Origin of the sequence: Clostridium sp. AM28-20LB (assembly GCF_003480665.1) — a bacterium.
Lineage (GTDB): Bacteria > Bacillota > Clostridia > Lachnospirales > Lachnospiraceae > Otoolea > Otoolea fessa.
Genome location: NZ_QUJN01000001.1, coordinates 576,716 through 634,386 on the forward strand (window position 1 = coordinate 576,716; position 57,671 = coordinate 634,386).

At 50.6% G+C, this 57,671-nt stretch carries 44 protein-coding genes and 1 other annotated feature (2 of these 45 running past the window's edge); of the genes, 3 read left to right on the top strand and 41 right to left on the bottom strand.

The features are described from left to right. The 18 genes from DW739_RS02630 to DW739_RS02715 form a co-directional block, all read right to left on the bottom strand. Nucleotides 1-1,091 carry the beginning of a DNA translocase FtsK 4TM domain-containing protein gene (locus DW739_RS02630; protein ID WP_347560703.1) on the bottom strand. It extends 1,912 nt beyond the left edge of the window, so the window shows 1,091 of its 3,003 coding nt (coding positions 1-1,091); it begins with the start codon at nucleotides 1,089-1,091; its stop codon lies beyond the left edge, outside the window. A 412-nt stretch (nucleotides 1,092-1,503) separates the two neighbouring features. Then, nucleotides 1,504-2,310 (bottom strand): ATP-dependent Clp protease proteolytic subunit, encoded by an 807-nt coding sequence (locus DW739_RS02635; RefSeq protein WP_106999969.1) that lies wholly within the window; start codon nucleotides 2,308-2,310, stop codon nucleotides 1,504-1,506. Nucleotides 2,311-2,635: 325 nt separating this feature from the next. Beyond that, nucleotides 2,636-4,315: an SH3 domain-containing protein gene (locus DW739_RS02640; RefSeq protein WP_118695869.1), complete on the bottom strand. Its 1,680-nt coding sequence runs from the start codon at nucleotides 4,313-4,315 to the stop codon at nucleotides 2,636-2,638. 15 nt (nucleotides 4,316-4,330) lie between these two features. Next, the gene (locus tag DW739_RS02645; protein ID WP_118742574.1) at nucleotides 4,331-6,010 is read right to left on the bottom strand and encodes a C40 family peptidase; all 1,680 of its coding nucleotides are present in this window, start codon (nucleotides 6,008-6,010) and stop codon (nucleotides 4,331-4,333) included. 379 nt (nucleotides 6,011-6,389) lie between these two features. After that, entirely contained in the window at nucleotides 6,390-7,187 is a 798-nt protein-coding gene (locus DW739_RS02650) for an ABC transporter ATP-binding protein (RefSeq protein ID WP_117795542.1), read from the bottom strand. After that, nucleotides 7,187-8,104, bottom strand: coding sequence for an ABC transporter permease (locus DW739_RS02655; protein WP_117795544.1), 918 nt, complete (start codon nucleotides 8,102-8,104; stop codon nucleotides 7,187-7,189). Before DW739_RS02655 ends, DW739_RS02650 begins: the two co-directional genes overlap by 1 nt. A gap of 130 nt (nucleotides 8,105-8,234) precedes the next feature. After that, entirely contained in the window at nucleotides 8,235-9,257 is a 1,023-nt protein-coding gene (locus DW739_RS02660; protein ID WP_106999973.1) for an ABC transporter substrate-binding protein, read from the bottom strand. Between the two features lie 182 nt (nucleotides 9,258-9,439). Continuing rightward, the gene (locus DW739_RS02665) at nucleotides 9,440-10,840 is read right to left on the bottom strand and encodes an ATP-binding protein (RefSeq protein ID WP_118742575.1); all 1,401 of its coding nucleotides are present in this window, start codon (nucleotides 10,838-10,840) and stop codon (nucleotides 9,440-9,442) included. Nucleotides 10,841-10,847: 7 nt separating this feature from the next. Further along, nucleotides 10,848-11,576 (bottom strand): response regulator transcription factor, encoded by a 729-nt coding sequence (locus tag DW739_RS02670; protein ID WP_117795548.1) that lies wholly within the window; start codon nucleotides 11,574-11,576, stop codon nucleotides 10,848-10,850. Further along, nucleotides 11,576-13,249 carry a Na/Pi cotransporter family protein gene (locus tag DW739_RS02675; RefSeq protein WP_118742576.1) on the bottom strand — a complete coding sequence of 558 codons (1,674 nt, stop codon included), beginning with the start codon at nucleotides 13,247-13,249 and terminating at the stop codon, nucleotides 11,576-11,578. Before DW739_RS02675 ends, DW739_RS02670 begins: the two co-directional genes overlap by 1 nt. Nucleotides 13,250-13,415: 166 nt before the next feature. Next, nucleotides 13,416-14,516 carry a tRNA-dihydrouridine synthase family protein gene (locus DW739_RS02680; protein WP_118570044.1) on the bottom strand — a complete coding sequence of 367 codons (1,101 nt, stop codon included), beginning with the start codon at nucleotides 14,514-14,516 and terminating at the stop codon, nucleotides 13,416-13,418. A 5-nt stretch (nucleotides 14,517-14,521) separates the two neighbouring features. Next, nucleotides 14,522-15,088 (bottom strand): precorrin-6Y C5,15-methyltransferase (decarboxylating) subunit CbiT, encoded by a 567-nt coding sequence (gene cbiT / locus DW739_RS02685; protein ID WP_118570026.1) that lies wholly within the window; start codon nucleotides 15,086-15,088, stop codon nucleotides 14,522-14,524. 39 nt (nucleotides 15,089-15,127) lie between these two features. Continuing rightward, on the bottom strand, nucleotides 15,128-18,310 hold the full coding sequence (locus tag DW739_RS02690; RefSeq protein ID WP_118742577.1) for a cobyrinate a,c-diamide synthase: 3,183 nt from the start codon (nucleotides 18,308-18,310) through the stop codon (nucleotides 15,128-15,130). Then, nucleotides 18,303-18,986 (bottom strand): precorrin-3B C(17)-methyltransferase, encoded by a 684-nt coding sequence (gene cobJ, locus DW739_RS02695; RefSeq protein WP_118742709.1) that lies wholly within the window; start codon nucleotides 18,984-18,986, stop codon nucleotides 18,303-18,305. Before cobJ ends, DW739_RS02690 begins: the two co-directional genes overlap by 8 nt. 29 nt (nucleotides 18,987-19,015) lie before the next feature. After that, a complete protein-coding gene (locus DW739_RS02700; protein WP_118742578.1) occupies nucleotides 19,016-20,359 on the bottom strand; it encodes a cobalamin biosynthesis protein in 1,344 nt (447 codons plus the stop codon). Between the two features lie 19 nt (nucleotides 20,360-20,378). Further along, a complete protein-coding gene (gene cobM / locus DW739_RS02705; protein ID WP_022358712.1) occupies nucleotides 20,379-21,152 on the bottom strand; it encodes a precorrin-4 C(11)-methyltransferase in 774 nt (257 codons plus the stop codon). Nucleotides 21,153-21,175: 23 nt separating this feature from the next. Then, nucleotides 21,176-22,408, bottom strand: coding sequence for a cobalt-precorrin-5B (C(1))-methyltransferase CbiD (gene cbiD, locus DW739_RS02710; protein ID WP_106999980.1), 1,233 nt, complete (start codon nucleotides 22,406-22,408; stop codon nucleotides 21,176-21,178). Between the two features lie 323 nt (nucleotides 22,409-22,731). Then, the gene (locus tag DW739_RS02715; RefSeq protein WP_022358715.1) at nucleotides 22,732-22,965 is read right to left on the bottom strand and encodes a hypothetical protein; all 234 of its coding nucleotides are present in this window, start codon (nucleotides 22,963-22,965) and stop codon (nucleotides 22,732-22,734) included. Nucleotides 22,966-23,093: 128 nt separating this feature from the next. On the opposite strand from DW739_RS02715, the gene DW739_RS02720 reads away from it, so the two are divergent. Further along, nucleotides 23,094-24,509, top strand: a complete 1,416-nt coding sequence (locus DW739_RS02720; RefSeq protein ID WP_118472688.1) for an alanine/glycine:cation symporter family protein — start codon at nucleotides 23,094-23,096, stop codon at nucleotides 24,507-24,509. 65 nt (nucleotides 24,510-24,574) lie between these two features. Here DW739_RS02720 and DW739_RS02725 read toward each other — a convergent pair whose 3' ends face one another. Together DW739_RS02725 and DW739_RS02730 are read right to left on the bottom strand one after the other, a co-directional pair. Next, the gene (locus tag DW739_RS02725; protein ID WP_106999982.1) at nucleotides 24,575-25,753 is read right to left on the bottom strand and encodes a phosphoribosylaminoimidazolecarboxamide formyltransferase; all 1,179 of its coding nucleotides are present in this window, start codon (nucleotides 25,751-25,753) and stop codon (nucleotides 24,575-24,577) included. Nucleotides 25,754-26,052: 299 nt separating this feature from the next. Then, nucleotides 26,053-26,766 (bottom strand): IMP cyclohydrolase, encoded by a 714-nt coding sequence (locus tag DW739_RS02730; protein ID WP_117795557.1) that lies wholly within the window; start codon nucleotides 26,764-26,766, stop codon nucleotides 26,053-26,055. Nucleotides 26,767-27,345: 579 nt separating this feature from the next. Here DW739_RS02730 and upp point away from each other — a divergent pair. After that, on the top strand, nucleotides 27,346-27,975 hold the full coding sequence (gene upp, locus DW739_RS02735; RefSeq protein ID WP_022358719.1) for a uracil phosphoribosyltransferase: 630 nt from the start codon (nucleotides 27,346-27,348) through the stop codon (nucleotides 27,973-27,975). Between the two features lie 91 nt (nucleotides 27,976-28,066). On the opposite strand, the gene DW739_RS02740 is transcribed toward upp, so the two are convergent. The 9 genes from DW739_RS02740 to DW739_RS02785 form a co-directional block, all read right to left on the bottom strand. After that, nucleotides 28,067-30,025 carry a fructose-1,6-bisphosphatase gene (locus DW739_RS02740; protein WP_106999984.1) on the bottom strand — a complete coding sequence of 653 codons (1,959 nt, stop codon included), beginning with the start codon at nucleotides 30,023-30,025 and terminating at the stop codon, nucleotides 28,067-28,069. Between the two features lie 292 nt (nucleotides 30,026-30,317). Continuing rightward, nucleotides 30,318-30,800 carry a GNAT family N-acetyltransferase gene (locus tag DW739_RS02745; RefSeq protein ID WP_118742710.1) on the bottom strand — a complete coding sequence of 161 codons (483 nt, stop codon included), beginning with the start codon at nucleotides 30,798-30,800 and terminating at the stop codon, nucleotides 30,318-30,320. Nucleotides 30,801-31,187: 387 nt separating this feature from the next. Next, nucleotides 31,188-33,839 carry a valine--tRNA ligase gene (locus DW739_RS02750; RefSeq protein WP_106999985.1) on the bottom strand — a complete coding sequence of 884 codons (2,652 nt, stop codon included), beginning with the start codon at nucleotides 33,837-33,839 and terminating at the stop codon, nucleotides 31,188-31,190. Between the two features lie 110 nt (nucleotides 33,840-33,949). Next, entirely contained in the window at nucleotides 33,950-34,141 is a 192-nt protein-coding gene (locus DW739_RS02755) for a DUF6472 family protein (protein WP_107000412.1), read from the bottom strand. A 186-nt stretch (nucleotides 34,142-34,327) separates the two neighbouring features. Next, nucleotides 34,328-34,624 (bottom strand) — a binding site (T-box leader). Nucleotides 34,625-34,791: 167 nt separating this feature from the next. Then, entirely contained in the window at nucleotides 34,792-35,724 is a 933-nt protein-coding gene (locus DW739_RS02760; protein WP_233430154.1) for a type II secretion system protein, read from the bottom strand. A gap of 189 nt (nucleotides 35,725-35,913) precedes the next feature. Continuing rightward, the gene (locus DW739_RS02765; protein ID WP_106999986.1) at nucleotides 35,914-36,795 is read right to left on the bottom strand and encodes a MetQ/NlpA family ABC transporter substrate-binding protein; all 882 of its coding nucleotides are present in this window, start codon (nucleotides 36,793-36,795) and stop codon (nucleotides 35,914-35,916) included. A 111-nt stretch (nucleotides 36,796-36,906) separates the two neighbouring features. After that, nucleotides 36,907-37,572, bottom strand: a complete 666-nt coding sequence (locus tag DW739_RS02775) for a methionine ABC transporter permease (RefSeq protein WP_022358729.1) — start codon at nucleotides 37,570-37,572, stop codon at nucleotides 36,907-36,909. A 1-nt stretch (nucleotide 37,573) separates the two neighbouring features. Next, nucleotides 37,574-38,587 (bottom strand): ATP-binding cassette domain-containing protein, encoded by a 1,014-nt coding sequence (locus tag DW739_RS02780; RefSeq protein ID WP_118742579.1) that lies wholly within the window; start codon nucleotides 38,585-38,587, stop codon nucleotides 37,574-37,576. 413 nt (nucleotides 38,588-39,000) lie between these two features. After that, nucleotides 39,001-40,092, bottom strand: coding sequence for a glycosyltransferase family 2 protein (locus DW739_RS02785; RefSeq protein WP_118742580.1), 1,092 nt, complete (start codon nucleotides 40,090-40,092; stop codon nucleotides 39,001-39,003). A gap of 306 nt (nucleotides 40,093-40,398) precedes the next feature. Between DW739_RS02785 and DW739_RS02790 the strand changes: the two genes are divergently transcribed. Continuing rightward, a complete protein-coding gene (locus DW739_RS02790; RefSeq protein WP_118482123.1) occupies nucleotides 40,399-41,538 on the top strand; it encodes a DUF362 domain-containing protein in 1,140 nt (379 codons plus the stop codon). A gap of 113 nt (nucleotides 41,539-41,651) precedes the next feature. On the opposite strand, the gene DW739_RS02795 is transcribed toward DW739_RS02790, so the two are convergent. The 12 genes from DW739_RS02795 to DW739_RS02850 form a co-directional block, all read right to left on the bottom strand. Beyond that, on the bottom strand, nucleotides 41,652-43,070 hold the full coding sequence (locus DW739_RS02795; RefSeq protein WP_118482124.1) for a D-alanyl-D-alanine carboxypeptidase family protein: 1,419 nt from the start codon (nucleotides 43,068-43,070) through the stop codon (nucleotides 41,652-41,654). 405 nt (nucleotides 43,071-43,475) lie between these two features. Further along, nucleotides 43,476-44,462, bottom strand: coding sequence for a diaminopimelate dehydrogenase (locus DW739_RS02800; protein ID WP_118482125.1), 987 nt, complete (start codon nucleotides 44,460-44,462; stop codon nucleotides 43,476-43,478). A gap of 181 nt (nucleotides 44,463-44,643) precedes the next feature. Next, nucleotides 44,644-46,509: an ABC transporter ATP-binding protein gene (locus DW739_RS02805; RefSeq protein ID WP_118468696.1), complete on the bottom strand. Its 1,866-nt coding sequence runs from the start codon at nucleotides 46,507-46,509 to the stop codon at nucleotides 44,644-44,646. After that, nucleotides 46,506-48,188 (bottom strand): ABC transporter ATP-binding protein, encoded by a 1,683-nt coding sequence (locus DW739_RS02810; protein ID WP_118742711.1) that lies wholly within the window; start codon nucleotides 48,186-48,188, stop codon nucleotides 46,506-46,508. Before DW739_RS02810 ends, DW739_RS02805 begins: the two co-directional genes overlap by 4 nt. 105 nt (nucleotides 48,189-48,293) lie before the next feature. Beyond that, the gene (locus tag DW739_RS02815) at nucleotides 48,294-51,521 is read right to left on the bottom strand and encodes an SNF2 helicase associated domain-containing protein (protein WP_118742581.1); all 3,228 of its coding nucleotides are present in this window, start codon (nucleotides 51,519-51,521) and stop codon (nucleotides 48,294-48,296) included. A gap of 22 nt (nucleotides 51,522-51,543) precedes the next feature. Further along, nucleotides 51,544-53,313 (bottom strand): arginine--tRNA ligase, encoded by a 1,770-nt coding sequence (gene argS, locus DW739_RS02820; RefSeq protein ID WP_118742582.1) that lies wholly within the window; start codon nucleotides 53,311-53,313, stop codon nucleotides 51,544-51,546. A gap of 196 nt (nucleotides 53,314-53,509) precedes the next feature. After that, entirely contained in the window at nucleotides 53,510-54,286 is a 777-nt protein-coding gene (locus DW739_RS02825; RefSeq protein ID WP_118742583.1) for a peptidoglycan recognition family protein, read from the bottom strand. Between the two features lie 305 nt (nucleotides 54,287-54,591). Further along, the gene (efp, locus tag DW739_RS02830) at nucleotides 54,592-55,149 is read right to left on the bottom strand and encodes an elongation factor P (RefSeq protein ID WP_022358740.1); all 558 of its coding nucleotides are present in this window, start codon (nucleotides 55,147-55,149) and stop codon (nucleotides 54,592-54,594) included. Nucleotides 55,150-55,400: 251 nt separating this feature from the next. Beyond that, a complete protein-coding gene (locus DW739_RS02835) occupies nucleotides 55,401-55,904 on the bottom strand; it encodes a YqeG family HAD IIIA-type phosphatase (protein ID WP_118539169.1) in 504 nt (167 codons plus the stop codon). Continuing rightward, entirely contained in the window at nucleotides 55,904-56,401 is a 498-nt protein-coding gene (gene nrdR / locus DW739_RS02840; RefSeq protein ID WP_106999995.1) for a transcriptional regulator NrdR, read from the bottom strand. The genes DW739_RS02835 and nrdR overlap by 1 nt, the downstream gene beginning before the upstream one ends. 122 nt (nucleotides 56,402-56,523) lie before the next feature. Continuing rightward, nucleotides 56,524-56,775, bottom strand: a complete 252-nt coding sequence (locus DW739_RS02845) for a YlmC/YmxH family sporulation protein (RefSeq protein ID WP_106999996.1) — start codon at nucleotides 56,773-56,775, stop codon at nucleotides 56,524-56,526. An 87-nt stretch (nucleotides 56,776-56,862) separates the two neighbouring features. Beyond that, a protein-coding gene (locus tag DW739_RS02850) for a hypothetical protein (RefSeq protein WP_118742584.1) crosses the window boundary here: on the bottom strand, nucleotides 56,863-57,671 show its 3' portion. The gene runs 115 nt beyond the window's last position; only the last 809 of its 924 coding nucleotides appear in the window; its start codon lies beyond the right edge, outside the window — the gene reads right to left on this strand; its stop codon occupies nucleotides 56,863-56,865.

The window sequence follows — 57,671 nt, forward strand, 5'->3', positions numbered from 1 at the left end:
GCAAATTCTTCCATCGTCCGGGTATCACGGCGTACATACAGGCGTTTCAGGAGCTGGTCGCTCGCACTGTCCTCTGCCTCTGCAGTCTCTACTGTCCGCGCCGTCTCGCGCTCCGATTCTTCCTGAAACTGGGATTCTGAACCATCGTATGCATATGTATCCTGCTCCGATTCCACTGGTTCTTCTTCGTACTCCACTAGATCTTCTTCATACTCCACCGGTTCCGGTTCTACCGCTCCGCCGCCGTGAAATATCTGACCGCGAAATACATCTGCCGGATTCTTCTTCTCTACTCCCTGTCCGGAATCCTGTGCCAGATTTTTTCCCTCTGCCGGAACATCGGTCCAATCATCATAAGCCGCTGTCTCATCCTGCAAGCTTTCCTGTCTTCCATGCATCTCACGGAATTCCTCCGGTGCGTCCTCCGGTCCCAGCACGGTTCCCTCCGGGACTCCTTCCGAGAAATTCCGCATCACTGGCAGCTCGGTCAGCTTGGCGCCCTCGAGATCAACGCCACGGACCCGCTGCTCCTCCCGCAGACGGCGTTTTTCTTCCTTTTTCTCCTCATGTATCTCACGGCGGCGGCTCATATCTTCTTTCGCATACTCATATGCCCTTCCGCTGCCCTGTTTAACGAAGTTTACCAGGGAACGCTCCGTAATGCACACAGCACCGAGTGCCAAAAGCACCAGCAGAATCAGAACTGCTCCGATCGTTCCCACTGTTCCGCACAACAGCAGCATCAGAATGCCACCGATAAAGCCGCCTCCACCTGCCTGCGCGTAATAATCGCCCAGATTCCAGTCCAGATGCTGACCGCCTCCCATGAGAAGCTGGGAAAGTCCGCAAAATGCCAGAAGCACCTCGCCAACCGCCACCAACTTGGCTACGGCTTTCTGGTTGCCTCGGTTTGAAAGATAAAAACAAGTTCCCATAAATAAAAGGAATGGCACCAGATACCCCATCACGCCGAATACGCCAAGCAGAGTCGATCGCAGAAAACTTCCGACAAAGCCGCAAAGCCCGAAATTGCTCAAAAACAAAAGTACCGATATTGCAAATGATACAATAATCGCCACTTCCGTTCCCATAAATGCCCCTGTACCACTTTTCTCCACCGGCTCCGGCGCCTGGCTGGCGCGGCTTCGGCTTCCTGTTCCTTTCGCGGTGCCTTTTCCAGACGAAGCTTTCTTCTTCCCCCTACTCTTTTTCTCGTTCAGCGTCTCCTCCGCTTTCTTCGCCGCAGGGGACTTTCTGGATCGCCCGGCTTTTTTCTCTGTCCCAGCTGTCTCCCCGGCACGCTCTGTACTCTGTCTTTTCCTGCTTGTATCTGCCACCTGTCTCATGCCTCCAACATTTCCCATGTATCTGCGGTTCCTCCTGTTTCACAAAATACAGCCTCCCGCAGACTGCTTTTCTCATTTTACATTCTTATTATCTCATTCAGTATACCCAAATTCAGGGAAAAAAGCAACGCTTTCCTAAAATTTTCGCACGTATGTTCTACTTTCTTTTCAGATTTTCACTAAAATCCGTCTTCGTCATCCGGTCGTGTGCATCTATTTCTTGTTTCTTCCCATCGATCGCCCGGTTCAGCCATGCAAGCGCTTCCCGGATCCCGCCGCATTCATCGATCAGTCCCTCCTGGACCGCCTCCCCGCCAACCAGGACCGTTCCCAGATCTTTTGTCATCATCTCCGTATTGAGCATCAGGCTCCGGAGGCGCTCATAGGAGATCTGACTGTGTCCGGACACAAAGCTTAAAATACGATCCTGAATCATTTCAAAATAATCATACGTCTGCACGGCACCGATCACCATCCCCGTCATCCGTACCGGATGTACCATCATCGTCCCGGTCGGGACAATAAAAGAGTGATCGACCGCCACTGCGAGCGGCACACCGATCGAATGGCTGTCCCCGATGACCAGTGAAACGGTCGGTTTGCTGAGCGAAGCAATCATCTCCGCCAGTGCCAGTCCACAGCTTACATCGCCGCCCACCGTGTTAATCAGGACTAAAACTCCCTCCGTCTCACCGCTCTCCTCGATCTCCGCCAGCTTAGGCAGAATATGCTCATATTTCGTCGTTTTCGTATTGCCGGACAAATTTTCATGTCCCTCTATCTCTCCGATGATCGAGATTAATTCAATGTGATTGCCATTCTTTCCCGTAATATCCGTCTGTCCATTTTCACGCTTCTGAATCGGATCCTCCTGCGCCTGTTCCCGACTTTCTCCCGCCTTATCTGCCTGCTTGTCCCACGCTTCATTTTCCCATTCCCTGTTTTCACGATTTGCCCGAATCATATTTTCCTCTTTTCTGCGCTCTTTTCATCTTACACGCGGATTCAATGTTTTTTCTCAACTGCCTAATTCATTCTTAGTATTCTGTCTTCCTATTATCTTTATTCACTGAAACCGCTTTTTATACAAACAAGGATGTACCTTGGCTCATTCGGGCGTCTCGCGCGGTCACTTGCGACATGTTTCTGCTTCGCGCGAGTGCGCATCCCCGCGGAGCGTTTTTTATTTCATAGGACACAATTTCCTATGAAACAGAAAAAGAGAGCTGGGAAAAGCTGCCTTTTCTCCCTGCTCTCTTTCAAATAATTTTTATTAACTTTTCATGAAATTAATCGCCCAATACGTTGACGATCTTCGCCGGGGTACGATAATTCCAGGTGGAAATCTTGATACCGGACCTTGCATTCGACGCATGGCACACGCGTCCGCCGCCAATATAGAGTGCTACATGATTGATTGTTCCGCCGCTGTTTGTATAGAAGATCAGATCGCCCGGACGCATCTGGGAGGAACTGATACTTCTTCCTGCTCCCGCCTGAGAACCCGAATGATGCGGCAGGCTGACACCAAAATGCGCCATAACCGACATCGTAAATCCAGAACAGTCCGCACCGTTTGTCAAGCTTGTACCGCCCCATACATATGGATTTCCAAGGAACTGGGTCGCGTAGTTTGCGATCTGCGCACGCTTGGAGGAGCCGCTTGAAGATGCTTTCTGGCTGCTAGAACCACCTTTACTGCTGCTCTTGCTTCCAGAGCCTCCCTGGCTGCTCGCCGCCTTGGTCTCAGGCTCCGGTGTCTCCTCAACCGGTGTAAACTCGATCGCCTCATTTAACGCATACCGCACATCGACAAATTCAGTCGCTACATAGGCACTCGTCTCATCCAGTGCAATCTGCACCCAGCCATCCTGCTGGCTCATAACCGTATACCGCTCGCTGTTGGAAATCTGCGTCCAGATCGGCGCGTCCGTGTTCGGTTCCGTACGGGCATTTAGACGGTCTGTCGATACAATCGCCATCAGCTGTGCAACCTGCAGTGCCTCCTGCTTCGCCGCATCTCCTGTCAGGATAAATTCAGATTTAACATAGCCGGTAACCGGACCGGACTTGATCTTGTACCAGCCGCCATCCTCTGTCGTTTCCAAAATCTCACCACCGGACTTGCTTGTCATCTTACCGATGATCTTCGCATCTTCCTTCGGCTCCACACGGATATTTAAGTAGTTATTGACATTGGAAATACCCAGATTGTCATACATGTTGAGAACCATCGTCCGCAGATCCAGCTTACGCGCCTCATTTAACGCATAGCGCACATCCGCATAATCCGCTGAAATATAGCCCCCGCTGATCTGAATCCAGCCGTCCTGCTCGCTGACAATGGAATAACGCTCATTTTTCAGCGCCTGTTCCAGCACCTGCGCGTCCTCACTCGGCTCACTCCGGATATTCAGCTTGTCAGTCGTGATGACCGCCATCTTCTTGACCAGCTCAAATGCCTCTGTTTTTGCCGCCTCGCCGGTCTGTACAAATTCTGAACTGATGTAGCCCTCCAGACCGCCGGAAGATATCTGATACCAGCCTTCCTGGGAATCGTCCAGAATCTCGCACGCACTGCCGCCCATCAGTTTGCCAATGACATCGGAGGTTGTACTGGCGCTCTCACGCATATTAAGATAACCAGATACATCCACAATACCCAGATTCTGGTAGGACTCGACTACATTTTTCTTTTCTTCGTCCTCTTTTGCCTGTTCCTCATCCTCCGGCAGCGTCTCTCCGATCACGGTTTCCTGCACCTCTGCCTCGGATGCCGATGCCACCCGGGCGTTTCCAGAACCTCCGAACGTGCCGCCCTGTGCCAGCTTCACGATGATAACCAGAGCCAGCACCACAATGACAGCACAGCCTCCGATCATGAACCAGTGCATCGGATCTTTGCCATTTCGTCTCTGACGTACTTTCTGCAGGCGTTCTTTATAATCTTCTGTCTTTTGCTCTTCCATCTTATCCTCTCCCTATCAGTCTCCCAGCATATTGACAATCCGGTACGGATTCCGGTAATTCCAGGTAGAAATCTTGATGCCGCTTCTCCGGCTCGCCGCATGGACGATCTGACCATTGCCAATGTACATCGCCACATGGTTGACCGTTCCCTTGCGATTCGTATAGAAAATCAGATCGCCCGGACGCATCTTCGAAGAATCAATCTTCGTACCCGTCCGCGCCTGTTCCCGGGACACCCGCGGCAGGGACACGCCCGCCACATGGCTGTATACATACTTTGTAAAACCAGAACAGTCCACACCCGAATGCGGGTCATTACCGCCCCAGACATAACGGTTTCCGACAAACTGAAGCGCATAGTTGACAATCTGGGTCCGCAAAGATTCCTTTTCTTTTAATGGGGTAAATGGGATCGCCTCCGGCAATGCATAACGCACATCTACGAAATCAGTCGCCACATACGCACTCGTCGTATCGAGCGCAATCTCGACCCAGCCATCCTGCTGGCTTATAACATCGTAACGCTCATTGTTAGAGATCTGCGTCCAGATCGGCGCATCCGTGCTCGGCTCCGTGCGGGCATTCAGGCGGTCGGTTGAAACGATCGCCATCAGTTCTGCAACCTCCATCGCCTCCTGCTTCGCCGCATCTCCTGTCAGGATATACTCCGCCTTCACATATCCAGTGACGGGACCCGACTGGATCTTATACCAGCCGCCGTCCTCGCTCGTCTCCAGAATCTCTCCGGCAGACTTGCTCGTCATCTTACCGATGATATTGCCATCCTCACTTGGCTGATCGCGCACATTCAAGTAATTATCCACACTGGAAATACCCAGATTTTTGTATAAATTCAGCACCATCGCACGCATATCCAGCTTCCGCGCCTCATTGAGTGCGTATTTGATCTCTGCATAATCCGTGAAAATATAACCGCTCGAAATCTGAATCCAGCCATTCTCCGGCTCACCCTCGACCACATAGCGCTCATTTTTCAATGCCTGACCGACAACCTCAGACTCCGTGTTCGGCTCTTTTCGGATGTTCAGGGAATCTGCCGTGATGAGCGCCCGCTTTTCAACCAGTTCCAAGGCTTTTTTCTTCGCCTCATCCCCGGTCAGAACAAACTCTGAACTGATATAACCGGAAATACCGCCAGATTCGACCTGATACCAGCCTTCGGTTGAATCATCCACGATCTCACACGCACTGTCGCCCATCAGCTTGCCGATGATGTTGCCATCCGTGCTCGCCGTCTCACGCATATTCAGATAACCAGACACCTGCACGATACCCAGATTTTTATAAGAAGCTACCACTGCTTCTTTCTCTTTGATCTCCTCCGCTCTGGACTCTTCGGATGCCTCGTCCTTCGAAAGCTCTGATGCTGTCGCCGCCCCATTCTTTGCAATTCCGGCTCCCGCCTGACGGCTGAGCAGGGACTTGCCTGCAAATGCTGCAACTGCAAGAGCAATCACCACCCCTGCTGCTATCACTCCGAAGCGCAGATTCTGACTCTTATCTTCGCCCTGGCGCCTGCGCGAATGTCCCGCGGATTCCCGGACCGGATTTGGTGTCTGATCCTGAGCTGGCTCTGATTCCTGACTCTGAACTGCTTCCGGCTCTTGAATCCGCTCCGTCGCTGGCACCTGTTCTGACTCCTGCGTTTCTTTTTTGTTTTCTTCTTCTAACATATGGATCGCTCCTGATTTTTCTTGAAATTATGACTTAATATCTTAAACGTAATTTTTATTTTATCATATTCGTAGGGAATTGCCAAGGAAGGATATGGAGGAAAAAATGAATTTTCTATAAATGAATTATTACAGAAGTGTTAAGTTGTAGATAAATGGTTAAGTCGTGAAAGGTGGAATTAGTTGGAAATATGGGAGAGGAGAATGCACGACTATAAGTGAGAAAGAATGCCCTCCGACCGCTCGCGCCGCCGGAGGGCATTCTTTCTCACTTATAGTCGTGGTTTTTAATTTGTTGACCCACTTTTCATTCCGTATACTTTTTGTCTGTTATCGGTTAATGATTTTGATAAAAGCCTTCAAATCTTATAACCCCTGCTTATTTGGCAAGCATCATACGATCATTCGCAAATTCTTCTCCGCTTACCTTTTCAAATCTCTCTAACAGGTCTTCTACCTGCAGATTCTTCTTCTCTTCCCCTGCTACATCGTAGATAATCCGACCTTCGTGCATCATAATCAGACGGTTGCCGATCTGAATCGCATCTTTCATGTTATGGGTAACCATAAGCGCGGTCAGATTTTGTTCGTCTACGATCTTTTCGGTAAGATCGAGGACTTTGCGGGCTGTTTTAGGATCGAGGGCGGCGGTGTGTTCGTCTAAGAGAAGGAGCTTTGGCTTCTGGAGAGTTGCCATCAGAAGGGTGAGCGCCTGGCGCTGTCCGCCAGAGAGTAAACCCACTTTGCTGGTCATACGGGTCTGAAGCCCCAGATCGAGCTGTGCCAATGCCTCACGGTAGAAGTCCTTTTCATTCTTTTTGATGCCCCAGCCGAGTCCTCTGGATTTGCCGCGGCGCAGTGCCATGGCAAGGTTTTCCTGTATCTCCATATTGGCGGCGGTGCCGCGCATCGGATCCTGGAAGACTCTGCCGATATATTTAGCGCGTTTGTATTCTGGCTCCCTGGATATGTTTACACCGTCGATCTCGATTTTACCAGAATCGATCGGATATACGCCTGCGATCATATTTAACATGGTGGATTTTCCAGCACCGTTTCCGCCGATGATCGTCACGAAATCGCCCGGTGCCAGGTGTAAGTTGATACCGTTTAAGGCTTTTTTCTCATTAACAGTTCCTTTATTAAAAGTTTTCTTTACATTTGTTATCGTCAGCATTACTCCTCGCCCCCTTCTGAATAATCTTTTCTCAGCCGATATTTAGCGAGTGCTACCGGAATACAGAGTGCCAGTGCTACAATGACAGCAGAGAGCAGCTTCATGTCGTTTGCATCCATACCCATGCGGAGTACAACCGCACGGATCACAAAGTAAATGACCGAACCGACAACCACGGAGGTCAGTTTCCAATAAAAAGAGGTCAATCGTCCCATCAGGACTTCGCCGATGACGATCGCCGCCAGACCAATGACGATCGCACCCGTACCACTTCCAACATCACCATATTTCTGGCTCTGGCAGACGAGTGCGCCGGAGAGAGCGACCAGGCCGTTGCTAACCATCAGGGATAAAAGCTTCGCCATACGAGTGTCCACGCCCAGCGCACGCACCATATCCTCGTTGTTACCGGTTGCACGCATCGCACTTCCGATCTCGGTTCCGAAGAACCAATAAAGAAACAGAATAGCCGCCACCGCCAGCACAATTCCAACGATCATCGATGCCTGTGCCTGAGTCATCCCGAAGGAAGTAGCCAGACCACTGATAAGTGTCTTGACTTTCAGAAGCGGCAGATTGCTCTTTCCTCCCATGATCCGGAGGTTGATCGACCAGAGGGAAATCTGGGTCAGAATTCCTGCCAGAATCGCTGGTATCTCAAATACAGTATGAAGAATACCCGTTACCGCACCAGCCACGACACCGGCTGCCACTGCAACTAAAAGTGCCAGCACCGGATTTACTCCTTTGTTGACTACCAGGACTGCACAAACGCAGGCACCCAGCGCGAAACTTCCGTCTACCGTCATATCCGCGATATTCATCAGGCGGAATGTAATGTAAACTCCCAATACCATGATTCCCCAAAGAACGCCCTGTGCGACCGCGCCCTGCAGGGATACTAATAAACCGCTCAAACTTTTACCTCCCCGTGTTTCGTATTTTCTTCACCTGATTAACTGTAAAGACTGCCAGATCGGCATATTTATTATATGCTTCTGATCTGACAGTCCATCTCATTTGAAGTTTAGATCTTTCTGGTACTCTTTATTTCTCGAGTCCAGATACATCGATTCCCAGCGTCTGCGCTGTCTCTTCATTGACACTCAGCTCGCACTTGGAAGCGTCCAGATAGCCGATCGGCATCTTAGAAATATCGGCGCCCTCAGTCAGAATTTTAACGGCCTGCTCACCGGTCATGTAGCCTAACTGGTAGTAATCAATACCGTAAGTAGCAAGACCGCCTGCATCTACCATGCCCTTCTCGCCGCAGATAACCGGAAGTTTATTCTCATTTGTTACCATCGTTACGGTCGCCATACCAGCTGCGATCATGTTGTCGGTCGGTGTGTATACGCAGTCTACATTGCCAACCATAGATTCTACAACGGTAGGAATCTCATTGGAATTGGAAACGGTGTAATCTTCATACTCAATACCGGCTGTGTCGAGTGCTTCTTTCGCCATATCAATCTGAAGAACGGAGTTTGCCTCCGCGCTGCAATACAGAAGTCCGACCTTCTTTACATCTGGAATAATCTGCTGCATCAGGTCAATCTGCTCTTTAACCGGAGTCAGATCAGAAGTACCCGATACGTTGCCGCCCGGAACCTCGTTGCTCTCTACCAGACCGGAAGCCGCCGGATCGGTAACAGCGCTGACAAGAATCGGAATCGAATCCGTCACACCTGCAACTGCCTGTGCTGCCGGGGTTGCGATTGCAAAAATCAAATCATCTTTATCGTTGACCAGTTTCTCTGCGATCGTCTGGCATGCAGACTGCTCGCCAGCTGCATTCTGCTGGTCGATCTCGTATTTGATGCCTGCATCGTCCAGCGCTGCCACGAAGCCCTCATTGGTCTTATCCAGTGCCACATGCTGGGTCAGCTGTAATACGCCAATCTTATAAGTCTCGCCGTCTGCTGTCTGCTCTGCCTCTTTGCTTTCTTCTCCGTCTGCGGACTCCGCTGCTGTCGTGTCCGTACTTGCTGTCTGTCCTCCGCAGGCTGCTAGGGATGCCGCCATCGCGCCAGCCAGCATCAGGGCTGCTAATTTCTTTGTCTTTCTCATAATATCATCCTCCTGAACCTTTTCAACGTATGTAACAGATTTTCCTCTTATGCATCAAACCATGATTTATTTTTCACTTTAAAGAGCTGAACTGTTACGCTTTAAAGCAATCATACTACAAACTCCAAAAAGAGTCAACCTAAAATTCCGCTGTTTTTTAGGGAATTCAGGTTGACTCTTTTTTATTTTGCTTCCGCAATCTGCAGTTTCACCGTAAACGTTGAACCTTTTCCGACTTCCGACTCTACCTTCACGCTTCCATGATAAAAATTCACGATATGCTTGACGATCGAAAGACCAAGCCCGGTGCCGCCCTGTTTGCGGCTGCGCCCTTTATCCACCCGGTAAAACCGCTCAAAAATACGGCTCTGGCTCTCCGCCGGGATGCCGACGCCGGTGTCGCGGACCGTCAGTATCATATCCGCGCCCCAGTGCTTGACCTGCACCCAGATTTCGCCGCCCTCGTTGTTATACTTGACCGCGTTTGTCAACAGATTGTTAAACAGCTCCTGCACCTGGCGCAGATCGGCACGAATTGTGAAATTCTCGCACTCTTTATGGACTGTGATGCCGCGGGACGCCGCCTGCGCGGCAATCGAAGACAGGCTGTCCTCCAGCAGTTCCACCGTGCGGATTGTCACAATATCTGCTTTCGCACCGCGCGATTCCAGACGGGAGATCATCAAAATATCATCCACCAGGTTCGTCATCCGCATTGCCTCTTTTTTTATGCGTCCCAGAAAATCATGTGCCGTGTCCGGATCCTGTGCCATGCCGCTTTCCAAAAGCTCGACATAACCGCGGATCGAAGTGATCGGTGTTTTCAGCTCATGCGATGCATTGCTGAAAAACTCCTGCCGGATCTGTTTTTCTTTCTCAATGCGCTCCAGATATTTCTTCATATTCCGGGACATCCGCGTCGTCGTGTCCGCGATGACATTGATCTCCTCATACGGGCATTTTTCAAACTGAAAACGCGTGTAGTCGTCATCCATCCGCACCATTTCGCTGGAAATTTCCTGCAAAGGACGCGTGATTGACTGGGAAAACCGTTCCGCCTCCATTGCCGATGCAAAAAAAGCTATTCCAAAGCTCAAAAAAGCGGCCGGAATCAACATCAGGATATATTCACCCAAACCGGTTGAACAGGCAGAAAGGCGCAGTATGTATTTGCCGTCCGATGAACGGATCGCCGCGTACGCCATCTGCATTCCTAACGTTCCGGAACGGCGCACCGAATATCCATAGCCCGTCGCCAGCGCATCCTTCACTTCCTTGCGCTCCAGATGATTTTCCATCTGATTCACCTGCGCTACTTCCGTATCAGCCACCACCGTGCCATCCATCCGGATCAGCGTATAACGGCTATTATTGTCGTTCGTAAGGTCGCTCAAATCCATCAGCTGTTCTTCCACATTCCCCGTATAATCCAACATACGGTCAACGGATTCCAATGCAAAATGCATGTCCTCCCTTGACCGTTTGAGCAATACACTGCTGGTAACCACCAGAGCGATAAATGTATTCAGAACCAGCGCCAGGAATAACAGATGAATAAATTTCGTCAAAATCGCTTTTCGCATCGTTTCATCACTTTCCCGCTTCTTTTTCCTTTAAAAACCGATAGCCCACGCCGCGCACTGTCTTGATCTGGGCTCCGGCATCATGCAGCTTCTGCCGGAGTGTCTTGATGTGCATGTCCAGCGTTCTCGTCTCCCCATCATAGTCATAGCCCCAGATATGATCGAGAAGCTCGTCGCGCGTCACCACCCGGTTGATATGTTCCATGAGATATGTTAAAAGTTCAAATTCTTTGAGCGTCAGCTCCGTCCGGTCGCCGCAGGCAATCACCTCTCGCGTCTCCCGGTTGATGCTGACTTCACCGATCGTCAGGCTGGAAACCTCCTCTTTTGCAGGTTCCACCCGCTTTAAAAGGTTTCTGACGCGCGCCGAAAGCTCCAGAATACCAAACGGTTTCGTCATGTAGTCGTCAGCACCGTTGTCAAGTCCCTGTACAATATCCATCTCACGATCCTTTGCCGTCAGCATCAGGACCGGGGCTGCGGAAAAGTCCGGCATCTCCCGGATCTTGCGGATCGCCGCCATGCCGTCCATCCCCGGCAGCATCCAGTCGAATACAAACATCGCCGGATACTCCCGCTGCGCCTCCCTGCCTCTCCGGAGCAGGGCCGAGAGGTTGTCAAGCGCTTCCTCTGCCGTCTCAAATCCGCTGGCGCAGTAACCAAAGTTTTCCAGTGCCACGCAGATCAGATTCCGGATATTTTCATCATCCTCAATCACATATATCCGATATTTCATTACTGCATCTCTTCCTTTACGTAGCCAGCTACATTCTTGGCATGATCCGCGATTCTCTCATAATTTGCCAGTGCATCCAGGAAGATAACACCGCCCTCAATCTTGCATTCTCCATTGGAAAGACGGTTCATATGGCTCTCGCGCATCTCCTCCTCCATATTGTCAACCTCTTCCTCCCAGCGGGCAGTCTGACGTACTTTCTGCATGTCATGCGCCTGACGCGCCTCCACGGACGCCTCGACCGATTTAAGCGTTGCATCTGCAATCGTCCGCAGCTCTTTCAGCGCCAGATCCGAGAAATCAATATTCACATTCTCAATCCGTTTCTTGGCAAGCTCTGCTAAGTTTTCACAGTGGTCACCGACACGTTCAAGATCACCGATTGTATAATACATATTCTTAACGAGAAGATGCTGTTCATCATTCAAGGAGAGGTTGTTGATCTTTAAGAGATACTCGGTCAGCATTTTCTCCATGCGGTCGATCGTCTCTTCATTTTCAAATACCTGTTCACAGAAATTATCATCTGCATCTACTAAGGCTGCTGTCGCTATTTTCAGGTTGGCAACCGCTACCTTGCCCATGTTGACAACCTCGTTGCACGCCGTCTCAATCGCAAAGGACGGAGTTTCGAGGATACGGTCGTCTAAGTGACGGATCATCTCGGTCTCGACACTGTTTGCCGACCACTCTTTCTCTGTCTCCTTCGGTTTCGGAACAATCACATCCGATGCCTTTACCAGGAAACCGGCAAACGGGAACATAATACAGGTGTTGACAACGTTAAATACCGTATGGAAAATCGAGATTCCCACACTGTCCGCACGCGTCATCGCAAGTTCCGGATTCATCATAAACACGATGTATAAAGCAACACCAAATACAACTGCACCTGTCACGTTGAACAGAAGATGAATGACCGCCGCACGCTTTGCCGTACGGGTCGTACCGATACAGGATAACAGCGCAGTCGCACAGGTACCAATATTCTGTCCCAATGTGATAAAAACTGCCGACTGCCAGTTTACCATGCCGTTGATCGCCAGCATCTGTAAAATACCGACGGACGCGGAACTACTCTGGATGATTGCGGTAACTGCCAGACCGACTAAAACACCTAAAAGCGGATTCTGTCCCAGTACCCGGAAGGACTCGGAGAAGATCGGCGCATCCCGGTACGGCTCAATCGAACCGGACATGAAAGAAAGACCGATAAACAGGAGTGCAAAACCGATCAGGACTTCGGCACCCTCTTTTTTCTTGTGGCTCTTAGCAAACATCGTGATGAATGCGCCGATACCGAAGAGAACCGGTGCAAAGAACTCTGGCTTTAACACCTCGCCCCACTCACTCATCGACACAATCCAGCTCGTCACAGTCGTACCAATGTTGGCACCCATGATGATGCCGGTCGCCTGCAGAAGATTGATAATTCCGGCATTTACGAAACCAACGACCATAACCGTCGTCGCGGAACTACTCTGGATGATCGCGGTAACGCCCGCGCCCACCAGCACGCCCAGCAAGCGGTTCGAAGTCAGGATCTCAAGCACACGTTGTAAACGGTTGCCCGCAAACTTCTGCAGACCATCCGCCATCGACTCCATTCCATACAGGAACATTCCCAGTCCTCCAATGAACTGAAAGAGTGTTCCCAAAGTACTAATAGACATACATATTCTCCCATCATCTTTTGATCTTTACACATAGTATGTCTTCACTATATCAAATAAATGTAAAAATAACCAGCAGGAAATGTAAAATCTGTGTAAAATCTGATATTCGCAACACTGTACTGCCTGAATGAGAGGATGGTTACAGGACAGCCCGGTATCACTCCTATGGTGCCGGGTTGCGAAAACCATCTTCCACAAACCGCCCGCTCGCAAACATCGCCTGAACAGCAGCCCGGTAGTCAGACAGCTTCTGTGCCTTCTTAATCCTCTTCAATTCTTTTTCACATCCCGGAAAATGGCACTGGAAATAGTACCAGAGTTCCTTCATTTTAAACAAAGTATTCCGGTCGCCGGACATGATTTCTGCATAACCGGTCAGGAGGCGATCGTGGAATTGCTGGAAGGATTGGAGATGAGTCGAGGATGGCAGATTCCACACCTCTCCAAAAATCCACGGACTTGCAACCGCCCCTCGCCCAAACATCAACGCGGCTAATTTCGTTTTTTTCTGCATTTCGCCTTTGTCAGACGGTTCATCTTGTCCTACAATTTCTTCCATGAGCGCAGACGCATCCGCCGCCGAAAGAAGATTTCCATTATAGCTGACCGAGCAGCGGCTCTGCTCCAGCGCATACGCAAATGACTCCATCCGTATTTTCCCCTTATAATAGTCCTCGCGCACTCTCGGGTGTACAATCAGTTCTTCCAGCGGATAGTGATTATAGATTGCGAGCAGGCGTGGAAATTCAGACGCTTCTTTCATGCCGATCCGGGTTTTGATCGACAAACGCACCGGCTTTCCATCCGCAGCGTGGATTTTTTCCAATCCGTTGCAGACTTCCTCCAGAAACAAGCTCAAATCTTCCGGCTCGGCTAAAAATCCCGCGCCCTTTTTCTTCGTAACCACCGTCCCCGACGGACAGCCCAGGTTCAGATTAACCGTCCTATATCCATACTCCGCCAGTTCCTCGCAAACCCACAGAAAATCTTCCGCCGAATGCGTCAGAATCTGCGGGATCAGGCATAATCCCTGATTATGCTCTGGAAGAATATCGTTCCTCTCCCTGGATGTCAGCTTATGGCTGGAACCTGGTGCAATGAACGGACTGTAATACCGGTCAACGCCCCCATAAATGACTGCATGCGCCTGCCGGAATACGTATCCCGTGATTCCCTCCATTGGTGCAAAATCTAATTTTACACTCCTTGCATCGTTCGCGCTTATACGATTCGCGCCCACTTTTAATGCCTCTGGCTGAATCATTTTCTTCACGCTTCATTTCCTCCCAGTGATATGATATAGATCGGATTCTGCCCTTTCATCAAATGACTGGAACCAATCTTCTCCGCTTTTGCAATCTGCATGGACAGAATCTCCGCCTCTATCCCGCGCTCTTTCAGGTAACTCATAAGCACTGTCAGAGACTCCAGCGCAATCAGGTTGATCACAATCCGGATATTTGGATTCAATCGGAACAATTCATCCAGAATCTCGCGCATCTGTCCGGTTGTTCCCCCGATAAATGCCCGATCCGGTCGGTGAACACTTACCTGTGCAAATGTCTCCGGCGCCTTTCCCGGCACGATCGTGACCGCTTCTGTTCTGGCTTTCTCACAATTTGCCCGGATCAGTTCAACCGCCTCTTCCTTATATTCAAACGCACACACATGAATCCCCGGACAGCTTACCGCCGCTTCCACACTGACAGAACCCGTTCCCGCGCCAATGTCCCAGAACTCACAGTCCTCATACAATTCCAGCTTGGACAATGACACGGTCCGCACCTCACTCTTCGTCATCGGGACCTTGCCCCGGATAAACCATTCATCTCGCATTTGCTACTCCCCATTTTCTAGATTCTCATATAAATTCACTCAATTGATATATTTTTTCTGACTCCCTTTGGCACATACATCCAGCCATTTTCGCAAAAAATCTGGACAGGATGCATAATAGAGATGCGGAAATCCGCCAATCTGTCCTCCCTTTTCATGGATGCAGCGCCAGCTTCGGTTTCCGGTCGGTTTGACTGCCTCCCAGTCGGTGCCCGGATCTTCGCTCTCCCAGTAATGGAACTCATGCCCGTGAATTTCCTGACCGGATGAGGTCAGCAGACGCACATAGCCAAACCGGCGCAGGCGGTTCGTCCGGTAAGCGTCAAATGGATAAACGCCAGCCATTTCCCAGTGTTTTCCATCGCTTCCTTCAAGCGTACGGTGTAAATATAAAAATCCACCGCATTCCGCCAGAAACGGCATTCCCGCCGCAATCGACCGCCGGATACTCTCACGCATCGCCGCGTTCTTTGCCAGCTCCCGTGCATAATTCTCCGGATAACCGCCGCCAAATAAAAGCCCATCCACTCTGTCCGGGATTTTTTTATCCCTCAGTGGACTGAAATAAACCAGCTCCGCCCCCATCTGTTCCAGAAGGCGGAAATTTTCCTGATAGTAAAAGCAGAATGCCTCGTCACGGGCAACACCGATGCGGACGCGCGAGATGACTTTTTGCTCTTGACATGCTGGAAATTTCGCTATACTTTCCGCCTCCATTGATTCGTTTTCTGCTTTTTCTTTCTCTTTGTTTTCTATCCTCAATGGCAGCATCCCTGCCACTTCCAGCACCCGCTCCACCGCGATCGACTTTTCCATCTGATCTGCCAATCGCCCGATCCGCTCGCGCAGCCGATCGATCTCACCCGGCAGAAAAAGTCCCAGATGGCGGCTTTCCATGCGGTATTCCTCGGATTCCGGCAGATAACCAAGCACCGGAAGCCCCGACGCCTCCTCCACGGCTGCTGCCAGCCGCTCATAATACATCGAAGAAACCCGGTTCAAAATCACTCCGGCAATATGGCTTTTTTTCCGGAAATGTAAAAATCCAGATGCCATTGCTGCCGCCGACAACGATGCGCCCTTACAGTCCAGCACCAGAATCGCCGGCGTGTCTGTGATCTCTGCAATCTCCCAGCTGCTGGCGGACGTTTCTGTTCCGCCCAAGCCGTCATAATAGCCCATGACACCCTCTAAAACTGCGATTCCCGCCTGTTCTTCCCGCACTGCATCCGCCAGGACCTCCCGCACGCCTTCCGGTGGCAGAAAAAAGCTATCGAGATTTCGCCCGGGAATGCCGAGCACATAGCGGTGAAACATTGGATCGATATAGTCCGGTCCACATTTGCACGCGATCGGATTCAGACCGCGGCGGCGAAGGATTTCAAGCAGTCCGCAGGTCAAAAGAGTTTTTCCACTGCCGCTTTTTGGGGCGGCAAGCATGATTCGTGGACATGCTCTGACAGAAGCCTCATGTGGCAAAAGTTTATCTGCATCATTTTTATATGATTCTGTTACTCGAACATCGGATGGCATTTTTTCTGACACCATTTTCTGTTCATATATCAACTTCTCTACATTTTTTGTTTCTGTATTGTTACCATCTGTAATCTTTTCCTCTTCGTTCTGCCCACGCTTTATTTCATCCGTGACTTCCAGCAGCATCAAGCTCAAATCCGCAAACTCCAATTTTTTCATTTCTTCCGCGGTTCCCCTCCGGATCTGCTCTTCCGGGTACGATAAGCTTTCACCAACCGTCACCTGTACATTTCCATATCCCGCCTGTGTCAGACGTTCACAAAACTGTCCAGCTCCATTTTTGCCGCCCATGAGGATAAACGCACGCTTAGCCGGTTCTTCTGGATCACACAGACGTTTCATCACCCGATCGACAGACAATTCTCTTCCATGTGCGGAATAAATCGCCGCATCTTCCCAGTGCGTCCCCAGGCGTGCCGCCAGATAACTGACACAGGATGTACCCGGATAGACGGTAAATGGATAACCAGCTTCCCGCAACCGCTCTGCCATCCTGGATGCCCCGCTGAAAAAGCCGGTATCACCCGAATACAGGATGACCGCCTGCTTCCATTCCGGATGCTTCGATACAATCTGTATCACATCGTCAGGAAGATATGCTTTATAGCACTTCCTTTCTTTTTCCACCGCAGCCGCTGATTCCTGTCTGTTTTCAGTTTTTCCTTCCTTGCTAATCAGCAAATCATTCTGCAGCGCTCTCTCCGCGGATTCCAGCATACGCCCCGCGCCAATCAAGGCGTCACTCTCTCGAATTGCCCGAAGGACTTCCCCTGTCATCTGGGACGGCTGTCCCATGCCAATTCCCGCCAGAATCAAATGTGTTTTTAACTCTCCAACCTTCCCCTCATCCGCCTTCTTCAGCACCTCCATCGCCTCTTCCAGCGAAATACCATCCTCCTCCGGTCTGCGGATCACAACCACTCTGGTTCCATTTTCACGCGCCGCTTCCACCTTTTCCTGAAATCCACCCGCACGCCCGGAATCTTTCGTCAATAGCCACTCCGCTTTTGTCTGTCGGAGAAATAGCGTATTCATTTCGGTGGAAAAAGGTCCCTGCATCGCGATCAGATGGCTGCCAGTTATCCCCAATTTTTCACATTTCTTCAAAACATTCGAAGTTGGAAGCACTCTCGCATACACCCGTTTTTGATAATCTGGTATCTGGCACAGGACTTCCAGTTCTTTACTGCCGGTTGTGGCAAAAATCACGCCGGAAACAGAAGAAAGAAATGACACTGCCTCCTGAATGGAATCAACCTCGACCCAATCTCGTGCTTTGTTTTGTTCGCCCTCTGCGCGCAGGCACCGTTCCAGGCGGACACCGGTCCGTCCGCACGCTTCCTGGATTTCTTCTGAAACAAGTCTGGCATGCGGATGTGTTGCATCGATCACAAGATGAATCCCCTGGTTTCGGATAAATTCTTCCATCTGGTAACGATCCATCCGTCCACGTAAGACTTTTATCACTGAGGATGCCTGAACCGTTTTCAAGTTTTTCTTTGCAAGGCAAGTATTATGGTTCAAATCTGGATTCCCTGCATTCCCAGACTCCATCAGTTCCTCCTGCAAAAGCTCCTCTCCATACTCCGAAGCCACGCTGACCCACGCCTCAATCTTTTCCCGGCTGCAATATTCCGCCAGCAGGCGCCCTTCTGTCGTTCCTCCAAATATCCATATTTTACACATCGCGGTATCCCCTCGGTGTCACCAGACATCCATTTAACATCTGCGTTTCCTTATTTCCAATAAATACGGTCGTAAACATATCCACCTGCGTCTTTTCCAGTTCTGCCAGTGTCAGAAGGTGCACCGCCTCGCCCTCGCGGCCAATATTCTGTACATATCCGCAGGCAGTCTCACCACTTTTATACTCTAAAAGAATCCGGCAGGCACGCTCCAGATAATCGTGGCGTTTCCGGCTGGATGGATTGTAGAGGCAGATAATAAAATCTGCTTCCGCCGCTGCACGCAGCCTTTTTTCGATCACTTCCATCGGCGTCAGAAGGTCACTCAGGCTGATCACCGCAAAATCATGTCCCAACGGTGCACCGAGAATGGCTCCGCCTCCCAGCGCTGCCGTCACTCCTGGAATTACTTCCACGTTCACATCCGGGTACGCCTCTGCCATCTGCAGCACCAGCCCCGCCATGCCATAGACGCCGCTGTCCCCACTGCAGATCATTGCTGTTTTCCGACCATCCTGCGCCGCTTTTAATGCCATCTCACAGCGTTCCTTTTCCTGGCGCATCGGCGTTGTCAGAAATTCCGCCTGTGGATAAAATTCTTTTACCAGGTCCACGTATACCGTATAACCGATGATCACCTGGCTTTCCCGTAAAATGCGGTCTGCCCGGACCGTCATCTGTTCTCTCGCCCCCGGTCCAATTCCGATCACGTATAATTTTTTTTCTTCCACTGCTGCCTCCTTACTTGCTCCGATGCCGGAACCGCTACTGCTGCCGTCACACCGTTAAACGCCATTTTCTGTACTCTCAGATCGATCGCAGGCAGATTTTTCTCATCCATCTCCCGTTCCCGGTAAATCCGGCGCACCCCCATGACGGCTGCACGCTCACAAACATTTCCTACCCCTACTGTCTTCCGCACAAACGGCGATTCTGCAAACTTCGTACCGACACTTTCCAGCTCTTCCGGGGTAAAACTCCACAGTTCCACATCCCACTCCTTCGCAAGCGCCAGAAATGCCATCTCATTTTTCTTCCGATCCACCGTTGCAATCGCCCGCACCGCACTTTTATCAATCATCGCCCGAGAAAGTGCCACTCTTGCCATCTCCCGGACAGCATTCAGGGACGAATCCCGGCGGCATCCCATTCCAAGAACAACCGTTCGCGGATACAGGCGCAGAAGTTCCGGCGTACCTGATTCATTTTCCGACTCATAACTTTGCTCTTTCTTCTGCTCACTTTTCTGCCCAGGCGATCCTATATCGGATTTTCCGACAGACATATCTATCTCAGCCGCCTTCGCCGAATCGCCGGTTTCCACTGCCACTACCGCCGCTGCTTTGACTGCATCCCGCTGTTCCTTCTTCTCCTGCAGCCCAATCACCATATCCCGGCGCACCAGAGACGCTGGGGCATTTTTCGGGCATCCGCCCTGTTTCAGCGTCACATAGATGTTTTCCTTCTGCCATACGCCCGGAGTAATCTCTGCCGGAACGATTCCATCTACTGGATAATCACTGAAAAAGCCAATTTTTTCACCGCGCAGCTCCGCCGCGGAGATTTGTTTCGCTAGTTCCCGATCACTAATCACCAGCTCATTTTCCGCTGCAAATACATCAACTGCAAATGCCTGCCGCAGATCCGTTGCCGTCGTAATTACCGGTTCTGCCCCCAGAATCTGCGCCGCTGCCTCTGCCAGTTCATTGCATCCGCCCACATGTCCAGACAAAATCGGGATCGCATAACGTCCCTGCTCATCGATCACCAGCACCGCCGGATCTTTCAGCTTATCCTGCACCCACGGCGCAATCAAACGGACTGCAATCCCCGCCGCCCCGACAAACAAAATTGCTTCCTTCTCCTGAAATGCTTCCTTGACCACCTGTTTCAGCGGTTTCGAATGTTCGGATCCTGTATAATCTAAAAAGTCAAACGCCTCTTCCATCTGCTGGCTTAATTTCTCCAGCAGGCGCGTCGCCGTCTCTTTTCCCTGTGCAGTAAAGCAAATGCAGATACCGTTCCTGACCCGAAGTTTCAACTGCTCCATTTATAACAATCCCTTTCTATTACTCATATACAAAACCATCCGTCCCCTGACGGAATTCAGTTGTGAATTCTGGCGCATATAAACGTGAACGCTCGTATCCCGCCTGGGCAGTCACATCCCCGACGATAATCAGAGCTGTTTTTTTGATATTTTCCCGCTCTGCCGCCTCTGCAAGCGTGGCAACCGTGCAGACAACCCGCTTTTCATCCGGCCAGGTCGCTTTGTACACGATCGCCGCCGGCGTGTCCGCCTCATATCCGCCCTTTATCAGCTCTTCCGAAAGCTTCTTCAGCATTCCCGTGCTTAAAAATATAACCATAGTCGCATGATGCGCTGCAAACGACGCGATGCTCTCCCTCTCCGGCACCGGCGTCCGCCCCGCCATCCGGGTGATAATCACGCTCTGCGAAACGCCCGGCAAGGTATATTCCAGATTCAATGCAGATGCCGCGCCGCAGAAAGAGCTGACGCCCGGGCATACCTTATAAGAGATATTTAACTTGTCCAGCTCGTCCATCTGTTCCCGGATCGCACCATACACGCAGGGGTCGCCCGTGTGAAGCCGCACCGTCATCTTACCCGTCGATTCCGCTTCTTGGATCTTTTCGACCACTTCTTCCAGCGTCATTTTCGCACTGTCATAGACAACGGCTGATTCTTTTTTATAATCCAAAAGCTCTGGATTGACCAGAGAACCTGCGTAAATAATCTGGTCTGCCTGATTCAAAAGGCGTGCTCCCCGCACTGTGATTAAATCTGGCGCTCCCGAACCTGCTCCGACGAAATATACCATATATGTGATTTCTCCTTTTTTATTTAATATTCGAATCTCAACTTTTCGTAATTTATGATTCTTCTATCTATCATTACTTCCATGCCTCTCTCCATCTCCAGCAGCTCCCGCACATACGCATCCGCCCCAGCTGTCCGCGCCATCAGTCCATAATTGCTTGAAAATAGCATTACCTCCGTCTGAACGCCGCTCTCTTCTTCCAATACCGCTTTGACCTGATTCGCCACCTGCTCCATGACCTGTTTCAGATATCCATGTTCATATAGGAAATCTGCCGCTTCCTCAGTCGTATTCATCGGCAGCAGGGCATCTGCCTCCGGAAATCCAACGGTTCGCGCGCATGCAGACAAAATCTCCATCCGTCTGTCACCATACCGGGAATGTGTATTCATCACACCACCTGCCACTTTGACCAGTTTTCCAACATGCCCTGCCAAAAGCGCCTGGTGAATTCCTTCCTGTGAAAGCATTTTAAAGCTGGTCCCGATAAAATTACTGCACTTGATGAAATTTTCCATCGAAAGCCCGGTTTCTTCTTTTAAAAATCGTTCTCCATAATTGCCTGGCGCCACTGCCAGCAGCGAAACATCCTCCTGGGCGTGCACCCGGATATCCAGCCGGATCGTCTCAACCAATGCTGCCTCACTCATCGGGTTCACAATCCCAGTTGTTCCAAGCACCGAGATACCACCGATGATCCCCAGATGCGGGTTAAACGTTTTCTCCGCCAGCTCCCGCCCGGAAGGGATAGAAATCTCAATCCGCAAAGGTAACTCCGGCATGCCCGCCTCCCGGCGTGCCAGAGCCGCCTCCCGGAAAATAGCCGTCCGCGGTACCGGGTTGATCGCGTAATGCCCCACTGGACACGAAAGACCGTCCCGCGTCACCATGCCGATGCCCTCGCCGCCGGTTACCTCAATTCCCGGATACGCCGGGTCTGTGTAACCGCTTTCAGTTATGCTATCATGACAAGCCAGAACGGCCCGTGCACAAACCAATGTCCCATTCGTCACATCCGGATCGTCACCGGAGTCCTTCTGTACACCGCATACTGCGCTATCTTCCTCCCGCTCTGCCCGGACAATCGGCAGAATCGCCCGGACGCCGGAAGGTGTCACTGTCTCTGCCGCCGCAGGTGCTTCCCCTGTGCAGAGAAACAACACCGCCGCCCGCGTACACGCCGCCGCGCAGGTTCCGGTCGTAAATCCGGTTCGAAGTTCCTTTTTTTCATCTGTCTGTTTCTTTTCCGTCTCCATCTGCCTCCCTGTATGCCATTTTCTGCCTGAAGATTCTTCTGTCCATTATAGGAGATTTACACCCGACTTTCAACTTATTACTATTTATCTTTATTTAAAATTCCAGTAACAATCCCTCATTTTCCCCTTGCACTTTCCTCAACTGTGCGGTACAATACGGAATATAAATAAGTAGATTTAATTACATATTCAAGAAATAGTTATTATAAACGTGCAAGGACAGCTAACATGTAAATATAAAAAACCGGAAAGATCTTCTCTTTCCGGCATTTTAAGTCTCACACACTTTAAAACAATACAGTTTTAAACAACAACGTGAAACATTATTTGGTACGGACAACCAGATGGGCATTGACATACTCCCAGGAGTATGTGCCCGCTTTGCCGCCATCCTCAATGAAAAATGGAGTTACCATCTTGTAGCCTTCATCCATCATCATGGTTGCAGCTTCCAGACATGATTCCTCTTCGTTTTCAAAATCAACATTAATGCATGGATTCTCTTCCATGGAAGGATTGTCCTCATTCGGATCTAAATGTGCAATTGCGTACTGCATATGAATTCTCCTTTTCCTTATGATACTGAGAGTCTGAAAACTCCCTGCCACTCATTATAACTATCTTTCAATCAATCGTCAAGCACCTGCGGGCGCACCTTTACTATATAAAATTTTGGGGTGAAAACATGAATACAATTATCAATTTAATCGAAAAAACCTACTATTTCCTCTGGGGTGACTGGATTCATCTGCCGCTTCCTGGCGGAACAACCATCAACCTGCCGCTTCTGGTTCTTCTGCTCGTCCCGACCGGTATCTTCTGTACTATCCGGACGCGGTTCCTGCAGATCCGAATGCTTCCGGATATGCTGCGCGCGCTGCTGGAAAAGGCCGAAACCGGACACAAAGGTGGCTCTCTCTCCGCACTCCAGGCACTGATCGTGTCAACTGCGACCCGCGTCGGTATGGGAAATCTTGTCGGTATCGTTGCCGCTCTCTCCGCCGGAGGCGCCGGTGCGTTGTTCTGGATGTGGGTAACCGCGCTGCTCGGTTCGGCAACCGCTTTCATCGAGGCGACCTTAGCCCAGCTTCACAAACAGCCGGATCCGCTCTACGGCGGTTACCGCGGCGGTCCTGCTTACTACATTCACGACTGGATCAACAGCAAACGCCAGAAACAGGGCACGCCGGTTTCGAAGAAAAATCTTCTCTCCGTACTGTTTGCGCTCTCCGGTCTGATCTGCTGGTGCGGTATCAGCCAGGTCATCAGTAATTCCGTGACCTCTTCTTTTAAGAATGCATTCGGCATCCCGCCGATCTACTCATGCTTGTTTTTAGTTCTCCTTGCGGCAGTCATCGTTCTTCGGAAAAATGCCTCCGTCAGGGTTCTGGATCTGCTGGTTCCGATCATGGCAGGCATTTACATTATCCTGACCCTGTTTTTAATTATCGTGAACTTCCGCCAGCTTCCAGGCGTTTTTGCCCGCGTTTTTGAGGAAGCACTCGGTCTGCGCCAGGCAATCGCAGGCGGCTTCGGCGCCGTATTGATGAACGGTGTCAAACGGGGACTTTTCTCCAATGAAGCAGGAAGCGGTTCCGCCCCGTGTGCGGCAGCGACGGCAGAAACCTCCCATCCTGCCAAAGTCGGACTGATGCAGGCGATGGGCGTTTTCATCGACACGCTTCTCTGCACCTGTACAGCCATGATCATGCTGCTGGTCCCGGCTGATAAAATCTCCGGTCTGGAGGGCATGGATCTGCTGCAGGCGGCAATGAGCTGGCATTTCGGGGAATTAGGCGTCATTTTCATAGCCGTAATCCTGTGGCTGTTCAGTTTCACTACCTTCATCGGCATCCTCTTCTACGCCCGCTCCAATGTGAGCTACCTCTTCGGAGACACCTGGGCCGCCCAGACGGCGTACAAGATTCTCGCCCTGATCATGATGTTTGTCGGCGGACTGACCGCCTACACCTTTGTCTGGGATCTCGGTGATGTCGGTGTCGGTCTGATGACCGTCTTCAACCTGATCGCGCTGATTCCGATGTCGAAAGAAGCGCTTGTAAGCCTGCGGGATTATGAGGCAAAATATAAGAAATCATAGCCACTTTATTTCGAAATAAAAAGGGCGTGTGAAAAAACTCTCGTTTTTTCACACGCCCTTTTTCATTAATGATGGAACAGACGGATTCCCGTAAATGCCATTACAATGCCATATTTATTGCAAACCTCGATTACATTGTCATCACGAACCGATCCGCCCGGCTGTGCGATGTACTGAACGCCGCTCTTGTGCGCGCGCTCAATGTTGTCGCCAAATGGGAAGAATGCATCAGAACCAATGGTTACACCCTTCATGCCGTCCAGCCATGCGCGTTTTTCCTCACGGGTAAATACCGGCGGTTTTACCTTGAAAATTTTCTGCCATGCGCCCTCTTCCAGCACATCCATATATTCTTCTCCGATATAAACATCGATCGCATTGTCGCGGTCTGCACGCTTGATTCCATCCACAAACTGAAGATTTAACACCTGCGGAGATTGGCGCAGATACCAGTTGTCGGCTTTCTGACCTGCCAGACGGGTACAATGTACACGGGACTGCTGACCTGCGCCGATACCGATCGCCTGTCCATCCTTCACGTAGCAGACAGAGTTGGACTGTGTATATTTCAGGGTAATCAAAGATACGATCATGTCGATCTTCGCGTTATCCGGCAGCTCTTTATTCTCAGTCACGATATTCTCCAGTAGCTCACGGTTGATTGCCAGATTATTTCTACCCTGCTCAAAGGTCACGCCAAATACCTGTTTGCGCTCCACCGGAGCTGGTACATAATCCGGATCGATTTCAATGACATTGTACTTGCCATTTTTCTTTGATTCCAGAATCTCCAGAGCCTCCTTGGTATATCCCGGAGCAATCACGCCATCCGATACTTCTCTCTTGATGATGCGCGCCGTATCTGCATCGCAGACATCCGACAGAGAAATAAAATCGCCGAAGGAAGACATGCGGTCTGCACCTCGTGCTCTGGCATATGCACACGCAAGCGGAGATAAGTCTCCCATATCATCGACCCAGTAAATCTTACGCATCGTCTCGTCTAACGGAAGTCCTACCGCTGCACCTGCCGGCGAAACATGTTTAAAAGAAGTTGCCGCCGGAAGCCCAGTTGCCTCTTTCAGTTCTCTTACCAGCTGCCAGCCATTGAACGCATCCAGGAAATTGATATATCCCGGTTTGCCGCAAAGTACCTTGATCGGAAGCTCACTGCCGTCCGCCATAAAAATGCGGGACGGTTTCTGGTTCGGGTTGCATCCATATTTTAACTCAAGTTCGTTCATCTTCATTCCTCCTGTATACCCATTTAAACGCATGATTCAAATGCTGTTTCAAGTCGAACGTCCGTGAGACTTGGCGCGTGATTCTGGTCAGCGAAGCTGACATATTCTTTACAGAATCACTGCGCATCCTCGCGGAGCGTTTATCTCAGTCGGAGAATGGACTCCCACTGAGACAAACTTGCTATTACTTACCACCTGATGAGGTGGGAGTCTTCTCGACTGAGATAAACAATTTTGTTTCTGACCTGTTTTCATTTTCAGACGGTTTTTGACTTTTTTAACTATTTTCCAGTCTGTTCCTACTTATTTTTGTTAATGATCTTCGTCTGTGTCTCTCTGGTCGCAATATCAATATAGCGCACAAACAGAGATACCTTATTATCCGGGTTCAGATTCTCCCAGAGTGTCGCTGCAAACTCATCCAGGCTGTCCGGAATCTCGATCTTTTTCGGCTCACCCTCGAAGCTCGGAAGCGGATTGCCGTCGTGCATATAGGTGTGGATGAAATGTCCCTCGCCTGCAACCGGCTTCTCATACGCATATGTATAACGATGGCAGGAATCCGGATTGCCGTCGTTGGATTTCAGAATCGACAGCGCATAGTTGTAACCGCCATCCTCGATATGCAGGATACCGGAAATACGAGGTGTGTAGTTCGGCGCATCCGGCTCAAACTCGCGGCTTCTGAGGGACTGCTCAAAGGTCATCTGGCGATCCATTCCCTCATAAATCGTATCAGTCTGATCGCCGTTGGTCACGATCGTTTTATTTCCCAGCACACGGACCGGTGCATAGATAATCAGACTCGGATCTTCCAGCTTCGCCGGATCAAATGCCTGTGTGCGGATGCCCTCACCTTCTTCTACAAACACACGGTTGCGGCTGTTCTCGCTTCTTCCCATAATAAAGTATGCCGTAACCGCCTTCTTTCCGTCCGGCGTCCGTCCAATGATAATTCCGCGTCCCGGATAAGAATTGTTTTTCAGTTCCTCTGCTATCGATACAGTCTTCATAATGGCAAAGCTTCCTCCTTCATTGTTGTGCAATAATTCACTACTTTATATTTTACCACATTCTATTCTCATTTCCAGTTAGATTTATTGATTTGTTTTCAGAAGTATTGCTTATATATAATACTGGTATTATTTTTTATTCTAATAAACATATAAAAGCACCTGCATTCTTTTACAAATGCTCTGCACTACTTCATGACAAACCGCTCTTTTACCGAGTTACTGTTCACGCATACGTGCCCAGTAACGGAATTTGCCGTGGCTTCGCATTTAAATACGGCAAATTCCTGCTGCCACCACGTTTTCTTACGGCACTTTCAGTTCCAAAAGTGCCTACCCCGGAACAGTAACTTTACCGATGCTTTTTAACAAAATACATCATAAAACAGACTGTTCAATCTGTACAATTCGGTGTATAATTAAAGAAAATATGCCATCAGGGCGATACATTTCACATATGTATACAGATTTTGGGAAATGACGGCATGAAGATAGCACAAAATTAGCAAGCGGTCTGCGCTATGCACCGTTACGAAAAAACGTTCATCATCAAAATTCAAGAAAAGGCAGGTTATGAATATGAAAAATGTAACAATTCTCGATCACCCGTTGATTCAGCACAAGATCTCGCTCCTCCGCAACAAGAACACCGGAACCAACGAATTCCGTTCCCTGACCGATGAAATTGCGATGCTGATGGGCTATGAAGCGCTTCGCGATCTTCCGCTGGAAGATCAGGAAGTAGAAACTCCGATCGAAACCTGCAGCACTCCGATGCTGGCTGGTAAAAAACTTGCCGTTGTCCCGATTTTACGTGCCGGTCTCGGTATGGTAAATGGTATTCTGGCACTCGTTCCGTCCGCAAAGGTTGGTCACATCGGACTCTACCGCGACGAGACAACCCATGAGCCGCACGAATACTACTGCAAGCTGCCAACCCCGATCGAACTGCGTACCATCGTTGTCACCGACCCGATGCTGGCAACCGGCGGTTCCGCAGTGGAGGCAATCGACTTTATCAAAGCACGCGGCGGAAAGAACATCAAATTCATGGCAATCATCGCTGCTCCGGAAGGATTAAAGAGACTGCATGAGGCACATCCGGATGTCCAGATCTATGTCGGTCATGTCGATCGCTGCCTGAATGAAAACGCTTACATCTGCCCAGGTCTGGGGGATGCAGGGGATCGGATTTTTGGTACGAAATAAATACTATAGCATTCACAAAAAATCGCTCTTCCCTCTTCTGGGTTGAGCGATTTTCCATTTTATCTTTATTTAAAATTTCGTTCTCAAATCGCTACCGCGTAAATTTCTCCGCGATCGCACCGCTATAGTACGCATTCAGCAGTTTTTCCAGATCTTTGATCTTCTCTTTCAGTTCCCGTCCGATATCGGTATCCCCGACGCACTTGCGCTCCGGCACCCATTTGACCATACGGCTCTCGGAGTGGATATCACTCTCCTTCTCGATCGCCGCCTCGGTGGACTCAAACGGATCGTGCGCTGCCAGAATCAGACCGTAGGAGTTGTAAATCAGCGTATACCCCGCGATACCGGTTTCTTTCTGATATGCCCTTGAGAAACCACCGTCGATGACGAGAAGTTTACCGCCGCATTTGAGCGGGCTCTCGCCGTCTTTGGATTTGACCGGGACGTGACCGTTGATGATGTGCGCGCCCTCCGGCTCCAGGCCAAACTCACGGAGAATGCGGTCAAGCACTTCCTCATTTTCCAGCATATCGTAATACGGATTTTTTACTTCTTTATGTGTCTCTTTTTCTGCCAGAAAATAGCGCTCAAACGTTGCCATCTTGTCCTTGCCGAACAGCGGGGAATTTTCATTCAGCCAGATATACCACATCATGTCCCTGCCTTTTTCCCGCTCTGCCTTATCGACCGCGACAAACCCCTTGCGGACATAATTGTCCAGAATATCGTACAGCGCCTTTCCCTTATATTGCTTGCCGTAGATCTCTACCTCCTTGAAGGTACCGTCCTTATTTAACGGAACGCAGCCATGGTAAAGAAGATTATTGTTGTATACTTTATAGAGACTTCCCTTCGCCAGCAGAAACTTCATATGCTGCTGCAGCTTCTCGCAGTTCATGAACGCACGTTCCAGACGTTCCATGATATCCGCTTCTTCCGGTGTAAATGCATATGGATCCTTCGGATCCACCGTCGGGAAATTCATATCGAGCATCTTGTACTCTTTGCCATCCATTTCCAGAACGCCGCGTTCAAAATCAATATGATGCAGAAGATTTCGTTTCTCCAGACCAAATTCCGGATGGCGCTTGATGATCTGCCCTTCCGCCTTGAACTGGATGATCGAGATCGCCTTGTGCATCTTCTGGTTCATCTCGCGCTCAGACGCACTGTAAGAGTCACTGCCCTTTAACTGGAAGCAGGTGCACGGGTCATCCCCATATGTATTGATCGCAAAGGTTGCCAATGGAAGAAGGTTGATGCCGTAACCATCCTCCAAAATATCCAGGTTTCCATATCTCGCGCAGATACGGATTGCGTTTGCAATACAGCCCATCTGTCCCGCTGCCGCGCCCATCCAGAGCACATCGTGATTGCCCCACTGGACATCAATCGAGTGATAGGTCATCATCTTGTCCATGATGATATGCGGTCCCGGACCCCTGTCATAGATATCGCCTACGATATGAAGATGATCGACCGTCAGGCGCTGAATCAGCTCGCTTAGCGCTATAATAAAGGCTTTCGCTCGTCCCACACGGACAATCGTCTGGACGATGGCATCGTAGTAGGATTCCTTGTCCTGCAGATCACCGCGCTCAGTCAGAAGTTCTTCCAGCACATAGGCAAATTCCTTCGGAAGCGCCTTGCGGATCTTCGAACGCGTGTACTTGCTCGCTGCCCGGCGGCAGACCGCAATCAGACGATAGAGTGTGATCTTGTACCAGTCATCCGGATTCTTCTCCGTCTGCAGAATCCGGCTCATCTTCTCCGCCGGATAGTAAATAAGGGTTGCCAGTGACTGCTTATCCTGACGGCTCAGGGTATTTCCAAATACATCGTCAATCTTTCGCTTGACGGAACCGGAACCATTTTTCAATACATGAGAAAATGCCTCGTATTCCCCATGGATATCGGTCAGGAAATGTTCCGTTCCTTTCGGCAGATTTAAGATCGATTCCAGATTGATGATCTCCGTCGATGCCGCTGCAATCGTCGGGTAAAGCTCTGCCAGTCGATCCAGATAACGCGCCTGCAATGATTTCATGTTTTCTCTAACCCCTCCTGTTTGCGGACGCCCCTTTTGACCCTTTTTCACCCAATCCCGTGCAGCCTGCTTCCGATGCCCGTTATGCATATAAAACACACGCAAAAGATACACGCAGAAAGATGGAAAAGAATTTGTAATGCTTGTTGCAAACAATTACAAAAAATCGAAATGGCGTCTCATTTTTAATTCTGATACTTGTATCTTATCACACTTCTATTAAAAACGCCATTTCGATTCCTATAATAAGTATTATTAGTATTTGCGGGCAATCACGTATTTCTTCTTAAATTTAAAACTTATACCGCATCTGATACCAGATCACGTTTCCATGCACCGATTCCGAGATCCCCTCATTCACAAATCCAAACTTGACATAATAGGCTATCAATTTTTCCTTGCACGTCAACACAAGTCCCTTCCTCCCCTGTTTTCTGGCATCCTCGATGGCGCACTGGAGCAACTGTCCCGCATAGCCATGTTTCCGGTATGCCGGGATCGTATTGACACCAAAAATCATCTGCCATGCGCCGTTTTCATCGTGCATTTCTGCCCGTTCGTACATCTCATCCGTCAGATCCGGCTTGTCTGTGACGAAGCCGTCCACAAACGCAATCAGCTTTTCGCCTTCAAACATGAGCCAGAAATGATTTCCATAATACTTAATTCTCTCCTCAAACTCCTCTTTCGTTGCGGCTTCCGCTGCCGGAAAGCATTCTGCTTCCACGGCTGCAATCTGAGCCAGATCTGCTATTGTCGCTGTTCTTATCTCCATAATATCTCGTATCATCCAATTATCCTCGTTCGAAGATAAAAAAATAATCTCCTTTCTCTCTTCAAAGGCATTCGCCCATATAATTCAAGTCGAACGTCCGTGAGACTTGGCGCGTGATTCTGGTCAGCGAAGCTGACATATTCTTTACAGAATCACTGCGCATCCTCGCGGAGCGTTTATCTCAGTCGGAGAATGGACTCCCACTGAGATAAATTTGCTATTACTCACCACCTGAAGAGGTGGGAGTCTTCTCGACTGAGATAAAAAACAGAATAATTTCGGTTCTTTCTTTGCAAATAAGCCAATGCATATAGTTTTCCCCATACACATCGGCTTATTTCACGCATCAGGCGGATCTCTCGATCCTGCCTTTTACTTCATATTCAACTATTTCCGCAGCTGTGCCAGGCGCTCCTGTACCTGTGCCATCATCTGGCGGTATTTCTCCAGCTTCTCGCGCTCTTCGGCAATCTTTGCCTCCGGTGCGCGGCTGACGAACTTTTCATTGCTTAACATACCCTCGGAACGGGCAAGCTCTTTTTTCAGCTTCTCTTCTTCCTTGCTGAGGCGTTCGATCTCTTTGTCCAGATCAACTAACTCTGCAAACGGCATATAGATGGTTGCCTTTGCAGTCACAGCCGATACAGCATCGTCTGCGATTCCGCTCTTGTCCTTCTGAAGAATAACATCGCTCGCATAGCCAAGAGTTGCAAAGAAGACGCGGCTGTGCTCGAAGATGGACAGAACTTCCGGATCTTCAGATACAACGTATACTTTTGCCTTCTTGCTCGGCGGTACGTTCATGGATGTGCGGACACCGCGGATCGCGCGGACTGCATCCTTGATCGTCTCAACTGCCTTCTCTTCCTCTGCAAAGTTCCACTCATCCTTGTAGACCGGCCAGGAAGAAATCATGATGGACGGTTCCTCATCCTGCAGGTTGCAGAAGATTTCCTCGGTAATAAACGGCATATATGGATGCAGCAGTTTCAAGGACTGGATCAGAACCGTTTTCAGGGTCCAGAGTGCAGCTGCCTTGGTGGTATCCTCCTCGGACCAGAGTCTCGGTTTTACCATCTCAATGTACCAGTCACAGAATTCCTCCCAGATGAAATCATAAACCTTCTGGAGGGCGATTCCCAGCTCGTACTTATCCATGTTCTCGGTGACATCTTTTGCCAGCGTGTTGACCTTGGAGAGGATCCAGCGGTCAGCCATCTGCAGGTCAGAAAGTTTTACATCCGTTACCGGCGCTTTCTCAATGTTCATCATGATGAAACGGGATGCATTCCACACCTTGTTTGCAAAGTTGCGACTTGCTTCTACACGCTCCCAGTAGAAACGCATATCGTTGCCCGGTGCGTTACCGGTCATCAGGGTCATACGGAGTGCATCGGCGCCGTACTTGTCGATAACCTCCAGCGGATCGATACCATTTCCAAGGGATTTACTCATCTTACGTCCCTGAGAATCACGTACCAGACCGTGGATCAGGACGGTGTGGAACGGCTCTTTGCCAGTCTGCTCCAGACCGGAGAATACCATACGGATAACCCAGAAGAAAATGATATCGTATCCGGTTACCAGCACGTCGGTCGGATAGAAATATTCATATTCCGGTGTGTCCTTCGGCCAGCCGAGCGTGGAGAACGGCCACAGGGCGGAAGAGAACCAGGTATCCAGCGTGTCCTCATCCTGATGCAGATGGGTGCCGCCGCATTTCGGGCATACCGCCGGTGCGTTCTTGGCAACGGTCATCTCGCCGCAGTCATCACAATAATATGCCGGAATCCGGTGTCCCCACCAGAGCTGACGGGAAATACACCAGTCACGGATGCCCTCAAGCCAGTGCAGATAGGTCTTTCCAAAGCTCTCCGGAACGAATTTAAGTCTGCCGGATTTAAGTGCCTCTACCGCCGGTTTCGCCATCTCTTCCATCTTGACAAACCACTGCGGTTTTACCATCGGTTCTACGGTTGTGCCGCAGCGGTCGTGGGTACCTACGTTGTGGGAATGCGGAACGACTTTGACTAAAAGTCCCATTTCCTTCAGATCCTCTACCATGGCTTTTCTCGCCTCGTAGCGGTCCATGCCCTGATATTTGCCCGGTACGCTGATGGTTGCATCGTCATTCATGATGCAGATCTCTTCCAGGTTGTGGCGTTTTCCTACCTCAAAGTCGTTCGGGTCATGTGCCGGTGTGATCTTTACGCAGCCGGTACCGAACTCTTTATCTACATACTCATCCGCGATGACCGGAATCTCTCGGTCGGTCAGCGGCAGTTTTAACATCTTGCCTACGATATCCTTGTAGCGCTCATCCTCCGGGTTGACAGCTACCGCAGTATCGCCTAACAGCGTCTCCGGACGGGTGGTTGCGATCTCGACGAAACGTCCCTCTTCGCCGACGATCGGGTAATTGATGTGCCAGAAAAAGCCGTCCTGCTCCTCATGCTCTACCTCGGCATCCGAAATGGAAGTCTGGCAGACCGGGCACCAGTTGATGATACGGGATCCCTTGTAAATATAACCTTTTTCATACAGTCTGGTAAATACTTCCAGAACCGCCTCGGAACAGCCCTCGTCCATCGTGAAACGCTCGCGGTCCCAGTCAGCGGAGGAACCCAGCTTGTGAAGCTGTTTTACGATGCGGCTGCCGTACTCTTCTTTCCACTCCCATGCTTTCTCCAGGAAGCCCTCACGACCCAGATCATGCTTGTCAATGCCCTGCTCTTTCAGCTTGTTGATAACCTTAACCTCCGTTGCGATCGCCGCATGGTCGGTACCCGGCTGCCACAGTGCCTCATAGCCCTGCATTCTCTTGTAACGGATCAGGATATCCTGCATGGTGTTATCCAGCGCATGTCCCATATGAAGCTGTCCGGTAATGTTTGGCGGCGGCATCACAATCGTGAACGGCTTCTTACCGTTTCTGCGTCCGCGCTCTGCATCGGCGTGGAAATATTTGCTGTCCAGCCATTTCTGATACAGGCGATCTTCAATATCCGCCGGATTATATGTCTTTTCCAGTTCTTTCATTGATCGATTCTCCTTTTGCGTTTTAACTCATCAAATGCTGTTTATCCCTGCATTCTATCATGAACCGCATCTTGTTTACCTTCATTTCGTGTAATTTCCGATGCAGTTTCTTACATCTGTTTCCGGACAATCTTATACTCATCATCCGTCTGGTAGTACGGGCAGACAAAACGCTGGCTGCTTAAAAATGCCGCCATCTCGTCCTCATCCAGATCTGCCTCGCACAGATAATACCCATAATCATCGTCATAGACATAATTGCCGCACGTGTCACAGCTTGTCAGCGGACCTTGTTTTTTCATCTGTTTTGTCCTTTCTGGAGCGCGTTTCCTATGAAAAAGAATGTGCCTTGGCACATTCTCGCGCCGAGCGCGGTCGCTTGCGACATGTTTCTGCTTCGCGCGAGCGCGCATCCTCGCGGAGCGTTTTTCATTTCATAGGACGTAATTTCCTATGAAATGAAAAAGCCCCTTGCAGACATATCATCTGCAAAGGGCGTCATATACGCGGTACCACCTTAATTCAATCAGGATTTCCATCTGCCGGTGTTTTCTTTGCACACATCCAGATTTTATCCCAATCCTCTTGATTCTATAACGGGAACTCCCGGGATCTCTTATCCACCACTCTCTTTCACACCATTCCTAAGTCATAGCAGAACGCAGTTTTTCAGAAATCCGGCTCCGAAGCTACCTTCCACATCCGTTTCCCGGAACCGTCTCTCAACCTGCGCGGTTCTCTCTGTCAGGGCTTCTATGTGTACTCCTCTTCTTCACTGCCTTTCATTTTTCAGTTCCTTGTTATCATAGAGGTTTTTTAGGAAAATGTCAAGGTTTTCGGCACAGGTTGGTAAATGATATATGCCCGTTACTGGGCACGTATGCGTGAACAGTAACATATGCCCTGGCTTCTCCCACTTTAAAGACGCCCCGCTGTAACAGCCGCACAGCCCCTACTTCGGCAGCGTATCCTTATACTGTGGATACGTCCCATCTGTCACCAGCTTTGCGTATGCATCATATGCCTCCTGCAGATTCTCATACTTTTTATCCTTCGAAAGATATTCCTTATACTGTGTTGGAGTCAGATGACCGGCGATTGCTATATAATTACCAGCTTTATTCACTCGCATAGCGGTAGTTGTTTCTGAAATATAAAACCTTCCATCTGCTGTACTGATAATAACCGGTATCTTCTTTCCTGCACCAACCGAATCTGAGGATATATCTACAGATGTCCAAAATAAATATCGCTTCGACTTATCCTTTGCATCTCCCAGATAGGCCCAGGTTCCCTTTTTTAACAGGCTGTCCTCCTCAATCTTCGCCTGTATCTTGGGAAGCATATTGGATTTTGTACAGTTGGAATCAATTTCAAAATTGTTGTTATCACCCAGCATTTCCAATATGCCGCTGTCATTCAAGGGCGCATGTACATCGCAATTGATATTAAACGCGTATTTCTGTTCCGAACCGCCTGTACCCTTTCCGCTTTTCCAGTTAAAAAGCACTCCCGAATCCGGCCGATAGGAAACTTCACACTCCCCACCCGGAACCGGATAACCAATCCAGTTGGCCGTATCACCCTGATCATTATAATGCATCACTCCACCTATCGTCACCGGGTCATGCGACTGCCATTTTTCTTTTTTCTGCTTCAGCTTTACAACCTTCACTTCATTCTCTGTATCCTCAATCATGACCGCTGCCATAACCTCTGCATATGCAGAACGGACATTGGCAAGATCCGTGGCCTCCCGGCTGGTCTCCAGCTGCCTGGTAAAAATAGGAATAGAAATTGCAGTTAAAATGGAAACTATCGCAACGACTACCAAAAGCTCCGCCAGCGTAAAGCCCTTTTTCCTGTTCTGTATATGAATTTCCATTCTTATCACCCGCCTGTCACCTTTATCTTTTTCTTATTCTATCACATGATTTAAAAAAATTCACGCAAAACATTTTTCATCTGACGCACATTCCCATAAATTGAAAGAAGAGACCTCCGCCTGCGGTTTTCACCGCAAAGCATCCGCCTCTTCCCAATTTCGTTGCTGTAATCAGGTCCCTGCCGTCAATTAAAACAGCGGAACAACCGCTCCATCGTACTTCGTCTCGATAAATTCTTTGATATCATCGCTTGTCAGGACTTCCATCAGAGCTTTTGTCTTGTTGCTCTCCTCGTCACCCTCACGGACTGCTACAACATTTCCGTATGTCTGGGCTGCCAGAGAGTCAGAAGCCTCTACTGCCAGAGCATCGGTTACCTTTAAACCAGCCTCGATTGCGTAGTTGCCGTTGATAACTGCAATATCAGCATCCTGTAAGGAACGCGGAAGCTGTGCTGCCTCAAGTTCTACGATATCCAGGTTCTTCGGGTTCTCCGTAATATCATTGATAGTTGCGGTCAGACCTGCATCCTCTTTCAGTGTCAGAAGACCCTGATCCTGAAGAAGCAGAAGTGCTCTTGCCTCGTTGGTTACATCGTTTGGCACCAGAACCTCTGCGCCGTCAGCCAGCTCATCTAAAGAATCGCTCTTGCCTGCGTAGATGCCGAATGGCTCATAATGGATTGCACCTGCACTTACCAGGTGAGTGCCATTCTCCTCATTGAAGGTATCCAGATATGGTTTGTGCTGGAAGTAGTTTGCATCCAGATCGCCGGACTCCAGTGCGTTGTTCGGCTGTACATAATCAGTATACTCTACGATCTTCAGATCGTAGCCCTTGTCTGCCAGAAGGTCTCTTGCAGCTTCCAGGATCTCAGCATGCGGTGCCGGGCTTGCGCCTACTACCAGCTTCTCCAGATCGCCGTCTGCCTCTTTAGCCTCTGCGGTAGTCTCCTCTGCTGCCTCTGCAGCGGTCTCAGCAGTTGTCTCATTCGAGCTGGAAGAGCAGCCTGCTAAGGATGCAGCTGCCAGCAGTGCCAGGAATGTGGTTCCTAAGAATGATTTTTTCATAGTGATTTCCTCCTCTTTGTGTGTTTAAACAGTTCCTTTAAATTTATATTTCAGAAATGTCCTGCATCTGCCACAGACGATAGGCTGCATTTCATTTCTGTAAATATCTTATTAACGGATTCTCTTATCACTTCTTCTCGAACTCCGCGTAAAGATCTCCTGAATCAGCTGTGCGATAATAACCAGAATCACAACGGTAACCAGCATCATATCTGCCTGATAACGGTGGTATCCATATCGGATCGCCACATCGCCCAGACCACCGGCACCGACGCAGCCTGCCATCGCGGAATATCCGAGGATCGTCGTGATCGAAATCGCCGCGCCGACTAACAGGGACGGCTTGGACTCCGGAAGCAGCACCTTGAAAATAATCTGCCAGGTTGAAGCGCCCATTGATTTTGCTGCTTCAATCACGCCTGCATCAATTTCCTTTAATGATGCCTCTACCATACGGCTGATGTACGGGAACGCCGCGATTACCAGCGGTACAACTGCCGCATTTGCTCCGATCGTCTTTCCCACGATCGCGCGGGTCAGCGGCATTACCATCGCTAACAGGATGATAAACGGCACCGAACGGAGCAGGTTGACAATCACGCCCGCCACTTTGTTGAACAGCGGCACCGGACGGATGCCGTCTTTATCGGTTACAACCAGCGCCACGCCGAGCGGGATGCCGATCAAATAAGAAATCAGGGAAGAAAGACCTACCATATATAAGGTTCTCCAGGTCTCTTTTACCAGCATACTGACTGTCTTCGCATCAAATACCATCTTAGCGCACCTCCTCATAGGTCACACCGACCGTTTTTAAATAATTGCAGATACGCCCTGCATCTACCTCATCCTCTGGGAGCTGCAGAAGCATCTGTCCCATCGCCTTGCCCCCAATATCGTGGGTATCCGCGAGAAGGATATTGACCGGAACCTTGCAGGCTAATACCATATTAGAAATAATTGGCTCCGAAGATTCCTGTCCATTGAAAATAACGCGGATCTGGCGCGCTCTGGCAAAGCTTGTCTTCTGCCCTGCCGTCTCACCGAGAATCAGCTGACGCCCAATCTCCGACTTTGGACCGGAGAAAATCTCTGATACCTTGCCAGACTCTGCAATGTGGCTGTGGTCGATGATCGCCACACGGTCGCAGATAGACTCAATAACCGCCATCTCATGGGTAATCACGATCACAGTAATGCCGCGTTCGCGATTAATCTTCTTGAGAAGCTCCAAAATCGATTTTGTCGTGTTCGGGTCGAGCGCACTCGTCGCCTCATCGCAAAGCAGCACCTTCGGGTTCGTGGACATCGCACGTGCAATCGCCACACGCTGCTTCTGTCCGCCGGAGAGCTGTGCCGGATATGCCTTCATCCGTTCTTCCAGACCGACTAATTTTAAAAGCTCAGCCGCCCGTTTCTTCGCCTCTGCTTTCGGGACACCGGCAATCTCCATCGGAAAGCACACATTCTGGAGTACATTTCTCTGTGCCAGAAGATTGAACTGCTGGAAAATCATCCCCATCGACTGTCTGGCTTTCCGAATCTCCGACTCCTTCATCATCGACAGGTTCTGTCCCTCAAAAATAACCCGTCCCGCCGTCGGTGTCTCCAGATAATTGATACACCGGACCAGCGTACTCTTTCCCGCACCCGACAGACCGATAATTCCAAAAATCTCACCCTGCAGGATTTCCAGGTTAATATCATCTAACGCGGTCACCGTTCCGTTCGTTGTCTGGAATTGCTTTCCCAGTCCTTCCAGGCAGATGATCGCTTCCTTTCTCTGCTCCATTGTCTTTTCCCCTCTCTTTTTCCGAATATACAGCATTGATACCCTGTCGCATAAAAGATGCCACTACTGTTTTTCTGTCACAGGAAGCAGTTAGTGCCTTTTTGTGTCATAAGGAATTTCAAGGAATTTCCTATGACACAAAAAAGCCGCAAATCCAGTACGGATCGCGGCTTCCTATGCTATACTTACAGGTCTATCCGACCAGCCCGTTCCGTCTTTCATGCACACAAATATGACAGCACATCATACACATGCCGTTCATCATCATATTCATCTGCATGGCTTTACTCTGACGCATCGGACCTGTCCCCTTTCAGCTTATATTCCCTTATTCCTGATAGGAATTATTTGTTTATGAAGATACACCCATTTTCCGGGTTTGTCAAGTGTTTCCTGAATTTTTAAGAGCTATTTCACTCCTGCTCCGGTTTTTGCACAGCTTCTCTTCTTTTTGATATCTGGAGTTCCCGTGCTTCTGCACGGCTGCGGCGCAAATTTTCTCCTGGCATCTCCTGTTTCCGGCTGCGCCCTTTCTCACGCTCGCGGATGCGATCCGGCGTGCGGCTCTCAATGATATAGCGCGGGCGGTGCTTCGACTCCAGATAAATCTTTCCGACATACTCTCCGACGATTCCGACCGAGAGAAGAAGCAGTCCGCCGATAAACCAGAGCGATACCATCATGCTCGCCCAGCCGGTGATCGTATTGCCCCGGAAGAAATCAACCACCGCCCAGATAAGGAATCCAATACTGACAAAAAATGCCGCAATTCCCATGAACGTAATCATCCGGATCGGCTTTGTGCTCAGCGAAGTGATGCCCTCGATCGCAAAAGCCAGCATCTTTTTCAGCGGATATTTGCTCTCCCCTGCTGCCCGCTCTTTACGGTCATAATATACCACATCGGACGGATAGCCGATCATCGGGACAATCCCGCGCAGAAACAGATTGACCTCCGAAAATTCCGCCAGCCCTTCCAGTGCCCTCCGGCTCATCAGGCGGTAATCCGCATGATTATACACGGTGTTCGCTCCCAGCGCATTCATAATCTTATAAAATCCCAGCGCAGTTGTACGCTTAAAAAATGTATCCGTCGCCCTGTGGCGGCGCACACCGTACACGATGTCACAGCCAGCCATATACCGCTCGATCATCGCGTCGCATGCGTCCACATCATCCTGCAGATCGGCATCCATCGAGATCGCCGCGTCACACCGCCGTCTCGCCGCCTCAAAAAGCCCGGCTAAAAGCGCGTTCTGATGACCGCGGTTGCGGCTCAGCTTCACACCTGCAAACCGATCGTCCTTCTCATGGAGTTCCTCGATCAGCTTCCATGTTCTATCCTTCGAACCGTCGTCTACCATCAGCACCCGGCTTCCCGGATGAATCCGGCGGCTGCGGGTTAAATCATCTAATTTTTTACCTAAAAATTCTGCCGTCAATGGCAGAACTTCCTCTTCGTTGTAGCAAGGCACCACGATATAGATAACCGGTGCATTTCTCATACTGTCATCTCCTGCCCGGGTCACTGTCCCTTCTATGCAGACAAGTCCCCTCGTATTTTCAAAAGCAGGTTTCCAGATACAGGTATCTTGCCAGAATCCTCCTGCAGCTGAAATCTGCTTTTTCCGTATTTTCCTATTATATAGGAACTACATTAAAAAGAAAAGTAAATTTTTGACACATCCACCCGATTCCGGTATAATAGAATTGATATTTTTATCACTTTACTATTACTCGCCACCTAAAGAGGTGGGCGTCTTCTCGACTGAGAAAAAATCAAAAAAAGCCATCTATCAGGAGGTATTCATATGTCAAAAACCGAAAAAGCAAAGGTATATTTTACAGATTTCCACACCATTGCATTTGGCGACGGTCTCCCTACCAAATTAAAAAAACTGATCCGTAAAGCCGGGATCGGTTCCATCGATATGGATGGTAAATTTGTCGCTATCAAGATGCACTTTGGTGAACTTGGAAATATCAGTTATCTGCGTCCGAATTATGCCAAAGCCGTTGTTGATGTCATCAAAGAGCTGGGCGGCAAACCATTTTTAACAGACTGCAATACGATGTATCCAGGCAGCCGCAAGAATGCGCTCGAGCACCTGGAATGCGCCTGGGAAAACGGATTTACCCCGTTGACTGTTGGATGTCCAATCATCATCGGTGATGGATTAAAAGGCACCGATGACATCGCTGTTCCGGTGGCCGGAGGCGAATACATCAAAGAAGCTAAGATCGGCCGCGCCGTCATGGACGCCGATGTCTTTATCAGCCTGACCCATTTCAAGGGACATGAGATGACCGGCTTCGGCGGTACGATCAAAAATATCGGCATGGGCTGCGGTTCTCGCGCCGGTAAGACCGATCAGCACAGCAGTGGAAAACCACACGTCAAGGAAAAGCTCTGCCGGGGCTGCCGCCGCTGTCAGAAGGAATGTGCCAACGGCGGTCTCGTTTTCGATGAAGCCTCCAGAAAAATGCACGTGGATGCTGAGCACTGCGTCGGCTGCGGACGGTGTCTCGGCGCCTGCAACTTTGACGCGATCGAATTTGACAACAACGCAGCCAACGAGCTGTTAAACTGCCGTATGGCGGAATACACAAAAGCCGTTGTGGATGGACGTCCAAACTTCCATATTTCCCTGGTCGTTGACGTCTCCCCGAACTGCGACTGCCACGGTGAAAATGACGTACCGATCCTTCCAAATCTTGGTATGTTTGCTTCTTTCGATCCGCTGGCACTCGATCAGGCCTGTGTGGACGCCTGTCTGGCCGCTGCTCCGATGCCGGGCAGCCAGCTTGCAAAACATCTTGCTGATCCGGATTTCCACGATCACCATGACCATTTCACAAATTCCACACCAGAATCTGAGTGGAAAAGCTGCCTGGCACACGCGGAGAAGATCGGTCTGGGAAGCCGGGAGTATGAATTGATCACACTATAATAACATCACCCCCATCTGCCAGCTGTTCCGCCGGTCTTTTTGCGGCCGCAGAGCTGTGAAAAACGGAGCCGCCCCGGTCTTTTCTGCCGGTCGGCTCCGTTTTATGCTCTTCTTTATTTCTGAATCCAGACACCATTCGCATCGACTCTATATCCGTCCGGTGTCGTTCCATTGACAAACAATGCTCCGTCAGCACTCACATAATACCAGTATCCATTCGTCTGAATCCAGCGGCTCTTCGCCATAGCCCCGCTTTCGGTATAATAATGCCAGGAGCCGTTTACCATCTGCCAGTCACGCGCCATCCACGCATCTGCATGGAAATAGTATGTCTCCCCCTTGATCAGGAGACTCTCATTTGCCGCGTAGGTTCCGTTTGCTTTCAGGTATTTCCATTCATTTCCAAACTGCTGCCACGCACCGTCGCCCTGAGCAGCTGCATTGCCAGCTCCAGAGCTACCCGGTCCACCCTGGCTGCCGGAAGAAGAGGTATTTTTGCTGGTCGTATTGCCGGACGGCTTGCTGGAATTTGACGTACTGTTGTTCGCCGCATCCGATACCGAGGTGTTCGTGCCAGCCGGTGTGCCGGATGCGCTTCCCGCCACTGCAAAACCATAGTCCAGCAGCTTCTTCGTATCGTCATAATGGGTCTGCGAACTCTTTAAAATAACTGCAATCAGGCGCACGCCATTTCGCTCTGCACACGTTACCAGCGTGTTGCCTGCCAGGGAGGTATAACCGGTCTTTCCGCCTATGATTCCCTCATAGTACTGGGAATTTGCCGGATTGAGCATCTTATGTCCCATCGTAAGCGTCCGCACCGTCGGCACGCTGGCAGTCGCCGGGAAATCGTAATGCAGGGTCGATGCAACCTGACGCACCGTCGCATTATTGAATGCAGCATTTGCAATCAGCGCCATATCATGTGCGGTTGTAAAATGGTTCGCATTGTTCAGACCGTTCGGGTTTGCAAAATGCGTATGTGTGCATCCTAAAGACGCTGCCTTCTCATTCATCTTATCCGCAAACGCGCTGACACTGCCGGACACATGCTCCGCCAGTCCGTTTGCCACCTCATTTGCCGATTTTAAAAGCAGACCATAGAGACAGTCCTTAACCGTAAAGGTATCGCCCGCCTTGACCTGCAGCGTCACCGCGCCCGATTCCAGATTCGAAACTGCCGTCTGGGAAAAGGTTACCGTATCACTCAGATTACAGTTTTCCGCTACCAGAAGCGCCGTCATCAGCTTCGTGATGCTGGCTGGATAATACTGCGTATCCGCATTCTTGGAAAACAGGAACTGGTTGTGCGTCGCATCATAGAGCACTGCGCCCTGCGCTGCCACCGTCGGCTGAGCTGCATTCTGTGAAGTAACCGTTGCTCCCGAAGGAACTGCGCCGGAGACCGAGCCTCCTGCCGCCTGTCCCGGACCGGTCGCCCCATCTGTCGCAGCAAATGCCGTCCATGACACAGACATCATAAGTGCCATTCCCAGGCAGAGGGAACGCACGGATTTTTTCCATATATTCATCGTATATTGTCCTTCCTGTATGTATTTTCGCTTTTCTCCTACCCGCCAGCTCCCGCAAACGTAAAGTTACGTTCACTCATTGCGCGGACTTTAACGGATTTTGCCAGTGCTGCGCAGGTACAAATCATGCAAATCTGTCTTACATTTTACTTCATTTTAAGCGACAATACAAGTTGAAAGGAAAATTTGAAATTATTACAATTTTATTACAAAAACAGGTAGCCGAAGGACATTCAGCTCCTCCAGCTACCGCTTGATTCTTTTTGTATCTTCTCTTTAAATCGTTGACCAGCTTCGCCGGTTTCCAGTTAACGCCGTCTTTGCATACGCCGTGCGTCACAGAATCCATCTTGTCATGCAGATCTGCTGCATTCCAGACGCTTTCTATTTTTATTTAATAAATTTTTACAGATACTTCTTCCGCAGATCTGCCCCACTCTCTGCCGACAGATACGCCGGTGCCACATCAAAGACGGTCTTGCAGCCCTTCTGGCCTTCCTGGTTCATCTTGTATGCCGCGCGTGCGTATGCCACGATGATGGAGGAAGTAAATTCCGGGTTGGAATCCAGCTTTAAGCTGTACTCGATGATATGGTGGTTCTCTTTGTTCCAGCCGGTCTTACCGCTGCGGAGTACGAAACCACCGTGCGGGAGACGGTTGTGATCGCGTTTCAGTTCTTCTTCGGTGATGAAATGAACCGTTGTGTCATAATCAGAAAAGTAGTTCGGCATGGTCTTGATCTCATTCTCGATCTTTGCCTGATCCGCTCCCTCTTCTGCCACAACAAAGCACTCTCTGGTGTGTTTTTCGCGGGTGGTCAGCTCTGGGCTGCTGCCGCTTCTGACTGCCTCCAGTGCACTTTCAACTGGGATTGTGTACTGTCTGGCATCCTTGACGCCCTCGATCCGGCGGATCGCATCGGAATGTCCCTGGCTGACGCCCTTGCCCCAGAATGTATAATTTTCGCCCTCCGGCAGGCATGCAGCTGCATAGAGACGGTTCAGGGAGAACATACCCGGATCCCAGCCAACGGAGATGATGCCAACCTTTCCGGATTTCTGTGCGGACTCATCGACTGCTGCGAAATGCTCTGGAATCTTTGCATGGGTATCGAAGCTGTCCACTACGTTAAACCACTGTGCATATTTCGGGGTCTGAACCGGCAGATCCGTAGCCGAACCGCCGCAGAGAATCAAAACGTCGATCTCGTCTTTCTTCGCCTCTGCCTCATTTACATGATAAACCGGTACGCCCTCGGTCAGGATCTTGACCGTTTCCGGCGCACGCCGTGTAAATACTGCTTTCAGTTCCATATCCGGATTCTGGCGGATCGCACACTCCACGCCGCGTCCCAGATTTCCATATCCTAAAATTCCAACTCGGATACTCATAGATATTCCTCCTAACGGTACAAAATTTGCCACGGATCCGGCTCTATTTTCCAGCTTACGCGATCCGATTTTACTTAAAAATTTCAAGTGTTCCCATTATACACTAGATCCATCCGTTTTTCAATATAGGTGAGTTCACGCGTACAGGAAACAAATTCTCATTTAATTCTCAACGAAAGCCTTATTCCAGCTCCTTCATTCCGGTATACAGCTCAAAATACCGCCCTTTCTGCGCCAGCAGATCTTCATGGTCGCCGCGCTCAATGATCTGCCCGTGCTCCAGCACCATGATCGCATTGGCGTTGCGGACTGTCGAAAGCCGGTGGGCGATGACAAAGGTCGTCCGGTCCGCCATCAGCCGGTCCATGCCGTGCTCGATGTGCTTCTCCGTCCGCGTATCGACCGAACTCGTCGCCTCATCCAGAATCAGGATCGGTGCTTTAGAAACTGCTGCCCGCGCAATGTTTAATAGCTGGCGCTGTCCCTGGCTTAAGTTTGCACCGTCACCCTCCAGCATCGTGTCATACCCATCCGGCAGACGCATGATAAAGGAATGCGCCGATGCCGTTTTTGCCGCCTCAACAACTTCTTCATCCGTGGCATCCAGCCGCCCGTATCGAATATTTTCCCGTACCGTGCCGGTAAAAAGATGCGTATCCTGCAGAACCATCGCGATATTTTCCCGCAGCTCCTTCCGGTGCATCCGGCGGACATCGACGCCGTCCACCGTGATCGAGCCGCCCTGTATATCATAAAAACGGTTGATCAGATTCGTGATCGTCGTTTTTCCGGCTCCCGTCGAGCCGACAAAGGCGATCTTCTGTCCCGGCTTCGCATAGAGCGAAATATCCTTCAAAATCACCTGCCCCGGCTCATAGCCGAAAGTCACATGGTCAAGCACCACCTCACCGCGGATCGGCGCGATCGAAACCGCATCCGGCGCATCTGCCGCCTCCGGTTCCGCATCCAGCACTGCAAACACGCGCTCCGCGCCTGCCAGCGCCGAAAATACGTTTCCAACCTGCATGGAAAGCTCGTTGATCGGTCTGGAAAATTGCCGCGAAAAACCTAAAAATACGGTCAGTCCACCGACATCAAAGTTCCGGAACACACAGAGCAAACCGCCAATGCAGGCTGTCAGTCCATAATTTAACTGGCTTAAATTGTTCATGACCGGTCCCATCACACCGCCGAAAAACTGTGCCCGGATCTGTTTTTCTTTCAGATCCGCATTGAGCCATCCAAATTCTTCCTCTGCGATCTCCTCATGGCAGAATACCTTGACGACCTTCTGCCCCTGCACGGTCTCCTCAATATAGCCGTTCATCGCGCCAAGCGCCGCCTGCTGGGCAGAGAAATATTTCTGGCTCCGTCCGGCAACAAATTTACCGGCACGCAGCATCACCGGCATCATGGCAAGCGTAATCACCGTCAGCCACACGTTCGTGTAAATCATCAGCACCAGCGTTCCCACAATACTGAGTGCGCCGGATAAAAGCTGCACCAGTGTACTGCTGAGCATCATGCCGATCGTATCCACATCGTTTGTAAAACGGCTCATCAGATCGCCGTTGCTGCCGGTATCATAAAACCGGAGCGGAAGCGTCTGCATATGGTTAAACAGCTCTTCCCGCAGCCGCTGCAGCGCGTTCTGCGCCACCTGCAGCATGATGCGCGACTGCATATAGGCAGCGGCAACGCTAACTAAATAAACCGCTCCCATCACGCACAGGGAACGGAACAGCCCCACCACATCGCCCCGGCTGCCATCTAAAGGCACAATATACCGGTTGATGATCGGGCGCAGCATATAGGCGCCCGCCAGATTCGTCACCGTCCCCAGGATCACACAGAAAAAGGCGACTGTCATCGCCATCCGGTCGCGTTTTAAGTATGAAAGCAGGCGCAGCATCGTCTGACCGCCCGCCTTGGGCTTTCCGCCCTTCATGACCGCCATCCGTTCCGGTCCCCGGCGGCGTTTCGGCGCGTCGGCTATGCGGCTGCCATATCGGCGTTTCAGGCTTTCAATCTGTTTTTCATCCATCATGCCATCCCCTCCCCGTCTGCCCGTTTTCCATATTGCGTCTCATAGATCTCCCGGTACGCCTCACAGGATGCCAGCAGCTTCTCCTGCGTTCCCTCTCCGATAATCCTGCCGTCCTCAAGGACGAGAATCCGATCCGCGTATTCCAGCGAACTCAGCCGCTGTGCGATAATAAATTTCGTCGTATCTTTCAAATCTTCCCGGAATGCCGTCCGGATCGCCGCCTCCGTTGCCGTATCGACCGCACTGGTGCTGTCGTCGAGAATCAGGATCTTCGGCTTCTTTAAGAGTGCCCTTGCGATGCACAGCCGTTGTTTCTGACCGCCGGATACATTGACGCCGCCCTGTCCCATCTCCGTTTTGTAGCCTTCGGCAAACGAATTCACAAAGGAATCTGCCTGCGCATACACTGCTGCCCGCCGCACTTCTTCCTCCGTCGCCGTCTCATCACCCCAGCGCAGGTTTTCCTCGATCGTGCCGGAAAACAGGACGTTTTTCTGTAAAACCATGCCAACGCCGTCCCGGAGATTTTTCAGGGAATACTCCCGCACATCGATACCATCCACCCGCACACTCCCCTCTGTCACATCATAGAGGCGGGGAATCAGCTGTACCAGCGACGTTTTTCCGCTTCCGGTCGCACCGAGGATGCCGATCGTCTCTCCCGGCTCTGCCGTCAGGCTGATGTGAGATAGAACCGGCTCACCGCCTTCGCGGTAGGAAAAGGAAACATCCTTAAATTCCACGCGTCCTTTCTCAACCTTCCGATCCTTCTGTGATGCATTTTCATCGCTCAGATCAATCGGCTCATCCAGCACCTCATCGATTCGCCGGATGGACGCCATCGCGCGGGAACTCTGCAAAAATACCATTGAGAGCATCATAAGTGACATCAGAATCTGTACAATGTAGGTCGTAAATGCCGTCAGATCCCCGACCGCCATTCGTCCGCCGATAATCAGGTTTCCGCCGAACCAGACAACTGCCAGTGTCGTCACATTCATCGCGAACATCATGACCGGCATCGTCGCAATTACGATCTTCAGCGCCCGCAGCCCTGCCTCCTTGAGCTCCCGGTTCGTGTCGGAAAACCGCTTTTCCTCGTAGTCTTCCCGCACAAAGGATTTCACCACCCGCACGTTCGTCAGCACCTCCTGGATGCCGCTATTGAGCGTATCCAGCGCTTTCTGCATGGCCGTAAACCGCGGGTAGGCAGTCCGTAGGATCCAGACGATCGCCGCCGTCAGAAGCGGAATCACCACCAGGATGACAGCTGCCAGTTCCGCATTCATCCAGAACGCCATCACAAGCGCCCCCAGGAACATGCCCGGCGCGCGCAGCATCATCCGAAGTCCCATCATAATCAGGTTCTGTACCTGCTGGATATCGTTCGTCAGACGGGTTACCAGTGATCCCGTGCTGAACGTATCGATATTTTTAAATGAAAACTGCTGCACTCTGGCAAATAAGTCGCGGCGCAGATCGCTGGTAAAGGAAATCGACGCCTTCGCTGCAAAATATGCCCCCAGAATGCCGCCTGCCGCCATCAAAAAGGAGGTAATCGCCATCACAAGTCCCATTTTGAGAATGTATCCGCCGTCTTTCTGCGCCACGCCATGGTTAATAATCATCGACATAAATTTGGGCAGCAGAATCTCACCCAGCACCTCCGTTACCATCATGAGCGGTCCCAGAATAAAGGCGCTCTTATATGGCAGTATATATGATTTGTATCGTTTCCATTGCTTCACGCTTTTTCCTCCTGCCCGTTATTTCTGCAAATTTTTTTATGGATTCTGTTCAAACAGCTCCATCAGTTCATTCTGGCTCAAATCGCCCAGTGAAACCATTCCCTCTGAAACCACCTGCGCCGCCAGCGCAAGTTTCGCATTCTGCAGCTTCAAAAGATTTTCTTCTATCGTATCCTTTAAGATCAGTTTGTATACCGTGACCGGCTTTTCCTGCCCGATCCGGTACGCGCGGTCGGTCGCCTGGTTCTGCGCTGCCACATTCCACCACGGATCGTAATGAATCACGATATCCGCCGCCGTCAGGTTGAGTCCCGTTCCCCCGGCTTTCAGGGAAATAAGGAACACCGGAACCTCATCCGAGGCAAACGCCTGCACCATCCGGCTGCGTTCTTCCTTCGGGGTCGCGCCGACCAGAAGATGGGACGAAATGCCCTCCTGTAAAAGGCGTTCCCGAATCCGCTCCAGCATCGAGGCAAACTGGGAAAAGAGCAGGATCTTATGTCCCGCCGCAGACGCCGATGCGATCAGCGAAACACAGGTCTCCAGCTTCGCCGATTCCCCCGTATAATCTTCAAAACAGAGTGCCGGATCGCAGCAGATCTGGCGCAGCCGCATGAGCTGGGAAAGCACTTCCAATTTTCCATTACCCGACCACGCGCCGCCAGCCAGCGCCTCTTTCAGTTTCAACGCCGACGCCGTATAAAGCTTCTGCTGCCGCCCCGACGCCGCCGAATAAACGATCCTCTCTTCCTTGCCCGGAAGCTCCCGCAGCACATCCTTTTTCAAGCGGCGCAGGACAAACGGTCCCGTCATCCGCCGCAATGCCGTCAATGCTTCCGGATCCTGATTTTTCACGATTGGCAGCTCATACCGCTCACGAAACTTCCGGTAACTGTATAAAAATCCCGGCATCAGGAAATCAAAAATGCTCCAAAGCTCGCTGAGCCGGTTTTCCACCGGCGTTCCCGTCAGGGCGAAACGGACATTCGCCGAAATCTCCTTTACCGCCTTCGCTCCCTGTGTCTTTGCATTTTTAATGACCTGCGCCTCGTCAATAATCTCATATTCAAACGTGCGTCCCAGATACGCTGCCCGATCCCGTTTCAACAGATCATAGGACGTGATGATCACCTGCGCCCCCTCAGACGCCTCCATCCGCATCTGCTCCTCCAGCTGTTCCTGCCGTTCTTTCGCCGTCCCGGCAATCAGAAGCACGCGGATCTCCGGCGAAAACCGGGCAAATTCCTGTCCCCAGTTGTAGACGAGCGACGCCGGGCAGACGATCAAAGACGGAAGAGGTAATTCTGACCCACTGCCTTCATTTCCAGCCGCTTTCTGCTCGGTTTTTTCCTGATAAAATGCCGTCAGAAGCGCAATCACCTGCAGCGTTTTTCCCAGTCCCATATCATCTGCCAGGATCCCGCCGAAATGATACCGCGCCAGCGTCCGCATCCACGTATATCCGATCTTCTGGTATTCCCTCAGCGTCTTTTCCAGCACCGCCGGAACCGCATAGCTGACACTCTGCGCCGTTTTTAGATCGCGCACCATCATCCCGTAGGCTTCATCCCGCTGAAACAGTTTCATCCTGCCGTCGCCCGAGAGACTGTCCAGATAAAAAGCACGGTAGGCAGGTATCTTCGCCTCTCCCGCCTGAAATTCACTCTTTGTCAGTCCCAGATCCGCAGTCAGGCTGTCAAGCGCCTGCAGGCCGCCGCCCGAAAGCTGCAAAAATTCGCCATTTTTCATGCGGTAATATTTCTTTTTTTGGCGGTATTCACTGAGTACCTGCAAAAGCTCCGCCGGGTCGATTCCCGCCGTCTCAATCTTCAGATCCAGCCAACCGCCTCCAAGAGAAACCCCCATCGACACTTCCGGCGGGGGCAGGACGCGCAGATGGCGGACAGACTCTGACAGCCATACCTCTCCCACCTCCTGAAACTGCGGCATTCCCTCGCTCAGAACCTGGTACAGCGCTTCTTCATCCCCGCGGATCACCAGCTCGCCGCTCTCATCCTCCCAGTAAGAGAAGTACCGCGTGATCAGGCGGCTGATATAAAATTCCGCCGGTACATCCCGGCAGATCTCCCGCGGAACATGCTCGTCCGCCAGCGGCGAAAACGTAAAATCTCCGTAGGAAAGCGTCGGACGCAGACGCAGCTCGTCCGGCGAATCACTGTCAAACTCAAACCGGGCTTTCAACGCCTCTGGGCGGTATTTCTCCCAATCGATCTCCGGACTCTGCAAGATCCCAAGTGCCTCCATGCCTTCCAGCACCCGTGCATAAAAGAGCGGAATATCCCGGCTTCCAACCAGCAGCTCCCGCTTCTCTTTCCGGCTTCCACACTCTCTTCCGCCCTGTTCCATCTGCTCCAGGAAAACGCCCATCGTTTCTGTATACAGTTCACTGCATCCAAACAGATGCAATCCATCTGCCACATACAGACGCTGTTCTCCCCGGAACGAAGTTAGAGCCGATGGAACCGTAACCGCAATTCCATCGCCCCTTGCTTCCACCTCCACCGGGAAACGCGGATCCTTGCGCTCAACCCGGCACACACGTTCAGCACCTTTCTCGTCCTCCGTCTGGACTTCTTTTCCCTCTAAAAGATCAAACAGCCGATCCCTCGCTGCAGATCCCAGCGTTAACGCCCGCATCACCGGAAGCGGCAGCCCCGCATGACCGCGCATCTCCTCATAATGGCGTATGTAGGCGTCCGCCTCCTCCAGCAGAAGATCTAAAAATGGGCGGCTTTCCGGCGCAAAGGCAGACGGGACGTGTTCAAACGCCATGCCTTTTCCGTATTCCACCCGTTTTCCGCTGTGAACCGCCTGTGCAAATTCCAGCAGGTTTTTCACAATATACCGTTTTTCCCGTCCGATCCGTGCCTCCAAAAGCACTTCGCCGCGCCGGATCTGTAAATAGGGATGCAGATAGACCGGTTCCCGCTCTTCCTCGCCCAGAATCCGCGCTACTTCCCGGTTCGTGTACTCCCGGATCATCATCCGGATCTCCGGCGAAGTCGAAACCGGCAGTGTATGCTCGGCTTTCTGCTGGCGGGCAAACGCCTCCTGAAGCGCTTTTGCATGCACGCAGGGTCCCCGGAATGAATTTCCCTCCGCACAAGAACAAGAGTAGTCATAGATCTGACTACCCTTGATAAAAATTCTTGTCTGATATACATTTGTCTCATCCTCAATCTGTCCCTGTACCCGTACTTCGCCCTTCCAGAAGGTATCTACGGACATTTTTATTATTTTCATGAGGATTCCTCCATATTACAGATTACATGTGTTCCGGCGATTCCATTCCGAGCAGATCCATACAGGTATCCAGCACCCGCTTGGTCAGCGTGATCAGGCTGATAAAGGCTGCCTGCTTCGCTGCGTCCTCCTCGGAGAGGATCTTATTTTCCAGATAGAATGCATTGAACGCATCCGCCACTGCCGCCATGTATTGGCAGAGCTTATGCGGCGCCGTCTCATAGAATGCAGATTCTGTCACCTCGCCGAAACGGCAGAGCGCCATCTGAAGTGCTTTCTCTGTCTCGCTCTCAGCCGGACGGATCGGAACCACTTTAGCATCCGCACCGCGCAATTCCTTGTATTTCTCCAGAATGGACTTGATGCGGACGATCATATACTGGATATGTGGACCTGTATTTCCCTCAAAGGAAATAAAGCGGTCTACATCGAAAATGTAATCTTTGGTCGCCTGATTCGAAAGATCGGCATATTTAAGTGCCGCCAGACCGACAATCTCCGCCGTGCGTGTCATCTCGTCCGCCGGAACCTTCTGCTTCTCCTGAATCTTCTCATATACCTTCTCATCGATATTCTTGATCAGGTGCTCCAGACGCATAACACCGCCCTCACGTGTCTTGAACGGACCACCGTCCTTGCCGTTCATCGTACCGAAGCCCAAGAAGATCATCGGCGTATCTTCTTTGACGATGCCCGCCTTCTTCGCTACACGGAATACCTGGATAAAATGAAGCTCCTGGCGCTTGTCTACGACGTAAATATAGCGGTCCGGATGGAAATCCTGCTCACGTTCGATGATCGTCGCCAGATCGGAAGTCGCATACAGCGCCGCACCGTCGGATTTGCGGACGATACAAGGCGGATATTCCTTCGCATCCCCTTCCTGTGCGATATCGACAACCAGCGCGCCATCGCTCTCATAGGCGAGACCTTTTTTCTGTAAATCCTCGATCAGTCCTGGAATATATGGCTGCGCATCGCTCTCGCCCTTCCAGAGGTCGAACGATACATTTAAATTGCCATAGTTCTTTTTCAGATCCTTCAAGGACACGTTCATGATGTGCTTCCAGATCGCATGGAACGGTGCATAGCCACTCTGCAGTTTGAAGGTTGCCTGCTGTGCCCGCTCACGGAATGCCACATCTACCTTGGATTTCGCGCTCGCTGCCGGATAGATATCCTCCAGCTCGGAAATCGTAAACGGCGGCTCCGACGGATACTCGCCGGTATAATCCGGGTCAAAATATACCAGATCCGGCTGACGGTCATGCAGCTCCTCGATGATCAGTCCCATCTGCAATCCCCAGTCACCCAGATGCACATCGCTGATGACATGGTGTCCCATATAGCGGCTGATGCGCTTGATGCTCTCTCCGATGACCGCGGAACGTAAGTGTCCGACATGCAGTGGTTTTGCTACATTGGCTCCGCCGTAATCGATGATGATCGTCTCCGGCTTCTTAGCTGCGTTGAGTCCCAGCTTTTCATCCTCTGCCACCTGCTGTACATAGGATGCCAGGTAGCACGGATTCAGGCGGATATTGATAAATCCAGGCATCACGGCGTTGATCTCAGAAAACATCTTGCTTCCGGCTGTCTTTTCCACCACCTCATTGGCAATATCGATCGGTTTCTTTTTATACGCTTTGGCAGCTGCCATCGCGCCGTTACACTGATACTCGCAGAGATCCGGGCGGTTTGATACCGTTACGCGGATGTACTTCTCATCGTACCCGCAGCCGGTAAACGCCGGTTTCAGTTCTTCCACGATCAAATCTAAAATCGTTTTCATACTAGATTCCCTTTCATAATTTATATCGCATATTTTCAAGAATGCCTCTGCATTCTTGCTGCGAGATGCGCGTCATGCAAAGCATGACATATTTCTTTTGCGCATCTTAAGCAATCCTGCCGGAGGCTATATCAGATGGGAGCCCCACTCCCACCACTGATACTAATTTGCTCCTCGCCACCTGAAGAGGTGGGAGTCATCTCTCATCTGATATATCCTTCCGCATTGCCTTTTTCACATCCTTGCGGAACTGCTTCCAGGCATCCTCATGATCCACGAAATACTTCGGGCACGCCTTTCCAGTCACGTCATAATGACGGATCACGTCTTTCGGACTTAAATCGAGCTGCTTGCACAGCCATGCAGTCAGTTTTACCAGCGAATCATACGTCTCGTCTGTGAACTTTCCGTCTGCCGCCGGATGGCAGCACTCAATCGAAACGGTGTCCGCATTCCTCTCATTGGAGGCATATGCCTTCTCCCCAACCGGAACGCACTCGATGATCTCGCCGTCCAGACCGATCACGAAATTGCTGCTGACGGAAACAGTGTTACTGCCGCTCTGATCTTTCAATCCCTCAAAATAATCATGGTTCTGCTGTGCCGTCGTCCCAGGATTTGCCACATAGTGAATCACGATCCCGTTGATGACCGGGATATTCGTCCCCGGTCTGGAATATCGGTTGACCGTGAGAAGCTGCTCATCAACCCAGCTTGGCATCTCGATCGTGGACGGATCGATCAGCTTGCGGATCATTTTCCCGCGCAGCGTCCAGCCTGTTCCCGCACCCAGGAGGAAAATAAGCAGACACAAAAACAGCCGCATCATCACACGGCGCTTCTTCTGCTGCCTCGTCCGCTCCCGGCGGATTGCCGTCTGCCTGCCGGATGTACGCCTCTTCCTGCCACCAGATCTGCGCCCCGGCTCATCCTCTTCCCCCAGACGCAGACGGTCTTCTCTTCCGTTCTCCATATTTATCACTCCCCATGAGCACCGCTCACTCCGAACCTGCTCTCTGAGATGAACCAACGGACGCGTCATAGACGCCTCCCCGATATGTTAAGCAAAAAAACTGTTGTAAAATCTCGACGTTTCCTCCGGATCTTACAACAGTTTCTCTGCTTGCTACTGTTCATGCGCTGCATAACCAGCAAAGGAAAATGCCTGCCACAAACAGTAATCTCTGTTTCCAGTCAGAAACCTGTCAGTGACACGACTGCCTCCCCACAAGGGTACAAACGGTATCGTGAAGACCTTTCTGACGTATATGTTATAACTTAGACTCTGGACAGATATTCACCAGTACGTGTATCGATCTTGATCTTATCGCCCTGGTTTACGAATAACGGTACATATACAGTAGCGCCAGTCTCTACAACTGCCGGTTTGGTAGCGCCTGTAGCAGTATCGCCCTTGAAGCCCGGCTCTGTATCTGTGATCTCAAGCTCTACGAACAGCGGCGGTTCTACGGAGAATACCTTGCCGTTGTAAGAACAGATCTTGCACATCTCGTTCTCTTTTACGAACTTGAGTGCGTCGCCGATTGTCTCCTGGTTTAAAGCTACCTGCTCATATGTGTTTACATCCATGAAGTTGTATAAGTCGCCATCGGAATACAGATACTGCATATCAACTCTGTCGATTCTGGCAGACGGGAACTTCTCGGTCGGACGGAAGGTTTTCTCTACAACGCCGCCATTCATTACGTTCTTAATTTTAGTACGAACGAACGCAGCTCCCTTTCCCGGTTTTACGTGCTGAAATTCCATGATCTGGTATACGTTGCCATCAATCTCCAGTGTGATGCCGTTTCTAAAATCGCCCGCTGATATCATAAATGATGCTCCTCCTTGAAAATACTCGCTTTATCTTTTTTATTTTATACTATAAAATCCTCTTTTTCAACTACTTTTTTGAAAACGCAGGGCACATCATGTCAATTCCGCCCCTTATTTTTCTAAAATTGCCGATATTTTTTCTGAAAACAACTGATTTTCCACCGTTTCCGGCACTCCTGTCAGCATCCGGTTCTGCCGCCTGGCAAGCTCTTTCAAACCGTTCAAAAATCCCCAGCTGCAAACTTCCGCTATTTTTTTTCCTGTCTTCTCACATAGAACCACAGGACAATTTTCTCCAGATACCGCTTTAACACAATCTGGATCTCTTCCTTCGGATTGATCGGCTTTACAAGAATCGAATAGATACCTGTCCGCCTCGCCCCGTACACATCCGTAAAGAGCTGATCCCCGACAAACATCGTCGAGCGCTCGCCCGTTCCCATCCGACGCATCGCCTGCCTGTATCCGCTGCGCTTCGGTTTTCTACCCTTGTAAATATAATCCGAACCCACCTGTCCGGCAAACGGGGCGACCCGCGCCTCCTTATTATTCGAGAGCAGACAGGTGTGGAACCCTATCGCCCGCAAACGTTCAAACAGCTGTACTGCCCGCTCGTCCGCCGGGGCACCGTGCGGCACCAGCGTATTGTCAATATCAAATATGATACCCCGCATTCCCTTCTGGTAAAACTGCTCATACGGGATATCATACGCAGAATCCAGCCATTCATCCGGATAAAACGCATTTCCCATCATCTGGTCTCTTCCCCGTTCTTTCCAGGCTCATACGACGGCACATTCCGCTGCTGTATCTTCTGCAGTTCCTCCATAAATGTATCGACGTCTTTAAACTCCCGGTATACCGATGCAAACCGCACATAGGTAACCACATCCAGATCCTTTAACCGCTCCATCACAAGTTCCCCGATCACCGCGGTCGAGATCTCCCGTTCTTCCCGGTTAAATAAATTGTTTTCCACATCGTCGATCAACGCCGAAATCTGTCCCTGAGAGACTGGGCGCTTGTGGCAGGAATGCAGGATTCCTGCCTCTATCTTCGCCCGGTCGTACATCTCCCGGGTATTATCCTTTTTGACAACCATCAGAGGGATCGTCTCAAGTTTTTCATATGTGGTAAAACGCTTTCCACAAGTCTCGCACTGTCTCCGGCGTCTGATAGAACTGTTGTCATCCGCAGGCCGTGAATCGATTACTTTCGTGTCAGCCGCGTTGCAAAATGGACACTTCAATCGCTCTTCCCCTTTTCTGGTTTTATTGATATGCCCCCGCCAAGTTTTCATAACATATCATACTTATTATAATATCGCAGGAAGTGCGCTTCTGCAAGCAGAAGTTTTCCGCTATTCCTTCTTTATTCCTTCTTTTCTCTCTCTTCTTTCAGCCTCACCAGAATAATGTCATCCCCTATCTGGCAGATGTCGCAGAATGGAATTATGTACTCTTTTTCCCGCCCCAGAAAGCCCCAGACACAGCCCGGTCCCGGTACGATGATCGCAAGCATTTTTCCCGTGCTGATGTCAAAATCGACGTCGCCCACAAAACCAAGGCGCTTGCAATCTTTTACATTTATAACTTCCCGCTGTTTGAGTTCACAGATACGCATAGACATAAACCTCCCGGATCCTTCTGTAATCAAAATATGTACAAAAGGACCGGGAGGTTCTTCCTGGACAGGTATTTCTATCTACTTTTATTTCGTAACTTCTGATAACGTCACGCTGTCAAAATGCAGCGTATAATCAATCAGATGCGGCTGGCTCATCGCCACCGTCAAGGCACTGACCGCTACATCCTCATCCAGCGTTACCGGAATCTGGAACTCGGAATTGCCCTCGGTCTGGATCGGATCATACTGCACGTCATCCACCAGCATATACTCATAGTTCGGGCTGCTCCAGACAATATCGGCAGTCACCTTTCCATCCTTGACGATAATGGTCGCCGGGCTGTCCACCGATGCTCTGCCGGAACCTCCCTGCAGGGTTACCTCACAGGTATAAGTGCCGTCTGCCACATCTGCAGTCTGCCCTGCCGGTTTCTGGGCATCTGCCGCATCATCGCTATTCTCCGTCTCGGATGATGCCGCTTCCGCGTCCTCTGCCTCTCCGGAAACCGGATTTTCTACCTTTACTTTGTGGTCGTACCAGGTGCCCTTCTTACCAATCAGAGCCAGGTCAAATTCTTCTCCGAGCGCCGGAACCGGCACATCGAAGCCGTTGACCTCCTCGCTCAGACCGTCGCTGTAAGTAACCGTGTCTACGGTTGGCTGCAGCCAACCGGCTTCATCTTCCTTTGCCTCGTCCGCAGTACCCAGATACAAGTTCACGATGTTTTTCGAGGTCAGGCTGATATGAAGTGTCGCCTCGCCATCCTTGACCGTCAGGACACCTTTTCCATTTTTCGATTCATTGACCTTGAACATACTGCTGTCCGTCTTAAAATCGACGGTGTAGACGCCGTCTGCAAGGTCAATGCTGCTTTTCTGTTCGGCATTCTCGG

Excerpts from the sequence above, each read along its gene's own strand:
- DW739_RS02635 (WP_106999969.1), bottom strand. The coding sequence starts at position 2,310 with ATGATTCGGGCAAATCGTGAAAACAGGGAATGGGAAAATGAAGCGTGG.
- DW739_RS02650 (WP_117795542.1), bottom strand. The coding sequence starts at position 7,187 with ATGCTGACGATAACAAATGTAAAGAAAACTTTTAATAAAGGAACTGTT.
- cbiT (WP_118570026.1), bottom strand. The coding sequence starts at position 15,088 with ATGCGAGATGAATGGTTTATCCGGGGCAAGGTCCCGATGACGAAGAGT.
- DW739_RS02640 (WP_118695869.1), bottom strand. The coding sequence starts at position 4,315 with ATGGAAGAGCAAAAGACAGAAGATTATAAAGAACGCCTGCAGAAAGTA.
- DW739_RS02825 (WP_118742583.1), bottom strand. The coding sequence starts at position 54,286 with ATGGAGAACGGAAGAGAAGACCGTCTGCGTCTGGGGGAAGAGGATGAG.
- cbiD (WP_106999980.1), bottom strand. The coding sequence starts at position 22,408 with ATGGAGACGGAAAAGAAACAGACAGATGAAAAAAAGGAACTTCGAACC.
- DW739_RS02690 (WP_118742577.1), bottom strand. The coding sequence starts at position 18,310 with ATGTGTAAAATATGGATATTTGGAGGAACGACAGAAGGGCGCCTGCTG.
- DW739_RS02845 (WP_106999996.1), bottom strand. The coding sequence starts at position 56,775 with ATGCGTATCTGTGAACTCAAACAGCGGGAAGTTATAAATGTAAAAGAT.
- DW739_RS02775 (WP_022358729.1), bottom strand. The coding sequence starts at position 37,572 with ATGGTATTTGATGCGAAGACAGTCAGTATGCTGGTAAAAGAGACCTGG.
- DW739_RS02725 (WP_106999982.1), bottom strand. The coding sequence starts at position 25,753 with ATGAACGAACTTGAGTTAAAATATGGATGCAACCCGAACCAGAAACCG.
- DW739_RS02720 (WP_118472688.1), top strand. The coding sequence starts at position 23,094 with ATGAATACAATTATCAATTTAATCGAAAAAACCTACTATTTCCTCTGG.
- DW739_RS02745 (WP_118742710.1), bottom strand. The coding sequence starts at position 30,800 with ATGGAGATAAGAACAGCGACAATAGCAGATCTGGCTCAGATTGCAGCC.
- DW739_RS02700 (WP_118742578.1), bottom strand. The coding sequence starts at position 20,359 with ATGGAGCAGTTGAAACTTCGGGTCAGGAACGGTATCTGCATTTGCTTT.
- DW739_RS02805 (WP_118468696.1), bottom strand. The coding sequence starts at position 46,509 with ATGATGGATGAAAAACAGATTGAAAGCCTGAAACGCCGATATGGCAGC.
- DW739_RS02675 (WP_118742576.1), bottom strand. The coding sequence starts at position 13,249 with ATGTCTATTAGTACTTTGGGAACACTCTTTCAGTTCATTGGAGGACTG.
- DW739_RS02765 (WP_106999986.1), bottom strand. The coding sequence starts at position 36,795 with ATGAAAAAATCATTCTTAGGAACCACATTCCTGGCACTGCTGGCAGCT.
- DW739_RS02750 (WP_106999985.1), bottom strand. The coding sequence starts at position 33,839 with ATGAAAGAACTGGAAAAGACATATAATCCGGCGGATATTGAAGATCGC.
- cobM (WP_022358712.1), bottom strand. The coding sequence starts at position 21,152 with ATGGTATATTTCGTCGGAGCAGGTTCGGGAGCGCCAGATTTAATCACA.
- DW739_RS02815 (WP_118742581.1), bottom strand. The coding sequence starts at position 51,521 with ATGAAAATAATAAAAATGTCCGTAGATACCTTCTGGAAGGGCGAAGTA.
- DW739_RS02795 (WP_118482124.1), bottom strand. The coding sequence starts at position 43,070 with ATGAATATATGGAAAAAATCCGTGCGTTCCCTCTGCCTGGGAATGGCA.
- DW739_RS02730 (WP_117795557.1), bottom strand. The coding sequence starts at position 26,766 with ATGAAGACTGTATCGATAGCAGAGGAACTGAAAAACAATTCTTATCCG.
- DW739_RS02740 (WP_106999984.1), bottom strand. The coding sequence starts at position 30,025 with ATGAAATCATTGCAGGCGCGTTATCTGGATCGACTGGCAGAGCTTTAC.
- DW739_RS02665 (WP_118742575.1), bottom strand. The coding sequence starts at position 10,840 with ATGCGAAAAGCGATTTTGACGAAATTTATTCATCTGTTATTCCTGGCG.
- DW739_RS02800 (WP_118482125.1), bottom strand. The coding sequence starts at position 44,462 with ATGAGTATCCGAGTTGGAATTTTAGGATATGGAAATCTGGGACGCGGC.
- cobJ (WP_118742709.1), bottom strand. The coding sequence starts at position 18,986 with ATGACGGTCCGGGCAGACCGCATTTTACGGGAAAGCCAGGTGATCATC.
- argS (WP_118742582.1), bottom strand. The coding sequence starts at position 53,313 with ATGAAAACGATTTTAGATTTGATCGTGGAAGAACTGAAACCGGCGTTT.
- DW739_RS02790 (WP_118482123.1), top strand. The coding sequence starts at position 40,399 with ATGTCAAAAACCGAAAAAGCAAAGGTATATTTTACAGATTTCCACACC.
- DW739_RS02670 (WP_117795548.1), bottom strand. The coding sequence starts at position 11,576 with ATGAAATATCGGATATATGTGATTGAGGATGATGAAAATATCCGGAAT.
- DW739_RS02645 (WP_118742574.1), bottom strand. The coding sequence starts at position 6,010 with ATGTTAGAAGAAGAAAACAAAAAAGAAACGCAGGAGTCAGAACAGGTG.
- DW739_RS02810 (WP_118742711.1), bottom strand. The coding sequence starts at position 48,188 with ATGATGGTAACGGAGGTGCTGGGTGAGATTCTGCTGCCCAAATTTATG.
- DW739_RS02755 (WP_107000412.1), bottom strand. The coding sequence starts at position 34,141 with ATGAAAAAACAAGGTCCGCTGACAAGCTGTGACACGTGCGGCAATTAT.
- upp (WP_022358719.1), top strand. The coding sequence starts at position 27,346 with ATGAAAAATGTAACAATTCTCGATCACCCGTTGATTCAGCACAAGATC.
- DW739_RS02780 (WP_118742579.1), bottom strand. The coding sequence starts at position 38,587 with ATGGAGCAGAGAAAGGAAGCGATCATCTGCCTGGAAGGACTGGGAAAG.
- DW739_RS02660 (WP_106999973.1), bottom strand. The coding sequence starts at position 9,257 with ATGAGAAAGACAAAGAAATTAGCAGCCCTGATGCTGGCTGGCGCGATG.
- DW739_RS02835 (WP_118539169.1), bottom strand. The coding sequence starts at position 55,904 with ATGGGAAATGCGTTTTATCCGGATGAATGGCTGGATTCTGCGTATGAT.
- efp (WP_022358740.1), bottom strand. The coding sequence starts at position 55,149 with ATGATATCAGCGGGCGATTTTAGAAACGGCATCACACTGGAGATTGAT.
- DW739_RS02760 (WP_233430154.1), bottom strand. The coding sequence starts at position 35,724 with ATGGAAATTCATATACAGAACAGGAAAAAGGGCTTTACGCTGGCGGAG.
- DW739_RS02785 (WP_118742580.1), bottom strand. The coding sequence starts at position 40,092 with ATGAGAAATGCACCGGTTATCTATATCGTGGTGCCTTGCTACAACGAA.
- DW739_RS02715 (WP_022358715.1), bottom strand. The coding sequence starts at position 22,965 with ATGCAGTACGCAATTGCACATTTAGATCCGAATGAGGACAATCCTTCC.
- DW739_RS02680 (WP_118570044.1), bottom strand. The coding sequence starts at position 14,516 with ATGATTCAGCCAGAGGCATTAAAAGTGGGCGCGAATCGTATAAGCGCG.